The sequence below is a fragment of the Pseudomonas syringae group sp. J309-1 genome (genome assembly GCF_032582135.1).
Classification (GTDB): domain Bacteria; phylum Pseudomonadota; class Gammaproteobacteria; order Pseudomonadales; family Pseudomonadaceae; genus Aquipseudomonas; species Aquipseudomonas quasicaspiana.
The window spans coordinates 1-57,671 of record NZ_JAWHNU010000035.1 but is presented as its reverse complement, the minus strand read 5'-3'; the positions used below and the strand labels follow the sequence as shown (position 1 = coordinate 57,671).

Below are 57,671 nucleotides of genomic sequence, written 5' to 3'. Positions count from 1 at the left end.
CCTCTGCGTCGTGTCGGGCTTTGTTAGCGGCATACGAATGCCCCAGGATTTGATCCACCACACTTTTCGCATATTCACCCAACTGCTCACGCGTCATGCTCTTCTCGCGGGCTTCGGCACGCACGGCGCTTTCGCCGAGTTGGCGAGAGAGCGTTGAGACGCTGGCGGTGTCCGCTTTTTTTGAGATGTCCTGGACGGGCTTATCAATGCCGGTGGTATTAGAGTACCCGCTCTTGATAGTGGAGCTTGTAGCTATTGGGGAAGAAGACAGATTAACATTAGAAACCATACAAACTCTCCAACGATAATAATAAAATCCAAACAAAAACCAACACAAAGAAAGAACCACACATATGATCACTCAGACAGCCACCATTAAAACCAACGCCAACGGCGCCAGAACATAAATCCTTTTCATTGGAATACCTTAAATAAAAATCAAATTTGTTTGTATTGAAACTTGAGGAAACGGTAGCGCCCCACAAAAAAACTTACAACTATCCAAACGAATGCATCTTAGGCAATAGCCCGTAACCACTGGACAAACAGCCTTATAAAAAGCTAATTTTCAGAGGGATCTTTATTTACTGTAAGAAGCGCCCTATAGCAGGGGCCATTATGACGGCGTTTTTTATAACTATGTAACGCGCGGGAGAGGGAGGGAATAAACGAAGCACAGTCAGTAAAGCGCGATCATTATTGGGGCCGGATAGCCTCTATCCACTCCACAGTTTTCGTCATTCAGAACAGTTTCAGAGGAAGTTCCCCCACTTAAAAAAACACATCAGCAGGAACACCAAACCGCTGGGACAGGTAACGTATCTGACGCACATTGAGCTGCCGCTTGCCGCTCAAGATTTCAGAAATGACCGACTGGGTTCCGACTTCAGGCAAATCTCCTTGATTCAACCCGTGCTCACCCATCAGGTACCGCAGAGTCTCAACGCCTGAAGCCGTAGGCATGGGGCGATGTTTGTGGTCATAAGCCTCAATGAAGTCGCCAACCAGAAGTACAAGACTGTTTAGCGGGTGTGACTCATCATCGCCGGTAAGGGCTAACAATTCGTCCAGCGAATCCACCAGCGCATCGTAATCGGCTTCGTCCTGAGGCCTGCGCAATAGAGGAGAGACAAAAGGCCAATGTTCTGCCGCCTGCTTGATGAGAGCGCTCATGATTAATCCTTCCACTTACCTTTGTCATACTCGGAGTGATCGAGTACGTGCTTAATGTAGATCCGCTGTGCTGAATAACTAACCCACGCGATCAGTCTTATCTTGTTGCCGATATCAAAAACATGCAGCGGGCCGACCTTGTCGATGCTTGGGAAAATCGCCCTCATGCAGACTGTGTGAAAACGTAGCGAGCGACGGCAAGACAAGGCAAAAACAGGCGAAAAAGCGGAGTCTAGGTGTTCTAAATGAGCATTTTTCGCCTGTTTTTAACGCAGTATTGCCGAGCGCAGTAGTTTTCACACAGTCTGCATGGCTGCAAAGTCTGTGGGACGGCATGCTTTAACCAATCGGTACCATGCGTCCAACGCGATGGCAGATCGCGGCCATTTCTCCTTCGCTTCCCATATCCGCTTTTCAGTGATTACCCGCATCAGCCATCCCAAGTCGTATTTCACGAGAGGATGTTAATCACGAAATCAGATATCGCAAACTGCGATACTCAAAAATAGACCAATCCTACAACTCAAGCAACCACCGCAACCCCATCGCCACATGCTGCTCAGCACTGTCGATCAACGGCAGCGGGCTTTTTGCGCCATCAAGCAACAACCCGATTTCGGTACAACCCAGAATCGCCGCCTCCGCGCCCTGATCGCGAAGCTGCTCAAGTACGTTCAGGTAGTAGTCCCGAGCCGGCTGATTGAATTGACCCACGCACAATTCTGCGAAGATCACTCGGTCAATCTCGGCCATCGCTTGGGGGTCCGGCAGCAGGCATTCAATGCCGAAGCGCTGCGCAATACGATTACGATAGAAGTCTTCCTGCATGGTGAAGCGCGTGCCCAGCAGCGCGGCGCGGGATACGCCACTGGCTTGCAGAGCCAAGCCGACCGCATCACCGATGTGCAGCAGCGGAATGTCCACCGCAGCTTCGATGGCGGGGGCGACTTTGTGCATGGTGTTCGTGGCCAGCAGCAGCGCACCTGCACCGGCTCGCTGCAAACCTTGCGCGACGTGTGCCAACTGCTCACCCGCAACGTCCCACTTACCGAATTTCTGCAACGTAGCGATACCCGCGAGGTCGACTGAATGCAGGAGAATCGGCGCCGAGTGCAGGCCACCCAACGCGTCACGAACACCTTCGTTGAGCAACTTGTAGTAAGTGGCCGTGGATTCCCAGCTCATGCCGCCTATAACGCCGAGGGTTTTCATGCTTTGCTCCGTCACTGAACCGTTGAAACCAGCCTAGGGGCATTAATCACCCCAAACCAGTTACAGCCAGGCGGGAACCGAGCAGTACAATCTGCACGTCACTAGATTTTGGAGGCCTCATGTCAGAACCGATGCTGATCCCCTGCCCGCATTGCAACGGGCTTAATCGAATCCCCAATGAACGCTTGGGCGACCAGCCTAAATGTGGCCGCTGCAAGCAACAGGTGTTGCTGCGCGCGCCGTTCAACCTCACCCAAGGTGATTACGCCAGCCAGATCAAAGGCGACTTGCCACTGTTGGTGGACGTCTGGGCCGAGTGGTGCGGACCGTGCAAGTCCTTCGCGCCGATCTTCGAACAGGCCGCCAGCGAGTTGGCCGGACGCTGCCGACTGGCCAAGCTGGACAGTGAGGCGAACCCGCAATTGTCAGGACAGTTGGGCATTCGGTCGATCCCCAGCCTGATTCTGTTCCGCAATGGTCAGGAAGTTGCCCGTCAAAGCGGTGCTTTCCCGTTGCAGCAATTACTGGCGTGGTTGAAAAGTCAGGGCATCTGAGTCGTTCCGGGGAAGCCTGTGCGTTCGCTTTGCTGATTTTTCCGTAGGGCCTTTCCGAAACAGCGATTTGTCGCTCCCGACTTCGTTATTCAGACCTAGGATTTGCTTCCGACTCGCTTAACGGAAGTACATCCATGTCATACGTAGTCAGGGAAGACGATCCAACCACGACCGGTGGATTTGTATTGAGTGCATCGGCGACTCAACTCATGGACCTGCGCAGACTCGCGCGGATGGGCGACCCGGTGTGGTGCCCGGCCTGCGAGACCGTTGGCTACATCGCTCAGGGCAACCCGACGTTCATTGATGAATACATCGCCGTCGCAACGCACGGTCATAACGTCAAGTGCGAGTGCGACGTTGGCAGTCATCAGTTGATCGCGACCCAGCAAACCCTGGCGGCAGACATGGATGCAGCCATTGATATCCCCAAGGGCCTGGCCAAACGGGCAAAGCTCGTGGCAGACAGGATGAATGCTGCAGTGAAGGAGGGAATAAGGCCCTGCGACCTTCGCTCAGCAAGCAAAACGTAGTCGCTCAGACCAATACACTTTCTGTAGGAGCTGCCGAAGGCTGCGATGGTGGTCTGTCTGACACTCCGCTTCGCGACCGTCGTAACCTCCGATGGCTCCTACAAGTCATGATTGCCAATGCATCACCCTAAGCATTGGTCTCCAGCCAATGATGCAGCTCCACAAACTGCTGGGTCAGTTTGTGGCGCGGCTCAAGGTAGATCAGGGGTTTGCTGGCCTCGTGCGATTCGCGCATCTTCACCGACGCATTCAAATACACCGGCAACACAGGCAGCCCCTCGGCGATCAGTTCGTCAAGCATCTGCTGCGGCAGGCTGGCCCGTGGCTGGAACTGGTTGACGATGATCCCTTCCACTTGCAGGTCTTCGTTGTGATCTTCCCGCAGCTCTTCCACTTCCTTGATCAGGCCGTACAGCGCCTGACGGGAAAAGCTGTCGCAATCGAAAGGAATCAATACGCGATCAGCGGCGATCAGCGCCGAAACCGCATAAAAATTCAGGGCTGGCGGCGTATCCAGGTAAATCCGCTCATAATCCTCGCTTAGCTCGTCCAGCAACTTTCTGAGCTTGTTGATCTTGTGTTTGGCTTCCAGCTTGGGCTGCAGATCCGCCAATTCCGGGGTCGCGGTAACGACATGCAGGTTGTCGAAAGGCGTTTCGTAGATATCGACGTGATTTTTCTTCGCAAACGGCGCGGACGACAGGGTCTGCTTGAAGAATTCCGCAATGCCCATGGGGATGTCGTCCCCCGTCAGACCGGTGAGGTACTGAGTCGAATTGGCCTGAGCATCAAGATCGATCAATAACGTCCGATACCCTTCATGAGCACTGACCGCTGCCAGGTTGCAGGCGATGCTGGACTTGCCAACGCCACCCTTCTGATTGAAAACCACCCGACGCATGAGTTGACCTCCGTGGTGCCTGGATTGAGTACAGGAAAATGGTTGGTGACTGGAGTCTATGCAATGCACGTTACAACGGCGAGCGCTTCAACCACACACGACAAAATCCCACCGGAAAAGTGTCAAATTTCGACATATTTGTTTTTAACAAATTGCTACTGTTCACCCTCATCGGGATAATGCCCGACGTTTGACCGGAAACAAGCGAGTTCCGGGCAGATCGCCAGCGATATCGCAGTAAGCAGTAGCCCGCAGGGGCGGGAAGATAATCCATTGATCACGTTCAACATCGCACAATGGCGCGCCTGGGCACCGGGGTTGACTCACGTCGACGACTGGCAGCAATGGAGTCGGCATCCGACACCTTTGCAGCGTAGCGATGAGGCTCCTGATGTGTCGTTCCTGCCTGCCATGCAGCGCCGCCGCCTGGGTCGTCTGGCTCGCATGGCATTCGCCGTGGGCTGGCCGCTGGCTGACGGTCACGAGCGGCTGCCGCTGGTCTTTGTCTCGCGCCACGGTGAAACACCACGCACCTTCGAAATTCTGCGTGATGTCGCTGATAGCCAGCCCTTGTCGCCGACCCAGTTCAGCCTGTCCGTGCACAACGCGGTCATTGGCCTGTGGTCGATCATGCGCGGTGAAACCAGCGAAATGACGGCTCTGGCTGCGGCGGGCGACGGTCTGGAGCATGGCGCGTTCGAAGCGGCCGCACTGTTGGCAGAAGGTGCGCCTGCGGTGCTGCTGATCGTGACCGAAGAACAGCCGCCCCTCGCCTATGCAGACTGGATAAACGACGTGCCCTTCCCGTACGCCGTTGGCCTGCTGCTGACCCCGGGAACGGACTGGCAGTTGACCCTGCAACCGGCCAGCGCAGAGGAACTGCCTTGTAGCGAATGGCCCCACGCGCTGAATCTGCTGCGAACGCTCAACACTGAACAACACACTTGCCGACACGCCTGGAAGAACCGGTTATGGAACTGGCAACGCAACCACTGAAAAAGCGTCAGGACGCCTATTACTGGCGCCTGTTCGCTACCGCGATGTGCTTTGCCCTGTTCGGGTTGGGCGGGCTGTGCCTGCGCTTGCTGTATTTCCCGCTACTGCGCTGCTTGCCAGGCGATCAGGCTAAAAAGCGCCAGCGGGCCAGGCGCACCATTAGCCGCCTGTTCTGGGTGTTCATCCAGCGTATGGCGAGAAACGGCGTACTGACTTACGAAATAGAAGGCGCAGAACGCCTGGGTCGCCCAGGCCAGATGATCATCGCCAATCACCCGTCACTGATTGATGTGGTGTTTCTGATCGGGCTGGTGCGCGACGCCAACTGCGTCGTCAAACACAGCCTGTGGGAAAACCCCTTTACCTGTGGACCGGTGCGTTCCACCGGTTACATCAGCAACGACGGCAGCGCCGAGATGCTCGACACCGCCGCTGACGCCCTGCGCGATGGCCAGACCCTGATCGTATTCCCGGAAGGCACCCGGACACAGCCCGGTTGCGCGCCGCGATGAAATTGCGGCGCGGCGGCCATTGCCTTGCGTGGTGCCTCGGTGATCACTCCGGTCGTCATTCAGGTCAGCCCGACGACGCTGACCAAGGCCGAACCCTGGTATCGCATCCCTTTACGGCGTGTGCACTTCAGTTTGCGCGTTGGCGCCGATATAGACCCACAAGCCTTTGCTGCGCTAGGCCCGGCGCCTGTTGCGTCGCGCAAGCTCAACGACCACCTGCATCACTACTTCATCAGGGAGCTCGCCTTGGATGAGCGTTCTACATCAAGACATTAAGCAGTTGATCATCGACGCCCTGGGCCTCGAAGACATCAGCACTCACGACATTGGCAACGACCAGATCCTCTTTGGTGAGGGGCTGGGTCTTGATTCCGTAGATGCCCTGGAACTGGGGCTGGCGATCCAGAAGCGTTACGGCATCAAGATCGATGCGGACGCCAAAGACACCCGTGACCATTTCACCAGCGTCGACAGCCTTGCGGCTTTTGTCAGCGCACGACAAGCGGCCTGAGGATTTGACATGCAAACCCGTGAAGACATCTTCGAAATCCTGCGCGATGCGCTGGTAGAGCTGTTCGAACTTGAGCCTGAGCGAGTCACTCTGCAAGCCAATCTTTATCAGGATCTGGAAATTGACAGCATTGACGCCGTGGACCTGATCGACCACATCAAACGCAAGACCGGCACCAAAATCGCTGCCGAAGAGTTCAAGGCGGTGCGCACCGTCAACGATGTCGTCGAGGCGGTTTACCGTCTAGCCAACACCGCAGCATGAAGCGGCTGATCGGTCTGGGTCTATTGCTGGCGGGTGCGTTGTACCCGTTCGCGGTTTACTACGGCACCGAACACTTCGCGCCCTGGCAGTTTGCGTTGCTGCTGGGTGTCTTGTGGCTGGGACGTGCGCTGACCGCGCGCAAGCGGCCCGCCACACTGATCACGGCACTGATCGCCGTTGGCTTCTGCCTGCTGCTGGGTCTGCTCGACAGCGCTGAATTGCTACGTTGGTACCCGGTATTGATCAGCGCCTCAATGCTGAGCCTGTTTGGCATGAGCCTGATTTACGGCCCGCCGATCGTCGAACGCATGGCGCGTTTGGGTAATTCGCAATTGTCGGAAAAAGCTGTCCGCTACACACGCCAGGTCACGGTGGTGTGGTGCTGTTTCTTTCTGGCCAACGGGCTGATCGCAGCGGGTCTGACGCTGTGGGCTCCGCTGTCCTGGTGGGCGCTGTACACCGGACTTGTTTCATACGGATTGATGGGCCTGCTGTTTGCAGGCGAATGGTTAGTCCGCCGCCGAGTCAGAGGCGCGGCATGAAATGGAATGCATGAACCGGATGGTTGTTGACTGGATTAAACCCGAACACCTGCTGCTGGACCCGCAGTCAGCCCGTGAGCTGACGCAGGCTCCGGCGCTGAACCACTCGCAGTTCTGCGAGCAGGCACTGAGCGTAGCGGCGGGCCTGCAAGCTCAGGGCATCAAGCGACTGGCCGTGCATCTGGAAGATGCTGGCGAGCTTGCAGTTGCGCTATTTGCAGCCTGGCGCGCGGGCATCAGCGTATTGCTGCCCGCCGACCTGCAAGCCCAGACCCGCGAGCGCTGGTCCGGTCATGTAGATGCCTGGCTGACTGATCTGCCGGGCGACCGCAAGCTGAATGAACTGCACGCCGAGCCATTGCCGCCTGCCCTCCTGGATCTGGATGAGTGCTGCCTGAGCCTGTGTACGTCCGGCTCCAGCGGTGAACCCAAGCTGATCGAAAAGCGCTTGCGGCAGTTGGCCAATGAAGTCGATGCGCTGGAACAACTCTGGGGCGCAGAACTGGGCGCGGCCTGCATCATCGGCAGCGTGGCAACTCAGCACATCTATGGTTTGCTGTTTCGCGTGCTGTGGCCTTTGAGCGCGGGGCGTTGCTTCGTTCGCAAACAGCTGCCGTTCCCGGAAGACTTGCAGCGCGCCAGTCGCGAATTCCCGCACTTCGCCTGGGTGGCCAGCCCAGCATTGCTCAAGCGCATGGGCGACAACCTCGACTGGCCGAGTCTGGGCAAGGTGCGCCGGGTATTTTCCTCTGGCGGCGCACTGCCTGCAGAGGCATCTGCAAGCCTGCATCAGCGTCTGGGCCAGTGGCCGACTGAAATCCTGGGCAGCTCGGAAACCGGCGGTATCGGCTGGCGTCAGGGTGACAACCTCTGGCAGGCCTTCTCAGGTGTCGAACTGGGCCAAGATGCCGACGGTGCCTTGCGCATCAGCTCGACCTATATGCCGGCAGGTCACATCGAACAAACCGCCGACGCGGTGCGCATGGCCAACGACGGCCGATTTGAACTGCTTGGCCGGCTGGATCGCATCGTCAAACTCGAAGAAAAGCGCATTTCCCTGCCGCTATTGGAGCAGGCACTGGTCAGCCATGAATGGGTCAGTGAAGCGCGTCTAGGCGTGGTGCAGGAAAATCGCGCATCGCTTGGCGCATTGGTGGTGCTCAGCGCAGCAGGCTTACACGCCCTGCGCAATCTAGGCCGACGCAATCTGACGCAAACCCTGCGCCAGCACTTGAACGGCCATTGCGAAGCCATTGCCCTGCCTCGTCGCTGGCGCATGCTGCGTCAGCTGCCACTCAACGCACAGGGCAAACTGCCTCAAGCCGAGGTTCAGGCGCTGTTAATGGCCCCTCGCGGAAAAGAACCGGAAGTGCTGGCGCAACAGAACATTGATGGCGAGTGGCAGCTGCAATTGAGCGTGCCACCGGACCTGGCGTACTTCAGCGGACACTTCCCGACAGCTCCGGTATTGCCGGGTGTGGTTCAAGTGAACTGGGCCATGGCGCTGGGTCAGCGCCTGCTCGACATGCCGTCGAAATTTGCCGGTATGGAAGTTCTCAAGTTTCAGCAACTGGTCCGCCCCGGCGACCAGATCAGCCTGACCCTGCGCTTCGACGCCGAGCGCGGCAAGCTGTACTTTGCCTTCCGCAACGGCGACGCGGCGTGCTCGAGCGGCCGGATATTGCTGGAGGTGGGCGATGTTTGATTTAAAAGCGGCCACGGACGCTTTCCTGCCGCTGCACTGTCACGCGACAAACATCAACTCTGTAGGAGCTGAGGAGCACCGCGAGGCTGCGATAGCGGCTTGCCTGACACACCCTTATCGCAGCCTCGCGGTGCTCCTCAGCTCCTACAGGAAACTCATTCCCTGTCATAAGTTTGATTTAAACCCGAGCGCATCCCCTGTGGGAGCGAATTCATTCGCGAAAGCGGTGTGTCAGGCAAAGATGCTTTTCAGTTCGGCCTTCTTCGCGAATGAATTCGCTCCCACAGAGTCCCTAACGCATTCCCGGGCAAGCCTCGCTCCAACAGGGAGTAAGCATGCATAACCCCTGCGCAATCATCCCGGTTTTCGACCATGAACTGGCGGTGCCTGCGGTAGTTCAGGCGGTGCTCGCCGCTGGTTTGCCGTGTGTGTTGGTGGATGACGCCAGCAGCCCGTCCTGCGCCGCGGTGCTGCGTGAACTGGCGCAAGGCGACAACGTTTATCTGGTCACGCTACCGGTCAATCAGGGCAAAGGCGGCGCGGTCATGGCGGGCTTCCGTGAAGCCCAGCGTCTGGGCTTCAGCCATGCACTGCAAGTCGATGCAGACGGTCAGCATGATCTGTCTGACATCAACCTGTTCCTTGAGGCATCACGCCAGCAGCCCAATGCGTTGATCTGCGGTTATCCGCAATACGATGCCAGCGTGCCCAAAGGCCGTTTGTATGCCCGTTACCTCACGCACTTCTGGGTATGGGTCAACAGCCTGTCCCTGCAGATCAAAGACTCCATGTGCGGCTTTCGGGTTTATCCGTTGGCGCCGGTGCTTCATCTGATCAACACCGTGCAGCTCGGCAAACGCATGGATTTCGACTCGGAAATCCTGGTTCGCCTGTCGTGGTTGAATCAACCCATGCACTGGCTGCCAACCAAGGTGCATTACCCGCAGGACGGCCTGTCGCACTTCCGCATGTTCCACGACAACGCGCTGATCTCGAAAATGCACACCAAACTGTTCTTCGGCATGTTGGGGCGTTTCCCGTTGATCCTGTGGCGGCGGTGGTTGCCATGATCGATGTGTTTGCGGGAAACCCCGTAGGAGCGAACTTGTTCGCGAAAGCAGGGGTACATCCGACGCATGATTGGCGCTTGAAAAATTGTCTTCGCGAACAAGTTCACTCCTACCGGGAGGTACGGCGATGAGCAATAAGCACTGGGCCAAACACGAAGAGCGCGGCAGTTTCCTGCTGATGAAGCTCACCGCGTGGGGCGTACGCCATTTGGGTCGTCGGGTGCTGAGCCCGGTGCTGCACGGCATCGTGCTGTATTTTTTTCTGTTCGGCCGCCAGGCGCGCAAGAGTGCCTGGGAATATCAACGACGCCTGTCCGAATGGAGTGCCAGACCAGAGCTGATGCCCACTCACAAACGGGTGTTCGGCCAGTTCATGGCCTTTGCTGATTCGCTGCTGGATAAACTCGACGTCTGGAACGGCAAGCTGCGTCTTGAGCAAATCGAAATCGTTGACCCTGCGCTGCTGCGCACTCAGTTGCGTGGCGATCGCGGCCAGATGCTGGTGGGTGCGCATCTGGGCAATCTCGAAGTCTGCCGGGCGCTGGCTGAGCTGGGCGAAAAAGTCACCATGAACGTGCTGGTCCACACCAAGCACGCCGAGCGTTTCAACCGGCTGCTGGGTGAAGCAGGCGCGACTAACTTGCGCCTGATTCAGGTCAGTGAGCTGGACCCGTCCGTCATGCTCCAACTGAGCCAGCGCCTGGACGACGGTGAATGGCTGGCCATCGCCGGTGACCGCGTGGCGTTGCATGGCGGGCGTAACGCGCGGGTCAATTTCCTCGGTGCAAAAGCCGCGTTCCCACAGGGCCCGTGGCTGCTGGCCGGTTTGTTGAAATGCCCGATCAATCTGATTTTCTGCCTCAAGCGCCCCAGCGGTTATCAAGTGACGCTCGAGCCATTTGCCGACGCCATCGAATGGCGACGCAGCGACCGGCAACAAGTGATAGCCGATCACGCCCAGCGCTATGCCGACCGACTCGGCCACTACTGCCTGCAAGCCCCGCAGCAGTGGTTCAATTTCTATCCTTTCTGGAAGTCCGATGACGAATCAAGTTCCTGAGCTGGTCACCTTTGGCGAGCGTGCGTTGCAGATCGAAGATGTGCTGGCGTTGGCCAATCGCCAGGTGCCGACCGCTCTGCAAGGCGACAGCGCCTACCGTCAGCGCATCGCCAAAGGCGCGCAGTTTCTTGATTCGTTGCTGGACAAGGAAGGCGTGATTTACGGCGTGACCACCGGCTACGGCGATTCCTGCGTGGTGGCGGTGCCGCTGCAACATGTGGAAGCCTTGCCGCGTCATCTGTACACCTTCCACGGTTGTGGGCTGGGCAAACTGCTCGATGCCCAAGCCACTCGCGCGGTACTGGCTGCGCGTTTGCAGTCGCTGTGCCACGGGGTCTCCGGTGTCCGCGTTGAGCTGCTGGAGCGACTGCAAGCGTTTCTTGAGCAGGATGTCCTGCCGCTGATTCCGGAAGAAGGTTCAGTGGGCGCCAGCGGTGATCTGACGCCGCTGTCTTATGTGGCAGCGACCTTGTCCGGCGAACGTGAAGTGATGTTCCGCGGCGAACGCCGTCAGTCCAGCGATGTGCATCGCGAGCTGGGCTGGGAACCGCTGGTGCTGCGCCCCAAAGAGGCCCTGGCCTTGATGAACGGCACGGCGGTGATGACCGGCCTCGCGTGCCTGGCCTTCGCCCGTGCCGATTACCTGCTGCAACTGGCAACGCGCATCACCGCGATGAACGTGGTCGCTTTGCAAGGCAACCCGGAGCATTTCGACGAGCGTCTGTTTGCGGCCAAGCCTCATCCGGGCCAGATGCAAGTCGCGGCCTGGCTGCGCAAGGATCTGGCCATCGATGCACCGACCGCGCCATTGCATCGTTTGCAGGATCGCTACTCGCTGCGTTGCGCGCCCCATGTGCTGGGCGTGCTGGCTGACAGCCTGAACTGGCTGCGTTCGTTCATCGAAATCGAACTGAACAGCGCCAACGACAACCCGATCATCGACGCCGAAGCCGAACGCGTGCTGCACGGTGGGCACTTCTACGGCGGCCATATCGCCTTCGCCATGGACAGCCTGAAGAACCTCGTCGCCAACGTCGCCGACCTGCTGGATCGCCAGCTCGCGCTATTGGTGGATGAGCGCTACAACCACGGCTTACCGAGCAATCTGTCGGGCGCGCCAGCGGATCGCGCAATGATCAACCATGGCTTCAAGGCCGTGCAGATCGGCACCAGCGCCTGGACTGCCGAAGCATTGAAAAACACCATGCCCGCCAGCGTGTTCTCGCGCTCGACCGAATGCCACAACCAGGACAAGGTCAGCATGGGCACCATCGCTGCCCGGGACGCCATTCGGGTTTTGGAACTGACGGAGCAAGTGGCAGCTGCCACGCTGATCGCCGCAAACCAGGGGGTCTGGCTGCGCAGCAAAGCCGCCGATGCGCGTCCACTGCCGCCCGCGCTGGCCGCCATGCACGAGCAACTGGCCGTTGATTTCCCGCCCGTGATCGAAGACCGTGCGCTGGAGGGCGAACTGCGCCTGTGCCTGCAACGTATCGCTGATCGCCATTGGAGGTTGCATGCGCAGTAAAGGCGTCATTGATGTCGACACCGAAGTCCTGGTGCCCTTTTTCGACGTCGACTCGATGAACGTCGTCTGGCACGGGCATTACATCAAGTACCTGGAAGTCGCTCGCTGCGCGTTGCTGGACCACATCGGTCACAACTACACGCACATGCTCGAATCCGGATACGGTTGGCCGGTGATCGACATCCAGTTGCGCTACGTGCGCGGCGCGGTGTTCGGCCAACGGCTGATCGTGCGCGCCAGTCTTGTGGAGTGGGAGAATCGCTTGAAGATCAACTACCTGATTACCGACGCGGAAACCGGCGAACGCATGACCCGCGCCAGCTCGATTCAAGTCGCGGTGCACATCGAAACCCGGGAAATGCAACTGGCTTCGCCGAAAGCCTTCACTGATGCGGTTGAGAGGGTGTTGCCATGAATCTCTGTATCGAAGCAGGTCTCAACCCTGTGGGAGCGGTGCTTGCCCGCGATAAGGCTGGACGCGGTAGACCTGCTATCTGCGGTTCCCTTATCGCGGGCAAGCACCGCTCCCACATGAACCTCATTTCAACCATAGGTCGTGTGGTATGCCTCATGGCCCTGCTCTGCCTGTCGCCATTGGCCCAGGCCTTCGACCTGCAACAGCTCAGCGATCAACTGGCAAAACCGGTCGTGGTACGTGGCAATTTCATTCAGGAAAAACACCTGCGTGCCTTGCCAACACCGCTGGTCAGTAAAGGCCGCTTTGTATTGGCGAAAGAATTCGGCCTGTTGTGGCTGTTGAACACGCCGCTCAAACAGGACTACCGCATCAGCCCGGCCGGCATTGCCCGCCGTGACGCGGCCAACGGCTGGCAATTACTGCCGAACAAGAGCGCCGGAGCTGAACAGAACCGCCTGTTCCTGGCCGTGCTGCAAGGTGACAGTAGCGGCCTGCAGCGCGACTTCGAATTGCAGCTCAAAGGCGATGCCAAAGCCTGGCAGTTGACGCTGACCCCGCGTTCGATGTTGCTGCAACAGGTGTTCAAGCAGATCAATATCGACGGCGGCGAACTGGTACAGCGCATCGAGCTGCTGGAAACCCAGGGTGACAGTACGTTGCTGAAGATGGTCGATAGCCAGAGTGTGCCTGCCTTGAGCGATGCGGAGCGTGCTGATTTTGCGAATTGAACGTCTGTTGCCGCGCCTGTTCCTGATCATCCTGTTGGCGGTGCTGGCCCTCGCTGGCTGGCAATGGCGCGATGGTGCGCCACTGTCAGCCAACCTGATGGAACTGGTCCCCGGCAGTAGCCCTGATCCTCTGGAATTGCGCGCTGAACAGCGTATGCAAGAACCGCTGAACCGCGAAATGCTGGTGCTGGTCGGTCACACGGATCGTCAGCAAGCCATCGCGCTGGCAAAGCAATTGGGCGAGCAGTGGCAAGCCAGCGGTTTGTTCGACAAGGTCCAATGGAGCCTCCAGGCCGATCTGCCTGCGCTGCGCACCCAGTTACTGCAAGGTCGACTGGCGATGCTGCCAAAGGCAGACCGGACGCAGTTGATCGACAACCCGCAGGCCTTTATTCAACAACGCGTGCAAAGCCTGTTTGACCCGTTCAGCGGTTTCAGTCTGGTGCCGAGCCAGGATGACTGGCTGGGCCTGACCGGGCGTATCCAGAACGGCATGCCGCAGCACGGCTCGGTGCAACCGGATATCGGCAGCGGTGCGTTGGTGGCCGATGCTGACGGCAAAAGCTGGGTACTGCTGCGAGCCCGCACAAACGGCAATGCGTTCGACATGCATCTACCGCTGCGCGTCGCCGACTTGCTCAGCGCATCCCGCCAAAAGGCCGCGCAGGATAACGGACAGTTACTGGCAGCCAGTGGCCTGCTGTATGCCGCCGACGGCCAACGTCAGGCCAGCCGGGAAATCACCTGGGTAGGCGGCGGTGCAACAGCGGGCATTCTGCTCTTGCTGCTGTTGGCTTTCCGCCGCTGGCGCGTGTTGCTGGCGTTCGTGCCGGTGCTGGTGGGCATGCTGTTTGGCGCTGTCGCCTGCGTCGCGTTCTTCGGCCATATGCACGTGATGACCCTGGTACTGGGTTCGAGCCTGATCGGCGTGGCGGTGGATTACCCACTGCATTACCTGTCCAAAAGCTGGAGCCTGAAACCCTGGCGCAGTTGGCCCGCCTTGCGTCTGACGCTGCCCGGCCTGAGCCTCAGCCTCGCAACCAGTTGCATCGGTTATCTGGCCCTGGCCTGGACACCCTTCCCGGCGCTGACGCAAATCGCGGTGTTCTCTGCGGCAGGCCTGATCGGCGCCTATCTGACTGCCGTTTGCCTGTTGCCCGCCTTGCTCAACAACACCGAGCTGAAACCGGCTCAATGGCCGCTGCGTCTGGCCGAACGTTTGCTCGGCTGGCGCGAAGCGTTGCTGAGCCGGGTCGGCACGCCGATCCTGCTGGCACTTTTGATGTTGTTCTGCGCTGCCGGGCTTTGGCAACTGACCACCAAAAATGACATCCGCCAATGGATCTCAGCACCACCGCAACTGACCGAAGAAGCCAAGGCGATTGCCAAAATCACCGGTTACCAGCCCACCAGCCAGTTTTTTCTGGTGGAAGGCAAAGACCAGCAGGAATTGCTGGAGCGCCAGACGGCACTGACCCAACGTCTCGATCAGCTGGTGAATCTGGACGAGTTGAGTGGCTATCTGGCGTTGAATCAGCTGGTCGCGTCCCCCACCGAACAGGACGCCGTGCGCAAAGCCCTCAGTTCGTTGCCAGAGCATTGGCAAACACTGATTGATCTCGGTGTTCCGGCCAGCGCCCTGCAAGCTGAACTGACTCAGCTGCAAGCGTCACCGATCACTAATATCGACGCGGCGCTGGCCGGACCGCTCGGCGAACCCTGGCGGGTGCTGTGGCTGGGCGCCAGCAAAAACGGCGTCGCTGGAATGGTCAGCCTTCAGGGGTTGAACAACGCTGCCCTGCTGCGTTTGCAGGCTCAGGACTTGCCGGGCGTGCGGTTGGTGGATCGTCTGGGGCAACTCAATACTGTTTTTGCCGCCACCCAGATCAGCGCCGCTGAATTGAAACTGGCGTCCTGCGTGCTGATCGTATTGCTGCTGATTGCTCCGTTCGGGTTTGGCGGCGCGCTGCGCATCGTGGCCCTGCCTTTGCTCGCGGCGTTGTGCAGCCTGGCAAGCCTGGGCTGGCTCGGTCAGCCGCTGACTCTGTTCAGCCTGTTTGGCTTGCTGCTGGTCACCGCAATCAGCGTTGATTACGCGATCCTGATGCGTGAACAGATTGGCGGTGCCGCCGTGAGTTTGCTGGGTACCTTGCTGGCCGCCGTCACCACATGGTTGTCGTTCGGTTTGCTGGCGGTTTCTAGCACGCCCGCCATCAGCAATTTTGGCCTTTCGGTGAGCCTCGGGCTGGCGTTCAGCTTCATGCTGGCGCCGTGGGCTGCCAGTCGACGCGCCAAGCCAACAGCTGAAAGCGAGGCTCATCGATGATGATTGCGCTGTTCTGGCTGATGGCCCTGCTGATGTTTGCTGGTGCAACGCGTCTTGGACGCTATTTCGGCTTGATTCCCATCGTCAGTCAGTTGCTGCTGGCCACCTTTGCTCTGCCACTGATCATGCTGTTCTGGATTGAACCGGGCTGGCAGTTAAGCGGTGCGCAACTGGTAGCGCCCGTCTGGTTGAAGACGCTGTACGGCCTGAGTTTCGCCATCGTTCTGGGGCATATTCTTAGCGACGTCATCGACGTGAAGATGGATCGCCAAAGCCTGAAAGTTGCGCTGCCAAGTTTCGCGGTGCCATTCCTCGCAGGGCTGGGCTGCGCCATCTGGTTTTTGCCCGCGCAACCGTGGATCAGCTCTCTGGCGCTGGGTCTGGTGTTTGCGATTACCGCGATCCCTGTGCTCTATCTGTATCTGCGCCATATCGACTATCCGCCTGAAGCGACCCGGCGTCTGGTGCAGACCGCAATTCTCATCGACCTGATGTGCTGGAGCCTGTTCGGCATTGCCCAAGGCAGCCTGAACATCAACAGTCTGTTGCTGCCGCTGCTCGGTGCCTGCGTGCCTTTGCTGCTGCGGGCCCTGCAACTGCGCCAACCACTGGTCTACAGCGTCACGTTCTTCGCCCTGCTGATGGTGGCCGAGCACTACAGACTCAATGCGCTGATTTTCGGCATCGGTTACCTGCTGTGCATGGCACGAATCAAACAGCCGTGGGTACTGCCGATCAGACGCGAATGGTTCATGCACCTGCAAACCTGGCTGGCGATCCCGCTGATCCTGACCTTTGGCATCGTGCAGATCAACGTTCACACCGCCATGGGCAACCTCGGTTGGGTGCAGCTTGGAGCACTGATTCTGCTGCCGATTGCCAGCAAAATGCTCGGCAACTGGCTTGGCCTCAGTTGGGCGACGCCCTCCTTCGCCGGTGCCAGCCGCTGGCGTGAAAGCGTGCTGCTGAATATTCGCGGCCTTAGCGAAATCGTCTTTCTCAATATGCTGCTGCAACAACACCTGATCAACCCGGCGCTGTACTTCGCGCTGATGTTGATGAGCCTGCTCGCGACCCTTATGCCAGCCTTGCTGGGCATGGGCCGCGCACCGGTGCAGCCACCCGTAAACGCTGTCGATCCAGTAAGGAAGTCGTATGCCAGTAACTGATAGGGAAAGCCGGACAGTCGTGGTGATTGGTGCAGGTCCTGCCGGTGCAATCGCCGCAGCCTTGCTCAAACGCAACGGGCACGATGTGCTGATCATTGAGCGCCAGCAGTTCCCGCGCTTCTCCATCGGTGAAAGCCTGCTGTCGCACTGCCTGGACTTCGTCGAAGAAGCCGGGATGCTCGACGCCGTACAGGCCGCAGGTTTCCAGAAGAAAAATGGCGCTGCGTTTGCGTGGCGCGATCAGTACAGCGCATTCGATTTCGGCGATACCTTCAGCGAAGGCCAGCCATCGACTTTCCAGGTACAGCGCGGGGCGTTCGACAAACTGCTGGCCGATCAGGCTGAATTACAAGGCGTGGAAATCCGCTACCAGCAAGAGATCATTGCGGGCGATTTCACCAGCCCGCAGCCAGTCCTGGACGTGCGTCGCGAAGACGGCAGCGAGTATCAGGTGCAGGCGCAGTTCGTGCTCGACGCCAGCGGTTATGGTCGCGTATTACCGCGTTTGCTGGATCTGGAAGCGCCGTCGAACTTCCCGGTACGTCAGGCTGTGTTCACCCATGTGGAAGACCATTTTCCGGCATCCTTTGACCGCGAGAAAATCCTCGTCAGCATTCATCCTGAAATGCGCGACGTGTGGTTCTGGTCGATCCCGTTCAGTAACGGCCGCTGCTCCATGGGTGTCGTCGCTGCGTCCGAACGTTTCAAGGACAAACCCGAAGACCTTGATGCCTGCCTCCGCGAGTTCGTTGGCGAAACGCCGCACCTCAAGGAACTGCTCAAGAACGCAGTATGGGACACACCAGCGCGCACCATCGGTGGTTACTCGGCCAACGTCAAAACCCTGCACGGTCCGGGCTTTGCGCTACTGGGCAATGCGGCTGAATTCCTCGACCCGGTGTTCTCCTCCGGCGTGACCATCGCCATGCGTTCGGCGAGCATGGCGGCAGGCGTTCTGCATCGCCAGTTGCAAGGTGAGGCGGTCGATTGGCAGACCGAGTTCGCGATACCGCTCAAACGAGGCGTGGACACCTTCCGCGCCTACGTCGAAGGCTGGTACGAAGGCACTTTCCAGGACGTGATTTTCTACCCGGAAAGCACGCGTGATATCCGCCGCATGATCAGCGCAATTCTGGCTGGATACGCCTGGGATCAGCGCAACCCGTTTGTTGCTGAACCCAAGCGCCGCCTGCGCATGTTGTCTGAAATCTGCGCGAGTCCAGCACAATGAGCGGGCCTTTCCTGAGCGACAAATACGTCGAAGAAACCCGTTTCGGCTTGTGGTTCCTGCGCAGCCACACGTGGCAACACCGCGTGCTGCGAGTGGCAATCAACGATCTGCGCAGCCTGTTTGACGGCGAGCCGCCGAGCCAGCCGGTGCTGCTCGATGCGGGTTGTGGTCAGGGCAAGTCATTCAAGCGGTTGTGCGAAGTGTTTGCGCCATCACGCCTGCTGGGTGTGGACGCTGACCCGGAAAGCCTGACCATGAGCCGCACTGAAGCCCGGGTTCAAGGCATCGACGTCGAGCTGATCGGCAGCGACTGCGCCGCATTGAAACTGGCCGACGCCAGCGTAGACATCGTGTTCTGCCACCAGACGTTCCATCATCTGGTCGAACAGGAACAGGCCCTCGCCGAGTTCTATCGAGTGCTCAAACCCGGCGGCTATCTGTTGTTCGCTGAATCCACCGAAGCCTATATCGACACCTGGGTGATCCGTTGGCTGTTCCGTCACCCGATGCATGTACAAAAGAGCGCTGAACAATATCTGCAAATGCTCCGCGATCAGGGCTTTCAGTTTGGTGCACAGAACGTGTCTTACCCGTATCTTTGGTGGAGCCGCTCCAGTGATTTCGGTTTGCTGGAACGTCTGAAACTGCGCAAGCCCGCGCTTTTTGGCCAACGCGAAGAAACCCTGGTCAACGTGGTTGCGCGCAAGCCTTTCGAGGGTGAACGAACATGATTCGCGCATTGCTGATCGCCTGCGTCCTGCTGCTGGCGGCGTGTGCCAGTAAAGCCCCGCTGCCTGTTTCGGTTCCCGAGCTACAGTTGCCGATGCAATTGCATATCCAACGCCAGCAGGCTGATCAGCGCCAGGACTGGCTGCTGGTGATTCAGCAGGAAGCCAGCGGGTTGCGCTGGTCACTGATGGACCCACTGGGTATTCCACTGGCACGTCAGCAATTGATCAACGGCCAGTGGCAAGCCGACGGTTTGTTGCCGCCCAATGCTGAAGCCCGGGAGTTGTTCGCTGCCCTGCTGTTCTCGCTCACCCCGGACAACCAGTTGAGGCGCAATTATCCGACTGCACAGCGCCGGGGCACACAACGCATACTTGATGAACGATGGGGCGTGGAATACAGCAGCGCCGACACCTTCAGGCTGGTCGTCCTGACGGGCAAGGACGGCAGAATCAACTACGCTATCAGCCCGCTGAACAGTGAGGCCCTGAAGTGAGCGCTTACCTGAACGCATTGGGCTTGATCTGCTCTCTGGGCAGTGGCCGCGAAGAAGTCGCGCGGCGGTTGTTCGCTGCTGATACGTCCGGCATGGTCGATGAAGGCGGCTGGGTGCCTGAGCGCATCTTGCCGGTGGGTGCCGTGAAAACAGCGTTGCCGCCAATCCCCCAATCCCTGGCTTCTCACAACAGCCGCAACAATCGGTTGCTGCTGGCGGCTGCGCTGCAGATCGAGCCGGACATCCGTGAGGCTATAACGCGTTACGGCACCCATCGTATCGGGGTGATCCTGGGAACCAGCACGTCCGGTATAGACGAGGCCGGGCGTGGCATTGGCGAATGGTTGAGCAGCCAGCAATTCCCGGCGGACTATCACTACCAGCAGCAAGAGCTGGGCGCGGCAGCCAACTTCATTTCGGAGTGGCTGCAACTGAGCGGCCCGTCCTACGTGATCTCCACTGCCTGCACCTCCAGCGCCCGCGCCCTGCTCAGCGCCCGACGTGCCCTGGACATGGGCCTGTGCGATGCGGTGTTGTGCGGCGGTGTCGACACACTGTGCAAACTCACCCTGAACGGTTTTTCTGCGCTGGAAGCGGTGTCACAGCAGCTCTGTAACCCGTTTTCGCGCAACCGTAACGGGATCAATATCGGCGAGGCTGCCGTGCTGTTTCTGATGACACGTGAAGCCAGCGGCGAGCATTCGATTGCGTTGCTGGGTGCGGGCGCAACGTGCGACGCGCACCATATTTCTGCACCGGAACCGAGTGGCTGCGGTGCACGCGAAGCCATGCAGCAAGCGCTGGACAATGCCGGGCTTGCAGCCGCGCAGATCGGTTATCTGAACCTGCACGGCACGGCGACTCCACTCAATGACGCCATGGAAAGCCTGGCAGTGAAGGCTGTTTTCCCTGATGGAGTGCCGTGCTCTTCGACCAAGCCCATGACCGGTCACACACTGGGCGCGGCAGGTGCGCTGGAGGCGGCTTTCTGCTGGTTGAGCCTGGCACCGGAAAATACCGACCACGCGCTTCCACCCCACGCCTGGGACGGCGAAGCCGATCCACAGCTGCCGCCCCTGCAATGGACTGACGCCCAGACTCGTCTGGCACAGACGCCCAAGCGCTACATGATGAGCAACTCGTTTGCCTTCGGTGGCAACAACATCAGCCTGATTATCGGAGACGCCCAATGATTGCCTGGCCGCTCGCCGAACTGCTGCCGCATGCCGGCGACATGATCCTCATCGATGAGGTGCTGTCGTTCGACGAAGAACAGATTCACACTCGCCTGACCGTCACTCCGAACGGACTGCTCAATGACACCAACGGCAACATGCCCGCCTGGGTGGGTATCGAGCTGATGGCCCAGAGTGTCGCGGCCTATGCCGGTTGCCAGGCGCGCACTCAGGGCAAGCCCGTGGCGCTGGGCTTCCTGCTGGGCAGCCGCAAGTTCGAATGCAACGTGGAGCAATTTCCCGCAGGCAGCGAGCTGCACATCCACGCGCTGCGTACGTTGCAGGACGATAACGGCATGGGTGTGTTCGAATGTCGCCTGACCGGCCCGGCTATTGAAGCGTTTGCCCGCCTTAGCGTGTACTGCCCACCCAACCCCGACCAATACATGAACGAAGGAGCCCGCACATGACTGACTCGATACTGGTCACCGGCTCCAGCCGTGGCATTGGCCGCGCGATTGCGCTACGTCTCGCGCAGGCAGGTTTCGACCTGATCCTGCATTGCCGCAGTGGACGCACGGAAGCCGAAGCCGTCCAGGCCGAAATCGTCGCCCTGGGCCGTCAGGCGCGGATTCTGCAATTCGACGTGGCGGACCGGGAAACCTGCAAAGCCATTCTTGAAGCCGATGTAGAAACCCATGGTGCCTATTACGGCGTAGTGCTCAACGCCGGGCTCACTCGCGACGGCGCCTTCCCGGCGCTCAGCGATGACGATTGGGACGTGGTGCTCAGAACCAATCTGGATGGCTTCTACAACGTGTTGCACCCGGTGATGATGCCGATGATCCGTCGCCGGGCCGCCGGTCGCATCGTGTGCATCACCTCGGTCTCGGGCCTGATCGGCAATCGCGGCCAGGTCAATTACAGCGCGTCCAAGGCCGGTATCATCGGTGCTGCCAAGGCTCTGGCTATCGAGCTGGGCAAACGCAAGATCACCGTCAACTGCGTCGCGCCCGGCCTGATCGATACCGCCATGCTCGACGAAAATGTCCCTGTGGATGAACTGATGAAGATGATTCCCGCGCAGCGCATGGGCACGCCTGAAGAAGTCGCCGGCGCGGTTAATTTCCTGATGTCCGCCGAGGCGGCGTACATCACTCGCCAGGTACTGGCCGTTAACGGAGGCCTGTGCTGATGAAGCGCGTCGTCGTGACCGGCATGGCCGGGATTACTTCACTGGGCAGCGACTGGGCGAGCATCGAAGCCAACTTCAACGCCAACCGCAGTGGCATTCGACGCATGGACGAATGGGATCGCTTCACCGAGTTGAACACCCGGCTGGCAGGCCCTATCGATGATTTCGCCGTGCCGTCGCACTGGACCCGCAAACAACTGCGCAGCATGGGCCGTGTCTCACGTTTTGCAGTGGGTGCCTCTGAACAGGCCCTGATCGGTGCGGGCCTGCTCAACGACCCGATCATCCGGGACGGGCGCATGGGCACCGCGTGCGGTTCATCCACGGGCAGCACCGAAGATGTAAAAGCCTTCGGCAACATGCTGCTCAACTCAGTGGCCATAGGGCTCAATGCCAATTCCTATGTGCGAATGATGCCCCACACCACGGCGGCCAATATCAGCATTTTCTTCGGTCTGACCGGCCGCCTGATTCCGACGTCCAGCGCCTGTACCAGCGGCAGTCAGGGCATCGGCTATGCCTATGAGGCGATCAAGTTCGGCCGCTTGCCGTTGATGCTGGCCGGTGGCGCTGAAGAACTCTGCCCCACTGAAGCCATGGTCTTCGACGCGTTGTACGCCACCAGCCTGAAGAACGATGCGCCTCACACCAGCCCACGTCCGTACGACAGCGGCCGCGATGGCCTGGTGATCGGTGAAGGCGGCGGCATGTTGGTGCTCGAAGAACTGGAGCACGCACTGGCCCGTGGCGCCCATATTCACGCAGAACTGGTGGGTTTTGGCAGCAACGCCGATGGCGCGCACAGCACCCGCCCGGAGCAGGCCACCATGCGCCGCGCCATGGAGCTGGCGCTGGAAGACGCCAACCTGCCGCCCGAAGCCATTGGCTACGTCAATGGCCACGGTACGGCGACGGAACAAGGTGACATTGCCGAAACCCTCGCCACCAGCAGCCTGTTTGGTTCGCGTATGCCGATCAGTTCGCAGAAGAGTTTTCTGGGCCATACGTTAGGTGCGTGCGGTGCGCTGGAGTCGTGGTTCTGTATCGAGATGCTCAATCGCGACCGTTACATCCATACGCTGAACCTGGACGAGATCGATCCGCAGTGCGGCGATCTGGACTACCTGCGCGGTGAGCCTCGGCAGATGAGCCACGAATACGTGATGAACAACAATTTCGCTTTTGGCGGGGTCAACACGTCGTTGATTTTCCGCCGCTGGTCCTGACCCTTTTATTTAATCTCAAGGAGAGATCGTTATGCGCATGAAAACCTGGATCGCTGCAGCCGCCGTCGCGTTGTCCGTTCTGCCCGCTGTCAGCCAGGCCCGCGACACGGCGCTGTTCCTGCCGTTTCAGAAGGTCATCAATGACATGACCGCCGCAGGTAAAATCGACGGCAGCGTAAAGTTCTACCTGGCGGGCGTGCAGCCCAAAGGTAAAGTCACCGTGATCAGCCCGGGCGCCGTGACCAACAAAAAAACCAACGCCTTCAACAAGACCGATACCGAAGCCTGCGAATGGGTTCTGCAATCGGCCATCCTGCAGATGTACAGCGCAGCCAAAAACGCTAACGCCAATGCGGTCACCAACATCGCCAGCTACTACAAAAGCATCGAACGCAAAGACCCGGTGAACTATGAGTGCCACGCCGGTGCAATCATTGCTGGCGTTGCGTTGAAGGGTGATTTGAGCAAGGTGGACTGATCCCACGTTGCTGATATTGGTAGGAGCGAATTCATTCGCGAAGGGGCCGGTACATTCGCAGCCAATGTATCGTCTGAAATACCGCCTTCCCGAATGAATTCGGTCCCACAGGATGGTGAAAGCCCTGTGGGAGCGAGGCTTGCCCGCGAAGAACGATGACTCGGACTACCTGTCACTACGCGGTGACTGATTCGCGAACAAGTTCGCTCCTACCGGGGATCGGTACCCGACCAGATTACAACTGAAAACGCCCGACCATGGTTTTCAGATCGTGGGACAGTCCCGACAGGGACTGGCTGGCCGAGTCGATCTGCCCGGCGCCCTCCGAGGTCTGGATCGACAGGTCGCGGATGTTGACCAGATTACGGTCGATTTCCCGCGCCACTTGGGCCTGCTCCTCCGAAGCACTGGCGATCACCAGATTTCTTTCGTGGATCAGCGAGATAGCCTGGGCAATCTCATCCAGCGCACCACCGGCGTTTTTCGCCATGTCCAGGGTCGTGAGCGCCTGCTCATTGGTCGCCTGCATGGTATCAACGACCTTCGCTGTACCGGCCCGAATCGCCGCGACCATCTGTTCGATTTCCTGAGTCGAGGTCTGAGTACGCCCCGCCAATGCACGCACTTCATCAGCAACGACGGCGAAACCTCGTCCGGCTTCTCCCGCACGCGCAGCCTCGATTGCGGCGTTAAGCGCCAGCAGATTGGTCTGCTCGGCCACACCCCGAATCACATCCAGAATTTTGCCGATGTCTTGGGAGTGCTCGGCCAGCTCACGGACCTGCGAGGAAGCATCCTCGACACGCTGCCCCATACGTTCGATGGCCTGAATAGTCCCGTCGACGCGTTGGCGACCCACCTGCGCGGTCGTCGTCGACGCACTGGAAGCATCCGCCGTGGAGACAGCATTGCGGGCTACCTCCTCAACAGCCACGGTCATTTCGTTAACCGCCGTAGCAGCCTGTTGAATTTCGTCGTTCTGGTTATGCAGATCACCGGAAGTCTGAGTGGTGATCGCGGTCATTTCTTCGGCAGCAGTAGCAAGTTGGTCGGAAGAGTTACCGATCAGACGCAGGGTATCCATCAAGGCTTGCTGCATGTCACCCAAAGACTTTTGCAGATCGGCGGCCTCATCCTTGCCATCGACCTCGATAGTCCCGGTCAGGTCACCACGGGCAATACGCCGGGCGGCCCCGATAGCGCCATTGAGTGGTTGCACAATGCTGCGCGTCAGTAACCAGGCCAGCCCCACGGTCAGCGCAAATACCAGCACCAGCACCCCCACGGTGGTCTGCATCGCGGTGTCATAGCGTTGCTCGGCCTGCTGGGTGTAGAGGCTGCCTTGTTCGAGGTTGATCTTGACCAGCTCGTTGAAGAGATCACCGGTCTGGTTGGACAGATCCTGAATGGTGCCGTTGAGCAGCGCGGTCATCCCCGGGATATCGCCCTGCTCGGAAAGCTTCTGATAGCTATCCAGCGCCTGTTGATATTGGGCCACGACGCTTTGCATCTTCGAAAAGGACGTGCGAGCGACTTCGGGTACGATCGGGGTATATCCGTCCAGCGCCTTGCTCAATTCGCCGCGCAGAAACACCAGACGCTGGGTGGACGGCCCCAGAACGGCGGGATCACGGTTGATCATCAGCCGGAACGTGAGCACGCGAATGCCCAGCGAGTTGTCACGAATACTGCCCAGCCATCGGGTCCCGGCGTGCGACACCTGTTCGGTGTGCACAACGGCCTCGCGCATCTGCGTGATCTGGTGCATGGAGAAGATGCCGAAGCCAAGCATCAACACACTGATGACACCAAAACTCAGAAATGCACGTGTCGAAATACGTATCTGCCGGAGAGCCATAGATCACCAAAAACGGAAAGGTCTTCAATCTGTCTCGACTCCGACCAGCAGAACTTGACCCTCCAGCTCTCAATGGGTGGCTATTTGTCCTCCGTGCGGCGCGTCACCAGCTCAACAAACGCCCTGGCCATGGGTGATTGCTGATCCTTGCGCTGCACCAGCCATACCGCACTGGTGGCGTCTGGATCGAGCAGGGTTCGATACACCACGCCGTCGATACGCATGCGCCGATAAGAGGCAGGCAGCACCGTCACACCAAGGCCGGCCGCGACCAGACCGATGATGGTCATGACTTCACCCGCTTCCTGAGTGATCAGCGGCGTGAAGCCAGCCGCTCTGGCCAGATCCATCATTTGCGCGTACAAGCCGCTGCCATAGGTGCGCGGGAAAAACACGAACGGCTCGTTTGCCAGTTCCGACAGGTGCAAACCCTGCTCGCTGCCCTGCGCCAATGGGTGACCGGCATTGATGATCGCCACCAACGGCTCACGCAACAGTTCGACCACCACCAGTGACTCCGGCAATGCCAGAGGTCGCATGATGCCGACCTGAATAGACTCATCTTCCAGTTGCGCGGCCACTTCCATGCTGTTCATTTCCTGCAAGGCCAGGTGCACAGCAGGAAAGCGTTGCCGAAACGCGAAGATCGCCTGAGGGATACTCGACGTGAATGGCGCTGAAGTGGTGAAGCCGATCTTCAACTCCCCCAGCTCGCCCAATCGCACACGACGCGCGACATCCGCAGCCTTGTCGACCTGCGCCAGCACCAACCGCGCCTCGTCGAGAAACAACCGCCCCGCTTCACTCAACTCCACGCGACGATTGGTGCGATCAAACAGACGCGTGCCCAATTCCTGCTCCAGCGCCTGGATCTGCTGACTTAGCGGAGGCTGGGAAATACCCAGAACCTGCGCCGCGCGACCAAAGTGCAGCTCTTCGGCGACCGCTATGAAGTAGCGCAGATGACGTAATTCCATGGCCCTTCCATTAAGTCGTTTTACCTATCAAACAGGTCGAACAATATATTGGAAAGAATGATTAGCGAGCTATATTCTTTTTTCTCATCGCCCGCCAGACGTCTTTGAGGTCCACCGTGAACACTGTCGTCAGCCCTTCTGCTCCGCAAAACCAGTCGACAACGATTGAAGCGGCTATCCCCCTGGGCGACGTTTATATCGAGAAAGACACGCCGTTGTTCATGCGCACGGTGCTGGCGCTATTCGCGGGCGGTTTCGCGACGTTTGCGCTGTTGTACTGCGTGCAGCCGATGATGCCGGTGCTCTCCAGAGAGTTCTCGATCAATGCGGCACAGAGCAGCCTGATTCTTTCTGTATCGACCGGCATGCTGGCGATCGGATTGCTGATCACCGGGCCCATTTCCGACCGCCTTGGGCGCAAGCCGGTGATGGTGCTGGCGCTGTTTTGCGCGGCGATCTTCACCCTCGCCAGTGCATTCATGCCGAGCTGGGAAGGCGTGCTGATTACCCGAGCGTTCGTGGGACTGTCCCTCAGCGGGCTGGCGGCGGTGGCGATGACTTACCTCAGCGAAGAAATCCACCCAAACCACATTGGTCTGGCCATGGGGTTGTACATCGGCGGCAACGCAATTGGCGGCATGAGCGGTCGAGTGATCACCGGCGTATTGATCGACTACGTCAGCTGGCACATAGCATTGATGGTGGTGGGCGTTCTGGCGCTGATAGCGGCGGCAGTGTTCTGGAAAATCCTCCCGGAGTCGCGCAACTTCCGCGCACGCTCGCTGCAGCCGCGCAGCCTGATTGATGGCTTCGTCATGCAGTTTCGCGATGCCGGCCTGCCGTTGCTGTTCCTCGAAGCATTCCTGTTGATGGGCAGCTTCGTGACGCTCTTCAACTACATCGGTTATCGCTTGCTGGCCGAGCCCTATCACCTGAGCCAGGCAGTGGTAGGACTGTTTTCGGTGGTTTACCTGTCGGGCATCTACAGCTCGGCGAAGATCGGCTCCCTGGCTGACAAACTCGGCCGCCGCCAGGTTCTATGGGCGGTGATCGTGTTGATGCTGGCGGGCATGGCTCTGACGATGTTCGAGCCGCTGGCGCTGGTTGTCATTGGCGTTCTGATGTTCACCTTCGGCTTCTTCGGTGCGCATTCAGTGGCCAGCAGCTGGATCGGCCGAAGGGCACTCAAAGCCAAAGGTCAGGCGTCGTCGCTTTATCTGTTCAGTTACTACGCGGGTTCAAGCGTGGCCGGAACGGCGGGCGGAGTGTGCTGGCATTACGGCGGGTGGCACGGCATCGGGTTGTTTATCGGTGTGCTGCTGTTGATTGCACTGGCGGTTGCGCTGAAGTTGGCGAAGTTGCCGCCGTTGGTGGTAACAACGCAGGTTTAGTCACAACGTCGTTCTGGCGGGAATCACGGACCAAGGTACACTGCTGCACATCAGCCAGACTTGGTAAAGGAAACCGGCATGCGCCTGGACCGCCTCCACATTCAGAATTTTCGTTGCTACGAAGATGCGACTTTTGACTTTCAGCCGGGATTCAATCTGGTGGTGGGGGTGAATGGGAGTGGGAAGACTTCGTTGTTGCAAGGAATAGCGGATGCCTTCTTGCCCTTTGGCAATGCAATGGAGCGCATTGAAAGAGTACTGCCGATCAAAGATGTCCGCTTTGTGATTGATCGATACGAAGGGAGAATCCGGTTTGAGCGAAAGTTTCCTGTAGGCATTCATGCGAAGGGCAATATATTTGGCCTTCCAGAGTGGAACATGATGAGTTTGGCGGAGGAGTGGAAAGTCGCGGTAAGCGCTTCCTTCCAATCACACGTGGAACAGCTGCTTACAAAGTGGGACGCCAATGAGAGTTTTGATCTGCCGGTGCTGGCCTTTTACCGCGCTGATAGAAGATGGGCCAACGCTGGCATTACTGCAGAGTTTGCAGCCCAGAAAAAAGTCTCACGTTTCGACGGCTACTCAAACTGGTTTGACTCGGTAATCAATCTCGAAGATTTTGAAACCTGGTTTATCGCGAAAACGCTGGAACGCATGCAAAACGTACTGGACGCGGGGTTATCCCATCCAGAACCAAACGACGAATTGGCTTGGGTTAATAACGTCATTGGTGTCGCTCTCAAGCACGTCCAGAATCTTCGATATGACCTGCGACTTCAAAGCCTGTTAGTTGACATTGATAACAACGGAACCGTCCCATTCAGTGAACTGAGCGATGGTCAACGCGGGTTTGTCGCACTGATCGCCGACATTGCCCGCCGCATGTGCATCCTCAACCCCCATATGGGTAAGGATGTCCTGCAAAACACCTCAGGCGTAGTCATCATCGATGAGTTGGATATCCACCTTCATCCGGCCTGGCAGCGAAACATTGTCCCCGCGCTAAAGCAGGCTTTTCCGAAAGTCCAGTTCATCGCAGCCAGCCATTCCCCGCAGATCATCGGCAGCCTGAAGCCCGAAGAAGTCATCGTCCTGAACAATGGTCAAAGCTCACATCCGCGCGTTACGTATGGTCTGGATTCCAGCAGCGTACTTGAGGAAGTCATGGACGTGGCTCAGCGCGAGCCCGAGATCGAGCAACGCCTCTCTGAACTATTTTCTGCCTTGGAAGATAACGACCTCGGCAAAGCAAAAGAGCTACTCGCCGCGCTCAAACATGATGCTCCGGACCTTCCAGAGTTTGCAGGCGCGGAAGCGTTGATCAGGCGCAAGGAGATCCTCGGCAAATGAAGCGAGTGCTCAAAGGAACTGAACCCGCATCATTTATAGATTGGAAAGCGACGGCGAATGACGACTGGAGCCCAACTTATCCAACCCTGCAGAATCCGCAAAAACGCGAGTTACGTGAAGCGTTGCTGCTCGAACAAGGCTTCTTCTGCTGTTACTGCGGCAGAGAAATAGAGGCGTCCACCAGTCATATCGAGCACTTCAGGCCTCAGGAAGCATTTGAGACTATGGCGCTGGACTATCAAAATCTTCACGCTTCCTGTCTGCGCGAGACCCTGCCTGGTAACCCGCTGCACTGCGGGCACAGCAAGGGCAACTGGTTTGATGAAGTGCAGCACATCTCCCCTATGGATGAGGATTGTGAGCTGCGGTTTCGATATCTCTTAACAGGTGAGATACAGCCAACAAACGCCGAAGACTTACCTGCCGCAAAGATGATTGAGATGCTGGCGTTAGATATTGCCTATCTCAACAATCGACGCCAGAACGCAATCGGCGGAGTGTTCGATGATGAGTTCCTTTTGAGCGTCAGTGACGACGACCTAAACCGTCTGATTGCCGTAATCAGATCAACCGGCATTGCAGATCAACACGCTTTCGACCACATCATTGCCCGTTACGCCGAACAACGCCTCAGTCGCTGAAAACAATCGCAAACAAAAACGCCCGGGATTAACCGGGCGTTTTTTATGAAGCCTGCATCAACCGTGATACTGCGCCGACAACTCATGCACCGCTTCAATGAAAGCACCCGCATGAGCAGGGTCTACTTCCGGGGTGATGCCGTGGCCCAGGTTGAAGACGTGGCCGTTGCCGCTGCCGTAGCTGGCGAGGATACGTGCCACTTCGGCGCGAATGGCTTGTGGGCTGGCGTACAGCACTGAGGGGTCCATGTTGCCTTGCAGTGCGACCTTGTCACCCACGCGACGACGGGCGTCGCCAATGTTGGTGGTCCAGTCCAGACCCAGTGCGTCAGCGCCGGTTTCAGCCATGCTTTCCAGCCACAGACCGCCGCCTTTGGTGAACAGAATGACAGGAACCTTGCGGCCGTCATTCTCGCGAATCAGACCGTTAACGATCTTGCGCATGTAAGCCAGCGAGAACTCCTGGTACGCAGCATCGGAAAGGCTACCGCCCCAGCTATCAAACACCTGTACCGCTTGTGCGCCTGCCAGAATCTGGCCGTTGAGGTAACCGATAACCGAGTCAGCCAGCTTGTCCAACAGTAGGTGCATGGCTTGCGGGTTTTCGTAAAGCATGGCTTTGGACTTGCGGTGGTCTTTCGAAGAACCGCCTTCGACCATGTAGGTCGCGAGGGTCCAGGGGCTGCCGGAGAAACCGATCAGCGGCACACGGCCGTTCAGTTCGCGGCGGATGGTGCTTACAGCATCCATCACATAACCGAGATCTTTCTGCGGATCAGGGATCGGCAAGGCTTCGATATCGGCCATTGTGTTAACGGTTTTCTTGAAGCGCGGACCTTCGCCCGTCTCAAAGTACAAGCCCAGCCCCATGGCATCGGGGATGGTCAGGATGTCGGAGAACAGAATTGCGGCGTCCAGCGGGTAACGTTCCAGCGGCTGCAGGGTGACTTCACAGGCGAACTCCGGGTTCATGCACAGGCTCATGAAGTCCCCGGCTTTGGCGCGGCTGGCGCGGTATTCCGGCAGGTAGCGACCGGCCTGACGCATCATCCAGACGGGGGTGACGTCCACGGGTTGCTTGAGCAGGGCGCGAAGGAAACGGTCGTTCTTCAAGGCAGTCATGTCGGCATCCGCAAAAAAAGTGCGGGCATTTTCTCAGACGTGGACGCAAAAGGCACGGCCAGAGCCGTGCCTTTTATCTATCGGGTCGATTTGTCGCGGCCGTGGAACCGGCTTCGCCCGGGATACTTCACTCCTGAACTCGGCTAAACCCGGCCCTGAGCAGATAGTCTTAGAACATTCAACCAATCAATGGCTAGGCAAGAGCTTATCGAATTCAAGTACCCCCGGTTGCCCCGGGACTTTGACCACCTGACCGCTTTCATCGAGTACCACGCGCTCGATCACTTGCAAGCGCCACGGCCCCCTACCCTTGCCACCCGGTATTCCGGTTAAATCAAACGTGGAAATATACCTGCCCGTTCCTTTCTCCTCGTAACCATGAAATTTGCCGCCGCCTCTCTCGATGTATTTTTCGGTGACTTTTTCTACCGATTGCCTCAAAGCGTCCTGAATATGCGGATCCGCTTTTTTAAAAGGCTTGGAGTTTTCGAATCCGGCTACATCCAGGGTGTAGCGCTTAGGCGCTCCACTCGCAACAGAGGATCCTGGCGTCGGCTCTTTTGCAGCCTTGCGTCCGCCGCCCAAAAGTCCGACCTTTGCGTGCGTCCAGACACCGCCTTCGAAACTGATCGGCGCTTGGTAGTAAGCATCCGGACGGCGGGGATCAATCAACCGCCACGTCGCATAATCACGGTCGTAGCGAACCGGGTAGGTTTTACCGGCATCCTTCACATAAAAACGCGAGAGGCCTGCGCTACGACCGGTTTCGTAAACGCCGTTAAAGACGCCGTCGGTCCTCATCTGCAGACTGTCTGGCGCTTTCTTTAGCGCGGCTTTGGGATTGAAAGAGGCACCACCGAAGCCCACTGCCTTGGGCGAGCGTCCTCCAGCACCAAGGAAAAGACCCATCAGCAAGATTGCAGCCTGGTTAAAATACAAAACAGCCTCTCGCTCTGCTTTGACGGTGCTTACCACGCCTCGAATAATCGAATAAACCACCTGCAACGCAGTCACGGGCAGAGCGATGTAGAAAGGCGCAAACATCAGTGCGATATCGCCAACAAAAATAGCGGTGTCCCAAGCGTCCTGCCAATTCCTCTCCCACGTAGTATTGGTTTGCTCGTTGACTGACGAGATGACATGCGCGACGCGTGCCTCGTAGGCAGCTTCGTAGAAATTGCGGCGCAGTGGCACTGCATCCAGCTTGAAATTGCGTGCATCTACGGTCAACGACTTCCTGACTTGCGCCTGCCATGGCGAGGGCGCATGACTTATCAAATACTCCAGGAAAGCCGTGTTGCGAAAAATTTCCTTGCGCAGCTCCAGCCCGTCTTCAAACAAACGAAAGCATCTCCCGTCTGGTGCCTGCGGTATGTACAGAACGACTGAAGGCACTGCCCCGCGTGAAACAGGAGCAATCAACAACAGCCCATCCAGCGTCACTCCGCTGACCTTCATGCGTTGAGCCGTAATCTGATGCCCCTCTACTTTCGCCCGATCAACGCCCTCGACCGGGCTATCAAGTAGCGCCATAACCCATTGGTAAGCACGATCACTGCGGCCTGCTGACAGTTCATCTTCAGCAAACTCCCCTGACATACTTGCTTCCAGGGCATTCAAGCGCATCTGCGCCTGCATGACTTGTACATAGCGCTCTTTACGCCATATCCCTTCCGCAGACGTCAACAAGCGTGTGGTCAGGAATTTTACGTAGTTTTCGCCCACATCCAGATCACGAACAAGGTCGTACAGGTAGTCGAACGAAAGAGCCGGGATAGGTTCTTCCAGATGATTCCGGGCGCTAATAGTTGCACTCGACAAAGCATCGAGAAATCCGAAATTCTTCAGGCTCAACTCTGTGAGGCTGCACAGTTCTTTCCGGTCTTTCGGTTCAGTAGTCACCGGCTCATCGACGATGACGATGCCTGCCACTTCGGGAATCAGGGTTTCAATCACTACATCATCAGGCTCCAGCTCCAGCCCATGATCAATTTTTAACCGCTCGTGCAAAGCGGCACGGGCATACATGCGCAGTTGCGCTGGATCGCCATAGGCCAGGACATCAGGCAAACCTGGGGCTTGCGACTCGACTAACGCCTGAATGTATCCATGGGCGGCCTCTTCCCAGGCAGCTTTATCGGCGGTAGAAGCCTGAATGAACCACGCGGGCCGCTCCAATCCCTCTGAAGGGAACCAGCCTCCGTTTTCATCAATGGCGAGCTTGGCCACGGCACTTCGCAAAGCTGTCACATCGTATTCGGACTTTAAACCCAGAACATTGCGTTCGTAATCCTGCAGTTGATAACTGATGGCCAGGTAGAAACTGTCGGTGTTATTCCCTGCACGACTGAAACGCACCCCGTCCTCGTCGCCGCGCCCATAAATCCCTTCGCCAAAACTCACCAGGGCGAGGTGATGACTGTCTCGCTCGGCCGATGGGTGACCTTCGTCGTATGTCGTGATACGCATATCGCGACCCAGCCGGGTTTTCAGCAAATGCTCGGTCAAGGTGCGGGCCAAAGCATCGGTCTGCTCGTCAAAAACCCGAGTATGGAGCAGCCCGTCGATGGCTCGGTCGTGGGCCCATTCAGCTCGCGAATCTTGCAGCGCTACGAAGAAGGGCTGAGGCAGCCCACCGTTATTTACAAGCTCAGCCTCCTCGCGTTCAGTGAGTGCCTGGGTACGCAAAAGATCATCCAGACGATCAACAGGCAGATGCGGGTTTAGCTCACTTAGGGATAGTAAGACCGGGGAGCCGTCTTGCAGCGCAGCTGTCGAGAATGGAAGGTAACGGTTCGATTCGGAAGTTGCTGACATTGATTTTGATACATGGTCATCCGCCATCAAAGCGTCGAACAACCAACCACGCTCCAACCGCACCCACACCGAAACTTGTGCCCGCAGCCTGACGATCCGGCACGGCACCGTCTTATCCTCACCCCAGTCACCGATCTCGGTTGTTGCAGGGAGTTGGCTGAACATCACCCAAAACAACGACTCGGTGAGGTAGGTCTGGCTGCTACCCGGTGCAGAGTAAGTACCATCATCACGCTGCACGAAGGTGATCGTTTGCTCCACCACGCTCCAATCGTTGCCTTTCAGGTAGGAGCCCAGCGAACCACCTTTGTTATCTACAACGACGATGCCCATGTTTACAGGCCATTGAGGCAGCCAGGTCAAAATGGAAAACAGCAGACCATCGCCACCCTCGGGAAAGTAATTATCTGCAGTGAATTGTTCGGCAAACTGATCAAGCATTCGATCAGCACGCTGGCGTGCAACGTGTTCACGAATTGAGCTAATGCTTGGGTTGAATATCCTCGTCGCTTCGGAACCTGAAAGCGCGGCAGAGGCAGGCAGGGTTGTATCTCGAAACATGGCTATTTCCTTATAGCGGCATGTATGAAAAGGGAATCTGTACGAAAGCGTTCCCGTTAAGTCAGGCACAGATCCTAGCCCGCCCTTAGAGCAGAAATACCTCGGAGAAATAAACAGCAAAGCAGTCGGCGAGCCAGCATCTGATGGCGCGGATCGGATAAAGGAGGAGGATGAAGCTGGAGGGGGTATTAGCGCAGGGGTTTGGTTGGGAGTGAATTCGGCCGAGGGCGCGGTGCCGATTTGTTGCAGGGTTTGAAGCGGGAGCAAGAGCAAGCTCATCAATCAACATGCAAACTGCTGGATTGAAATGCATTTTCTGTAGGGGCTGCCGAAGGCTGCGAAGCGTTTATCCTGACACACCGCGATCGCAGCCTTCGGCAGCTCCTACAGACGGTCACCGAGCCTGTGGGAGTAGAGCTTGCTCGCGATGAAAGCACCGCAAGTATCGAGTAGATGGCGTCCAGCCTTATCGCGAGCAAGCTCGGCTCCCACAGGTTACGTGGGAGCCGCGCTGCTACATCAAACGCCCAGGTAGTCCAGAATCCCTTCGGCCGCATTACGACCTTCGAAGATTGCGGTCACCACCAGATCAGAACCGCGCACCATATCGCCACCGGCGAAGATTTTCGGGTTGCTGGTCTGGTGCTTGTATTGCGCCTGTTCCGGGGCGATAACGCGGCCCTGGCTGTCGGTCTGAATAGTGAACTGCTCAAACCACGGTGCCGGGCTTGGGCGGAAGCCGAACGCGATGACCACGGCATCAGCCGGGATGATCTCTTCCGAGCCGGGAATGGGCTCAGGGCTGCGACGGCCACGGGCATCAGGCTCGCCAAGACGGGTCTCGACCACCTTCACACCTTCAACCTTGTCTTCGCCAACAATGGCGATCGGCTGACGGTTGTAGAGGAATTTCACGCCTTCTTCCTTGGCGTTCTTCACTTCCTTGCGCGAACCCGGCATGTTTTCTTCGTCGCGACGATAAGCGCAGGTCACCGACTTGGCACCCTGACGGATCGAAGTACGGTTGCAATCCATGGCCGTGTCACCACCGCCGAGGACGACAATCCTCTTGCCCTTCATGTCGACGAAATCTTCCGGCGACTTTTCAAAGCCCAGATTGCGATTGACGTTGGCGATCAGGAAATCCAGCGCATCGTGCACACCCGGCAAGTCCTCACCGGCGAAGCCACCTTTCATATAGGTGTAGGTGCCCATGCCCATGAACACGGCATCGTATTCTTCGAGCAACTGCTCCATGGTCACGTCCTTGCCGACTTCGGTATTGAGACGGAACTCGATACCCATGCCGGTGAAGACTTCGCGACGATGGCTCAGTACGGTTTTTTCCAGTTTGAACTCGGGGATGCCAAAGGTCAGCAGGCCGCCGATTTCCGGGTTCTTGTCGAACACCACCGGGGTCACGCCGCCGCGTACCAATACGTCGGCACAGCCCAGGCCGGCAGGGCCTGCACCAACAATCGCTACGCGCTTGCCTGTCGGCACAACCTTGGACATGTCCGGACGCCAGCCCATGGCGAACGCGGTATCAGTGATGTACTTCTCGACCGAGCCGATGGTCACAGCGCCAAAACCGTCGTTCAGGGTGCAGGCACCTTCGCACAGACGATCCTGCGGGCACACGCGACCGCAGACTTCCGGCAGGGTGTTGGTCTGGTGCGACAGTTCGGCGGCGGCCAGGATGTTGCCTTCGGCAACCAGCTTGAGCCAGTTGGGGATGAAGTTGTGTACCGGGCATTTCCATTCGCAGTACGGGTTACCGCAACCCAGGCAACGGTGAGCCTGATCGGCAGACTGTTGGGGTTTGAAAGGTTCGTAGATTTCCACGAACTCTTTCTTGCGCTGACGCAGCAGCTTCTTCTTCGGATCTTTACGCCCGACATCGATGAACTGGAAGTCGTTACTTAGACGTTCGGCCATTCTCTTGAACCTCTACATGGCAGCTTCAGGCGACAAACCTGAAGCTGCCAGAATCATATTCGCAGGCAACTCGCGCACTGCTGTTAACTTGCGGCTTGAAGCTCGCCGCTTGTGGCTGCAGTTATTGCGGATTCGCGCGGGTGCTGGAGAGCAACGACTTCAACGAAGCAGCCTTCGGCTTGACCATCCAGAAGCGGCGCAGGTAATCGTCCAGGTTTTCCCAGACGTTACGGCCCCACTCGCTGTCGGTTTCCTCGACATACTCGGCCAGTACACGCTCCAGATGGCTACGATAAGCTTCCATCGACTCGCCGCTGATGCGTTGAATCTCAACCAGCTCATGGTTAACCCGGTCAACGAAGCTGTTGTCCAGGTCGAGCACGTAGGCGAAACCACCGGTCATACCTGAACCGAAGTTGTAGCCGGTCTTGCCCAGTACGCAGACGAAGCCGCCGGTCATGTATTCGCAGCAGTGATCGCCCGTGCCTTCCACGATTGTGTGAGCACCGGAGTTACGCACCGCGAAACGCTCGCCTGCAGTACCGGCCGCGAACAGCTTGCCGCCGGTTGCGCCGTACAGACAGGTGTTGCCGATGATGGCGCTTTCCTGGGTCTTGAACGGGCTGCCTTTTGGCGGAACGATCACCAGCTTGCCAGCAGTCATGCCTTTACCGACATAGTCGTTGGCGTCGCCTTCCAGGTACATGTTCAGGCCGCCGGCGTTCCACACACCGAAGCTCTGACCTGCCGTCCCTTTGAAGCGGAAGGTGATCGGTGCCTTGTTCATGCCCTGGTTGCCGTGCAGCTTGGCGATTTCGCCGGAAATCCGCGCGCCGATGGAACGGTCGCAGTTGCAGATGTCCAGTTCATATTCGCCACCGCTCAGGCTTTCGATGGCTGGTTTGGCCATTTCAACCATGCGCTCGGCCAGCAAACCTTTGTCGAACGGCGGGTTACGATCCACAAGGCTGAACTGAGGCTTGTCAGCCGAGATGTGGTCGCTACCCAACAGCGGCGTCAGGTCCAGATGCTGCTGCTTGGCGGTTTCGCCCGGCAGGATGTCAAGCAGGTCGGTACGGCCGATCAGCTCTTCCAGCGAGCGGACGCCCAGCTTGGCCAGCCACTCACGGGTCTCTTCAGCCACGTAGGTGAAGAAGTTGATCACCATGTCGACGGTGCCGATGTAGTGGTCTTTGCGCAGCTTCTCGTTCTGAGTGGCAACGCCGGTGGCGCAGTTGTTCAGGTGGCAGATACGCAGGTATTTGCAGCCCAGCGCGATCATTGGCGCAGTGCCGAAACCGAAGCTTTCAGCACCGAGAATTGCAGCCTTGATCACGTCCAGACCGGTTTTCAGACCACCGTCGGTCTGTACCCGAACCTTGCCGCGCAGGTCGTTGCCGCGCAGGGTCTGGTGAGTTTCGGCCAGGCCGAGTTCCCACGGAGCGCCTGCGTATTTGATCGACGACAGCGGCGATGCACCGGTGCCGCCGTCATAGCCGGAAATGGTGATCAGGTCGGCGTAAGCCTTGGCCACACCGGCAGCAATCGTACCGACGCCTGCCTCGGCAACCAGTTTCACCGAAACCAGCGCCGCCGGATTGACCTGTTTGAGGTCGAAAATCAGCTGCGACAAGTCTTCGATGGAATAGATGTCGTGGTGCGGCGGCGGCGAAATAAGGGTCACGCCCGGCACTGCATAGCGCAGTTTGGCGATCAGACCGTTCACTTTACCGCCCGGCAGTTGCCCGCCCTCGCCCGGCTTGGCGCCTTGGGCAACCTTGATCTGCAACACGTCGGCGTTGACCAGGTACTCAGGGGTTACGCCGAAACGGCCAGTAGCGATCTGTTTGATTTTCGAGCTGCGGATTGTGCCGTAGCGCGCAGGATCTTCGCCGCCCTCACCGGAGTTGGAGCGTGCGCCCAGACGGTTCATGGCCTCGGCCAGCGCTTCGTGAGCTTCCGGCGACAGTGCGCCCAGAGAGATCCCGGCGGAGTCAAAGCGCTTGAGGATTTCCGCCAGCGGCTCGACTTCGTCGATGGACATCGGAGTGTCGAGGGTCTTGACCTGGAACAGGTCGCGAATCATCGATACCGGACGCTTGTCCACCAGCGAGGTGTATTCCTTAAACTTGCTGTAGTCGCCCTGCTGTACAGCGGCCTGCAGCATGCTGACCACGTCCGGGTTGTAGGCGTGGTATTCGCCGCCGAACACGAACTTGAGCAGGCCACCTTGCTGGATCGGCTTGCGTGGGCTCCAGGCTTCGTTGGAGAGCAGCTTCTGCTCGGCTTCGATATCGACGAAACGGGCACCCTTGATGCGGCTTGGTACGCCACGGAAGCTCAGTTCGCAGACCGCTTCGGACAGGCCGATGGCTTCGAACAACTGCGCACCACGGTACGAAGCGATGGTAGAGATACCCATCTTCGACAGGATCTTGAGCAAACCTTTAGTGATGCCTTTACGGTAGTTCTTGAACACCTCATAGAGGTCGCCCAGGACTTCACCAGTACGGATCAGGTCGCCCAGCACTTCGTAGGCCAGGAACGGATAAACAGCCGAAGCACCAAAGCCGATCAACACCGCGAAGTGGTGCGGATCGCGAGCTGTCGCGGTTTCAACCAAAATGTTGCTGTCGCAACGCAGGCCTTTTTCGGTCAGGCGGTGGTGCACTGCACCGACAGCCAGAGACGCGTGAGCCGGCAATTTGCCAGGAGCAATATGACGGTCGGTCAGCACGATCTGGGTACGACCGGCACGCACGGCTTCTTCAGCCTGATCAGCGATGTTACGCACAGCCGCTTCAAGGCCGATGCTCTCGTCGTAGTTCAGGTCGATGATCTGCCGCTCAAAGCCCGGACGCTCAAGAGTCATCAGCGAGCGCCATTTGGCCGGGGAAATGACCGGCGAGCTGAGGATCACGCGGGAAGCATGCTCAGGCGACTCCTGGAAAATGTTGCGCTCGGCACCGAGGCAGATTTCCAGCGACATGACGATGGCTTCACGCAGCGGGTCAATCGGCGGGTTGGTGACCTGCGCGAACTGCTGACGGAAGTAATCGTAAGGCGAGCGCACACGCTGCGACAGAATCGCCATCGGCGTGTCGTCGCCCATGGAGCCGACCGCTTCCTGGCCCTGCTCACCGAGCGGACGCAATACCTGATCACGCTCTTCGAAGGTGACCTGATACATCTTCATGTATTGCTTGAGCTGGTCGGCGTTGTAGAACGCCGAACCATGGTCGTTGTCTTCGATCGTCGCCTGGATACGCAGGGCGTTCTTGCGTAGCCATTGCTTGTACGGATGACGCGACTTCAAGCGGTTGTCGATGGCATCGGTGTCGAGGATCTGGCCGGTTTCAGTGTCCACGGCAAAGATCTGCCCCGGCCCGACACGGCCTTTGGCGATGACGTCTTCCGGCTTGTAGTCCCACACGCCGATTTCCGACGCGAGGGTGATGTAGCCATTCTTGGTGGTGACCCAGCGCGCCGGACGCAGCCCGTTACGGTCAAGCAGGCACACTGCGTGGCGACCTTCGGTCATCACCACGCCAGCCGGACCATCCCACGGCTCCATGTGCATGGAGTTGTACTCATAGAACGCCCGCAGATCGGGGTCCATGGTTTCAACGTTCTGCCACGCAGGCGGAATGATCATGCGCACGCCACGGAACAGGTCGATGCCGCCGGTGACCATCAGTTCCAGCATGTTGTCCATGCTCGAGGAGTCGGAACCCACGCGGTTGACCAGCGGGCCCAGCTCGTCCAGGTCCGGAATCAGTTCGTTGGCGAACTTGGTGCGACGGGCCTGCGCCCAGTTGCGGTTACCGGTAATGGTGTTGATCTCGCCGTTGTGGGCGAGGAAGCGGAACGGCTGTGCCAACGGCCATTTCGGCAGGGTGTTGGTCGAGAAGCGCTGGTGGAACACGCAGATCGCGGTTTGCAGGCGCTCGTCGCTCAGGTCCGGGAAAAATGCCGTCAGATCGCGCGGCATCATCAGACCTTTATAGATGATGGTCTTGTGAGAAAAGCTGCAGATGTAGTGATCGGTGTCTTCAGCGTTGGCGACCGACGAACGGCGACGTGCGCTGAACAGCTTGATCGCGAATTCCTGATCGCTCAGGCCTTCACCACCGATGAACACTTGCTCGATTTTCGGCAGACGCTCCAACGCCAGACGACCCAGCACGCTGGTGTCAATGGGTACCTGGCGCCAGCCAACAAGGGTCAGGCCAGCAGCAAGGATTTCGCGATTCATGTTCTCGCGGGCGGCGTCAGCTCTAGCGTCGTCCTGATTGAGGAACACCATGCCCACGGCATATTGACGCGGCAGCTCATTGTCAAAGTGTTCTTTGGCAATGGCGCGCAGGAACGCGTCCGGTTTTTGAATCAACAGCCCGCAACCGTCACCGGTCTTGCCGTCGGCGTTGATCCCACCACGGTGGGTCATGCAGGTCAGGGCTTGGATAGCCGTCTGCAACAGGTGATGACTGGGTTCGCCCTGCATGTGGGCAATCAGGCCGAAACCACAGTTATCCTTGAATTCATCTGGATGGTACAGACCTGCTTTCATAGACACTTTCTCACCAGGCTGCCTCTAAAAGAGACAAATTTCTTTTCAATTCAACCAGTTACCTCTCGCGCTGAACGTACGCCAGCTTAGCGGGAGCAAAAGGGAGGTCATTGTACACAGCGACACAAAGCCTCACAAATTTAACGACGAACAGTCGTAAATTCGTGTCGCATTTATGAACGTTTATAGCTGGATGCTGTGCTAGTCAAAAGCTTTTTTAGCGATCTGACCAAAACACCCTGTTTTCCAAAAGCGTCCGGGACGCAGACACCACAAGGCGCGCGGCCAATCTGACTGCACGCTTGCGGATCAAAACAGGGATGCTGGGTGAGCGGCCCGGATAAGGCCGCTGCGACTTCAGCGAGCTGCGCCGAGTTCCTGTTGGATACTGGCGACAGTACGAGGCCAAGGTTTACCAGCCTGAACCTTCGCTGGCAATACCTTGATAGCTGCAAGGGCAGCTGCGCGGTCAGAGAAGTTGCCGTAAGTGATCACATACAGCGGCTTGCCCTGAAGCGTTTTCTTGAAATAACGATACTCGCCGCCTTGCTCGGCAACGAACGCCTGAGCAGTGCTCTCGGAGCTGGTGCCGAGGATCTGCACCACGTAGCGACCCGGCGCCTGACTGCCATACCAGCTGCTACCAGCTGCAGATTTCCCGGCAGCGGCCGGTGCAGTCTTGGCCGTTGCGACCTGCGTTGGAGCCTGAGCAGGTGCTGCTGGCTTCGGAGCGGTCGCAGCAGGTGCAGCTGGCTTCGGAGCAGTAGCGGCCGCTGGCGGCGCAATGGACGAACGAGGTGTCGACGGTGCTGCACCGGCCGGCACACCAGCAGGTGGCGCGGTGGTGGTCACGGTAGGCGGCTGATCAACAGACCCTACCGGAACGCCATCATCGTCGCCATCACTCGCGCCCGCCGCCTCGGCCAGAGGGCCGCGCATGACAGGCTGAGAGTTACCCACCAGCGGCAACGGCATGGGCTGCGAATTACCCGCGAACTCGATAGCCGGGCCACCGTTGTTGGACTGCTGGGCGCTTGGCGTGCCCTGCCCCAGAGGCAATTGCGCCTGAGCGTTGGCAGGCTGGGTCGCTGGGGCACCGGAATTGCCGCCACGGCCCGGGATCAGCACTGCTGCCAATACTCCGACTGCAACCACAGCACCCAGTGCCATTACATATTTCTTCGGCATTTTGAATCCCACACTTGGGCGTTTGACCGCCGAACGGCTGGCGATCATCGCCTCGATCATTGAGTCCCGGGCAACCTGATTGATAGCGCCAGGCCATCCACCGGAATGCTCGTGAATATCGGTTATCTGCTCGGCCGTGAACAATTCGATGCCTTGCCCGGCACCTTCCAGTCGTTGCTCCAGATATTCCCGTGTTTCATCTTCCGTGTAAGGTGCCAGCTCGATGACGTGATAGCGCTCGCCCTCGGTTTGCGCTTCGGCACATAGCTGATCGAGTCGATCGATCAGTGAAGCTTCACCGAACAGAAACACATGTGGACGGCCTTCAGGACTTCCATCGGCCAGACCGAGCAGTGCTTCGAGTGCGGATTCGCCAAGTTGTTCGGCATCGTCCACCAACAAATAGACTTCCTGGCCGGTCAGCGCCAATTGCACGACCTGCGCGAGGATGGCGCGCATCTCTGGCTGGGCGACATTCAGCGCCTGAGCAACCTGACGCAGCAGACCGGCAGCATCTGCAGCACCCCGGGCTGAAACCACCACGCTCTGGACCGATTGCTTGTTGGTGCTGGCAACCAATGCCTGGCGCAATAAGGTCTTGCCGCTGCCCACCGGGCCGGTCACGACCAGCAATAGCTGGCTGTAACGGGCCAAATGATGCAATTGTCCCAATACCGGCTTGCGCTGGGCAGGGAAGAATTTGAAGCCAGGTACCCGCGCTGCGAACGGGTCATGACTCAACTGGTAATGGCCGAGGAAGGCCTCGTCGGCGTGCAAGCTACTCGTCATGGAATTTCATTAACCTCTGAGCTGATCCACGAGGGCGCGGTAATCCGCCGCCAGCGTGGCCTGTAAAACTTCTTTTGGATATTCGTCGGTGATCACGGCTTCGCCCATACGGCGCAACAGGACCAGACGCAGACGACCATCCAGGACTTTTTTGTCGACAGCCATGTGCTCAAGGAAATGCTCCGGGGTCATTTCCTGCGGCGGCACCACCGGCAGACCGGCGCGCTGAAGCAGGCGAATGCCGCGGTCTCGCTCCTGTTCGCTGATCCAGCCCAGACGAGAAGACATTTCCAGCGCCATGACAGTGCCTGCGCCGACAGCCTCGCCATGCAGCCAGACACCGTACCCCATGTGGGTTTCGATGGCATGCCCGAACGTGTGCCCCAGGTTCAGCGTAGCGCGCACCCCGGTTTCGCGCTCATCAGCGCCAACGATCAAGGCCTTGGCGGCACAGGAGCGTTCGATGGCGACCGTCAAGGCGACCTGATCCAGGCCACGCAACTGGTCAACGTTTTCTTCAAGCCAGGTCAGGAACGGCTCATCGCTGATCAGACCGTACTTGATGACCTCGGCAAGGCCCGCCGACAGTTCGCGCTCCGGCAGCGTATTGAGGCTGGCGGTGTCGATCAGCACGACGCTTGGCTGGTAAAACGCACCGACCATGTTCTTGCCCAGCGGGTGGTTGATCCCGGTCTTGCCGCCCACCGAAGAGTCAACCTGAGACAGAAGGGTCGTAGGGATCTGAATGAAGTTCACGCCGCGTTGATAGCAAGCGGCTGCAAAACCGGCCATGTCGCCGATCACGCCGCCACCCAGGGCAATTACCGTGGTACGCCGATCATGACGGGCACCCAGCAGGCCATCGAAAATGCTTTGCAGGGTTTCCCAGTTCTTGAAAGCTTCGCCGTCCGGAAGGATGACAGGCAGGACGTTGTAGCCGGCCAGGGTGCGGGTCAGTCGCTCAAGGTAAAGAGGCGCGACGGTGGTATTGGAAACAATCGCCACTTGCCGCCCAACGATATGCGGAGCGAGTAAATCCAAACGATCCAGCAAGCCTTCGCCGATATGAATCGGGTAGCTGCGCTCGCCAAGCTCGACCTTAAGTGTCTGCATGTGTCCCCACGTTGATTACCGGATACGTCGCGCTGAGTGCTTTTGGCACTCACGCAATAGGTGGCTCAAGGCTACGCCTCGTCCTGTTTTTTATTGGTCGCAGAGGATAGCGCATTTCTGCCCAGGCTTTAACGGGGAGGAAGCTCCGCCAGGCGCGCAAGAATATCAAGAACCACCATTCGTGGCGGCCGCTCATCGGTTTCAACCACCAGATCAGCGATCTCCCGATAAAGCGGGTCACGCATTTCGAGCAGATCGCTCAAAACCTTTGCCGGATCAGCGGTGCGCAACAGCGGGCGGTTACGGTCGCGGGCAGTACGCCCGACTTGCTGCTCTACCGAAGCATGCAGATACACCACGCGCCCGCCCTGGTGCAGGGCCTGGCGATTTTCGCTACGCATGACGGCACCGCCGCCGGTCGCGAGGACGATCCCGTCGACACTGCATAGCTCGGCAATCATCGCCTGCTCGCGGTCACGGAATCCGGGTTCGCCTTCCTTATCGAAAATCCACGGGATATTGGCACCCGTGCGCAGCTCAATTTCCTTGTCGGAATCCTTGAACGGCAGGCGCAGCTCTTTGGCCAGCAAACGGCCGATGGTGCTTTTACCAGCCCCCATCGGCCCTACAAGTATTAAATTTCGCACAGAATCAACGACTCACAGCAATCGCCTGGTTGTTCATGATACGCGGAGTGAGGAACACCAGCAGCTCGGATTTTGCTTCCGAGACCACATCGCGCCGGAAAAGGCGGCCAACATACGGCACATCGCCGAGAAATGGCACCTTATCGACAGTTTTAGTTTGCGTATTCGAGAACACACCACCGATTACGATGGTTTCTCCATCGGCGACCAGCACCTTTGCGTTGACTTCGTTTTTACGAATAGGGGGAACGCCTTGCACCATGTTCAGGTAGTCGGGCTCATCCTTGGTGACCTTGACCTCCATGATGATGCGGTTGTCCGGCGTGATCTGCGGCGTCACTTCCAGTGAGAGCGAGGCCTCTTTGAAAGACACTGTCGTGGCACCACTGGAGCTGGATTCCTGATAAGGAATCTCGGTGCCTTTCAGAATCTTCGCGGTTTCCTTGTCGGAAGTGACCACCTTGGGCTGGGAGACGATTTCACCGTTGCCGGTTCTTTCCATTGCGCTGAGCTCGAGATCGAGTAAAGCGTTATTGGTCATGAAAGCGATACCAATGCCGGAGGTTGCATTGGCTGCGCCCAGATCGACGAATGGCACATTGGAAGTCAGCGCATCGCCCGTGTTACCGGCTTCGTCCCCATTGTCGTCCAGACCATAACCACTCCATTTGTGGTTGTTATTACGGTTGGTGTCGCCTGCCCAGCGGACCCCGAGCGCCTTGTCGTAACCGACATTGGCCTCGACGATTCGCGCCTCGATCATCACCTGACGCACGGGAATATCCAGCTGGGAGACGATGCGGCGCAGCTCGTCCAGACGGTCCTGAGTCTGGTAGGCAATGATGTTGTTGGTTCGGTCATCCACGGTAATCGAGCCGCGCTCATCGACTTTCGACTCGGCGCTGGTCACTGACTGGAACAGTTTGGCGATGTCCGCAGCCTTGGCGTAGTTGACCTGCAACAGTTCACGACGCAGCGGTGCCAGCTCGGCAATCTGCTTGAGAGACTCCAGCTCCTGACGCTCGCGGGCCGCAATTTCGTCGGCGGGTGCGACCAGCAAAACGTTGCCGATCTTGCGTTTGTCCAGACCTTTGGTTTTCAGCACCAGATCCAGCGCCTGATCCCACGGCACGTTCTGCAGGCGCAAGGTAATGCCGCCCTGAACCGTGTCACTGGCGACAAGGTTGAGACTGGTGAAGTCTGCGATCAATTGCAGCACCGAGCGCACATCGATGTCCTGGAAGTTGAGCGACAGTTTTTCACCGGTGTAAACCAGCTTCTCTGCATTGCGGCGGTCCAGGTCTTCGTTGGTCAACGGACGCACGCTGATGGTCAGCTTGCTTTCGGTCTGATAGGCGGAGTAATCGAAAGGCCCGGATGGCTCGATGGTGATGCTTGCCTTGTCGCCGGTCGCAGTGGCGTTAACGAACTGCACCGGCGTCGCGAAGTCCTTGACGTCCAGTCGTACCCGCAGCTTTTCAGGCAGTTGGGTTTTGGCGAAGTCGACGCGGATCTTGCCGCCCTGCTCCTGAATATCAGGAGCAACGCTGGAGTCCGTCAGATCAATGATCACATTGCCTTCACCCAACTCGCCCCGCTGGAAATCGACATTGCGGATCGCTTTGCCAGTTGGCGCGTACGCTTTGGGTCTTGCGGGAGCAGGAGGTGGCACGGCAACACGAGCCGCGCCCTGCGCAGTACTGGGTTGCGATGCCTGCGCCGCCGTAGCGCCCTGACCGATCACGATAAACAGATTATTGCCATCAACCCGTGAGCTGTAAGGCGCAAGTGTGGTCATGTTGACAATGACCCGCGTGCGATCATTGGCCTGAACCACGACCACACTGCGGGCATTGCCACTGCCCAGCTCACGACTTTTGGTCGCCAGCTGACTGGTCACGCCGGGCAAATCGAGTGCGATACGCGCTGGCTGTTCAGTGGTATAGCCTCTGGGGGCAGGGACCGGCGTATCAAAAGTCAGCTTGAGCTCGATCCTGTCACCGGGCAGCGCCGCAACATCCAGCGTCTTGAGAGTGGCGGCCTGGAGCATCGGCGAAATCATCGCAATCCATAGCGATACACCGATAGCCGAAAGAATCCTGGTCATGATCATTTTCCGTCCTGCGAACCCGAGAGTGCTTTGCATGCTTGGCTGTGCTCGTTTCATGAGCGTTCTTTCAGGGAAATGCTGCGCGGCCTTTCCAGCCATGCCCCCTCTCCGTCAGGAACTATTTCTACGACATCAACGCGAGATTCATCGACCGAGACAATCCGGCCGTTATTGCGGCCCAGGTAATCACCGACTTTCACCCGGTATACGCCACCCGCCCCCTTGAGCAAGGCAAAGGTCCCGGTTTCATTACCCATGGTGCCGACCATCTCGAACGTCTCGATATTGAACCCTTCCAGAAACTGCCTTGGCCGTGTTTCATCCGGAGCCACCAGTCTTGACCCTTTGAGACGGTTGACCAGATCGACCTTGACCGGCGGCTGAAACGGGCTGCGCAGATTCGCAGCGTTATACGTGAAAGCCTCATAAGGACGAAACCTTGGCAGAGGCTCGATGGTGCCCGTTGGTCGGGCACGCGCCTCATCCATAAAACTGGTCAGGTCGGCAAACGACGAATCCTCGTTGCAACCGGCCAGACTGATCAACGCCACACTGGCGCACAACAATCGCGCCAGCCTCATTTATTCAGTCCTTCATCGTTGTAGCGATAGGTCTTGGCAAGAATATTCATTCGCAGCCTGGACGGATTTGAAGCTTCCACAGGCTTGATCTCGAAATCATGCAGGGTGACGATCCGCGGCAGGCTGGCGACACCACTGACGAAGGTGGCCAGGTCGTGATACCCGCCCACTACGGTGATCTGTATCGGCAACTCGATGTAAAACTGCTGAGCCGCTTCCGGCAACAGCTTGATCTCTTCGAACTCCAGCCCACTGCCCAACCCTGTGCGCGTGATGTCTTCCAGCAAGCCAGGTACTTCGGTATCGCTGGGCAACTGCCGCAAGAGTGCGCCGAAGGTGTTTTCCATCTCGGCCATCTGCACCTTGTAGGGCTGCAGGTTTGCGGCCTGGAACGCCTTGTTGGTGAACTGCTCCTTGAGCGTGCTTTCATTGGCGCGCGCGCCATCAAGCTGACTCTCAAGATCCTGGATATAGAAGAAGTAACCCAACGCCAGTACAAGCACCATCAACAGAATGCCGGTCACGAACTTGACCGCAGCGGGCCATGAACCAAGGTTGTTGACGTCCAGATCGCCAAGGTCAATCCGGCGCAGACTTTCCAGCGTCTCGGAAAGATTCATGGCTTGACTCCATCAATGGCCGGCTGTGTCTGGCGCACTGTTAACTGAAACACGTTGGCCTGATCCAGCGCGCCAGCGGTCGTGGCCTTCACCTCGGTCAGACTTGGCGCTTCAAACCAGTCGGAGGCCTCGAGATTACGCATCAGGTCCGACACGCGATTGTTCGATTCTGCCGCGCCCGTGACGCTCACCAGTTTGTCGACCATCTTCACGTTCGAGAAATACACGCCATCCGGCAGGGTACGCGCCATCTGGTCAAACACCCGGCCAATGATCGGGCGATTGCCTTGCAGGTCCTGAATGATTTTCATCCGTTCCAGCAACTGCTTGCGGCGGGCTCGCAGATCGCTGATCTCTTTAATACGCTCATCGAGCTGCACGATTTCTTTCTGGATGAACGCATTGCGCGCCGCCTGATGAGTGATCGCACTGCTCAAATATTGATCAACCATGAACAATACGCCGACAGAAGCTACAAACACGCCAGCCAAAGCCATCAAGAACCGTTTCTTGCGCTCTTCGCGAAGCTGTTCACGCCAGGGGAGAAGGTTGATCCGTGCCATCAGTCAAAGCTCCTCAGGGCCAGACCGCACGCGATCATCAAAGCAGGAGCATCGCTGGCCAGGGCGCCAGCATTGACCTTGGCGCTCAAGGCCATGTCTGCAAACGGGTTGGCTACCAGAGTGGGTGTGCCGACGCGCTGCTGAATCAGGTTGTCCAGCCCGGAAACCGATGCAGTACCACCGGCCAGCATGATGTAGTCCACGGCGTTGTATTGTCCTGCGGCGAAGAAGAATTGCAGCGACCGGGCAACTTGTTGCACCACGGCGTCCTTGAATGGCTGCAGCACTTCGATCAAGTAATCATCGGGCAGACCGCCCTGCTTCTTGGCAAGCCCGGCTTCTTCCATCGAAAGGCCATAGCGACGCCGGATTTCCTCGGTCAGCTGACGCCCACCGAACAGCTGTTCACGGGTATAGATAATGCGTCCGTTGTGCAGCACGCTCAGGGTGGTCATGGTCGCGCCGATGTCGACGATGGCAACGGTCAGTTTGTCGTGACCGTTGCCCAATTGCGTCGACAACAACCCATAGGCACGCTCCAGTGCATAGGCCTCGACATCGACGACCCGTGCATTGAGCCCCGCAAGGGCCAGGGCGGCTTCGCGTACTTCAACATTTTCTTTACGGCAGGCGGCCAGCAGGACTTCAACGCGCTCGGGGTTGCGCACCGAATAGCCCTGAACCTCAAAATCGATCGCGACTTCTTCCAGTGGATAGGGAATGTACTGATCAGCCTCGATTTTCAGCTGGTTTTCCATGTCGTCATCCGACAGGCCAGCGTCCATCTCGATAGTCTTGGTAATCACCGCCGAACCGGCCACGGCGACCGCCACAGATTTGACGCTTGTACGCGCCTTGGCCAATACGCGCGCCAATGCATTTCCGACGCCTTCGAGCTCGGCAATGTTCTTTTCGATCACCGCGTTCGCCGGTAGCGGCTCCACCGCGTAGGACTCGACTTTGTAACGTGTGCCGGAACGACTCAATTCAAGGAGTTTCACCGATGTAGAGCTAATATCGATCCCTAGAAGGGTGTTGGCCTTCTTACCGAAGAGTTCGAACACAACCTGTTCCCTATGAGTTTCCGTCACTTACGGATTATTTGTTGTCCAACGCCGCCGCCAGCAATCCTGACAGTAGCGCAAATAACGCTCGGAGACGAAAAATGCTTATAATGCCCAGCGCTTTTTTCGTATAACCAAGCTTCAAGGCGTGTCTATTTATTAGTGCCTGCGCTTAACTCATTCTTTTTATTCTGGAAATCAAAAAGCCTTGATACGCCTGCTGAAGTTTTTCTGGTGGTCTCTCGTCGCCGTATTCTGTGCGCTGTTGCTCGGCCTCAGCGGTGCCTTTCTTTATCTGAGCCCTAACCTGCCGTCTGTAGAAGCCTTGCGCAGCATCCAGCTGCAAATACCCCTGCGCGTCTACAGCAGCGACGGCAAGTTGATTGCGGAGTTTGGCGAGATGCGCCGTACCCCGATCCGTTTTGCCGACATCCCGCCGAATTTCATCAACGCCTTGCTCTCGGCCGAAGATGACAATTTCGCCAACCACTACGGCGTCGACCCTGGCAGCCTGATGCGTGCAGCGTCGCAACTTGTCAAAAGTGGCCACATCCAGTCGGGTGGCAGCACCATCACCATGCAGGTGGCAAAGAACTATTTTCTGACGAGTGAGCGCAGTTTTTCGCGTAAAACCACCGAGATCCTTCTTGCACTGCAAATTGAGCGCCAACTGACCAAAGACGAAATTCTCGAGCTGTACGTCAACAAGATCTATCTGGGCAACAGGGCCTACGGCATCGAAGCAGCGGCGCAGGTTTATTACGGCAAATCGATCCGCGACGTAAGCCTTGCGCAGATGGCCATGATTGCCGGCCTGCCGAAAGCACCTTCACGCTTCAACCCTCTGGCAAACCCGACGCGCGCCAAAGAGCGTCGCGACTGGATCCTGGGGCGCATGTTCAAGCTGGGCAAGATCGACCAGAGCGCCTATCAGGCTGCGCTAAGCGAGCCACTCAACGCCAGCTACCACGTGCCGACGCCTGAAGTTAACGCACCTTATATTGCAGAAATGGCGCGGGCCGAAATGGTCGGCCGTTATGGCAGCGACGCCTATACAGAAGGCTTCCGTGTCACCACGACAGTCCCAAGCGACCTTCAGGAGCACGCCAATACGGCGGTTCAGGAAGGCCTGATCGAATACGACCAGCGGCACGGCTATCGCGGCCCTGAAAGCCGCTTCCCGGGCATGACCCGCGAAGGCTGGGCACAAGAGCTGACCAAACAACGCACCATCAGCGGCCTTGAGCCTGCAATCGTCACCCAGGTCGACAAGACCGGCGTTCGCGTCCTGACCCGTAATGGTGAGAAGGAAGAAACTGTCGAATGGGCGAGCATGAAATGGGCGCGCCCTTATCTGAACACCAACAGCCTGGGCGCAAACCCCAAGGGACCTGCTGATGTCGCGCATGTCGGCGATCTGGTTCGCCTGCAGCGTCAGGAAAATGGCTCTCTCAAGTTCAGCCAGATACCGGCGGCGCAAAGTGCACTGGTATCACTTGACCCACAAAATGGTGCAATTCGTGCGCTGGTCGGTGGTTTCGCCTTCGAGCAGAGCAACTACAACCGCGCTCTGCAAGCCAAGCGTCAACCGGGCTCGAGCTTCAAGCCATTCCTGTACAGCGCCGCGCTGGACAACGGCTACACCGCGTCAAGTCTGGTAAACGATGCGCCGATCGTGTTTGTTGACGAGTATCTGGACAAGGTCTGGCGTCCGAAGAACGACACCAATACCTTCCTTGGCCCAATCCGCCTGCGTGAAGCGCTGTACAAGTCGCGTAACCTTGTTTCGATTCGTCTGCTGCAACAACTGGGCATCGATACGTCAATCGACTACATCACGCGCTTTGGCTTCAACAAGAGTGATCTGCCGCGCAACCTGTCGCTGGCACTGGGCACAGCCACTCTGACACCGATGGAAATCGTCACCGGTTGGTCAGCGTTCGCCAACGGTGGCTACAAGATCAACTCATACCTGATCCAGAACATCGAGAGCCGCGATGGCGTGACCTTGTTTGAGGCCAACCCGCCAAGCGTTCCAGCGGTAGACCACCAGCCAGCGCCACATGCCAACACGGTAGCGGTGCCCAATGGACCTGCGCTGATCACCTCATCCAGTGAAGGCCCTGCACAGCCTGCAGCGCCGGTTGATCCTCAGGCACCCGCCGTTGCACCGCGCATTGTGGACAGCCGGACCACGTACATCCTCAACAGCATGCTGCAGGACGTGATCAAGCGTGGCACCGGCCGCCGAGCCTTGGCGATGAACCGTCCGGATATCGCAGGCAAGACCGGTACGACCAACGAATCCAAGGATGCGTGGTTCACCGGTTACAACGCCGATTACGTGACCACGGTCTGGACGGGCTTTGACCAACCAGAAAGCCTGGGCCGTCATGAATTTGGCGGTACCGTCGCTCTGCCGATCTGGATGAACTACATGAGCGCCGCGCTCAAGGACAAGCCGCCGCATCAGCAAGCCGAGCCGGATGGCATCCTGAGCCTGCGAGTTGATCCGATCAGCGGCCGTGCAGCAACTCCGAGCACGCCTAACGCGTTCTTCGAGCTGTTCAAAAGCGAAGATACGCCGCCAAGCGTCAACGAACTGGGCGGCCAGGCACCGGGCAGTCCGTTGCCTGCGGATGAGTCGGCGCCGATCGATTTGTTCTAGGCAAGCAGCTACAAGCTTCAAGCCGCGAGCTACAAGAAAAAGCAGTGGAGAAACGGAATGCTGCGTTGTTTTCGCTTGCAGCTTGTAGCTTGAAACTTCCCCATAAAAAAACCCGGCTAATGGCCGGGTTCTTTTATGGGTCTGCTAACAACGTTAGCCGTTAAAAACGTCATCAACGCTGGTCAGCGGGTAGTGCTTTGGATACGGCAGGGTTGCGACACCGCTTTCGATGGCTGCCTTGGCAACGGCATCAGCGATCAGGCCCAGCAGGCGGGTATCCATTGGTTTCGGGATGATGTACTCACGACCGAATTCCAGCTTGATGCCGCCGTAGGCGTCGCAGACTTCCTGAGGCACTGGCAGTTTGGCCAGTTCACGCAGGGCGTTGGCCGCTGCGATCTTCATTTCTTCGTTGATACGCTTGGCGCGAACGTCCAGAGCGCCGCGGAAGATGAACGGGAAGCCCAGTACGTTGTTGACCTGGTTCGGGTAGTCGGAACGACCTGTCGCCATGATCACGTCGCTGCGAGTAGCGTGAGCCAACTCCGGGGAGATTTCCGGATCAGGGTTCGAGCAGGCGAACACGATCGGATCCTTGGCCATCGACTTCAGACCTTCAGCGCTCAGCAGGTTCGGGCCAGACAGACCAACGAACACGTCTGCGCCATCCAGAGCGTCAGCCAGGGTGCGCTTTTCAGTCGCGTGAGCGAACACCGCTTTGTACTGGTTCAGATCGGTACGGCCGGAGTGGATAACGCCGGAACGGTCGATCATGAAGATGTTTTCGATCTTCGCGCCCATGCTCACCAGCAACTTCATGCAGGAGATGGCCGCTGCGCCAGCGCCCAGGCAGACGATTTTTGCGTCAGCCAGGTTCTTGCCGACGATTTCCAGAGCGTTGATCATACCGGCCGCCGTAACAATCGCGGTGCCGTGCTGGTCATCGTGGAAAACCGGGATGTCGCATTGCTCGATCAGCGCTTTCTCGATCTCAAAGCACTCAGGCGCCTTGATGTCTTCGAGGTTGATACCGCCGAAGGTGATGGAGATGCGTTTTACGGTATCGATGAAAGCCTGTGGGCTTTCCGAATCCACTTCGATATCGAATACATCGATACCGGCGAAACGCTTGAACAGAACGCCCTTGCCTTCCATCACTGGCTTGGATGCCAGTGGGCCCAAATCACCCAGGCCGAGGATCGCGGTGCCATCGGAAATAACTGCTACCAGATTGCCTTTGCCGGTGTATTTGTAAGCCAGCTCAGGGTCACGGGCGATTTCACGCACAGGCTCGGCAACGCCAGGGCTGTAAGCCAGGGCCAGGTCGCGAGCAGTAGCGGTGGGCTTGGTGAGTTCTACGCTCAGTTTCCCTGGACGAGGATTGGCGTGATATTCAAGCGCGGCAGTTTTCAAATCAGACATGTGGGCATTCCGCTTTTTTTACTGTGGGAAGACGGACCGCCGAGGATACGCAAGATGCAAAGTCCTAACAAGACTGGCCAGTCACAACTGTCAATAGGCGAGGACTAAGACTTTCCGCTTAGAGCGGAGGAGTTGCATCAGGGGAACGAGTTTGTAGGAGCTGCCGAAGGCTGCGATCGCGGTGTGTCAGGATAAACGCTTCGCAGCCTTCGGCAGCTCCTACAGAAAATGCATTCCAATCCATTAGTTTGCGTGTTGTTTGATGGAAGCGTGCGCCTACAGATCGGTGTGTCAGAGGGTCGATGAATCAAGCATCGCCGGATGGGTAATCGGCATCATCCAGCGCGCCTGGCCATCTTTGAGACCACCGCGACGAGATCGATCAACGACCCAACCCCGCGCCTCGATACTCTGGCCCTTCAGGCGGCTTAGCTGTTTGGCGTCAAACTGGCTGACAAGGTCCGGGGCGATACGCAGCACCAGCGAACCCTGCAGCTCAATCCAGATGCCACCCCCATTGAGCTGCACCCCCGTGACCTGACCAGAGACCAGCGCAAAACCGCCCTTATCGATCTGACCCGCCGACTGCACCGGCGATTTACGCCACACACCGAGGCCAGCCTGACGGGCTGTACGCTCAGCCGCTTGCTGACAATCGACCAGCGCTACGTTAGGCGAAACGGCGACCAGATAACCCAGGCCCTCGCTCAACAGCTGCGCTTCGAGATTGGCACCGTCGCGACCATAGACATTGGCCAGCACGCGACCATAACGATCCTTGGCCTGTTGGCCGATCAGCAAACTGACGGTGCCATCGCTTTCAGCCACCAGTGTTTGCAGACGGCTTTTGGCAGCCTCGGCAAACGGCTCGGCGGAACGGCTTTTCTTTCCCGTCTCTGGAGTGTTGATCCCGACCATGCGTACGTTGCGCCCATCTTTAAGGCGCAGGGTATCGCCATCGACCACACGCTCGACCTGAGCAACCGGAAACGAGGATGGCGCAGGGCAAAGAGCCTGGGCGGCAGGCAGCCAAATCGCGGCCACAAAAAAGGCGCCCACAGGGGACGCCTTTTTAAGCAGCCTGGAGAAACCCGTTGGATTTTCCAGATCGGCCAACCTTACTCTGCAGCAGCAGGAGCTTTGGTAGCACCGAACGCACCGAAGCGCGACTTGAACTTGTCAACACGGCCGCCAACGTCAAGAGTCTTCTGCTTGCCGGTGTAGAACGGGTGGCACTCGTTGCAAACGTCAAGGCTCAGAGGCTTGGCGAGAGTCGAACGGGTTTTGATGACATTGCCGCAGCTGCAAGTAGCGTCAATGGCTTCGTAAACTGGATGGATATCAGCTTTCATCGGTACTTCCTCGGGCTAGCGTGCCGCCATCCAACACTATTGTTGAATACCGCACGTAAATAGGCCGCGAATATTACCAGACAATCCAGATCACGCAAGCGGGGCTTTACGCCGGTCGTCTGCTAAGATCGCGCATCCGTCACATACCGTAACAGGGAAACCCCGCGTGCCCGACGCCATTCTGCGCCTTGCCCTGCCTTCGCCACTGCGGCGCCTGTTCGACTACCGAGCACCTGCCGGAGTGCTGCGCAGTGCCTTGCAGCCGGGCATGCGCCTGCGAGTGCCCTTCGGCCGTCGGGAAATGATCGGCATTCTGATCGAAATCGCTGATCATAGCGAAGTGCCCGCAGACAAGCTCAAGCCCGCCATCGCCCTGCTCGATGAGCAAGCGCCCCTGCCGCCCGCGCTGTTCAAGCTGTGCTTGTGGACCTCTCAGTATTATCAGCACAGCCTCGGCGACACCTTGAGTTGGGCGCTGCCAGTGCTGCTGCGCCAGGGTGAACCGGCCGAATCGCGCCAGGAGCGCTTCTGGCAGGTTGCGCCGAATGCCAGCGTCGATGACCCGCGCATTGCCCGGGCACCCAAGCAACGCGAAGCACTGACCACCCTCGCCCAGCATCCCCACGGTGTGGCGCATCAGTTGCTGAGCAAGCTGATGCTTAATAAAGAAAGCCTCAATTTGCTGCTGGCTAAAGAGTTGGTGCAGGTTGAAGTGCGCAGCCATGCTCCATCGGCGCGTCATGAACACTGGCTGGCCCAGCCGGAACTGCCGCTCAACACTGAACAGCGGGCGGCCTGCGAGGCGATTCGCGCCGGGTTCGGCAGCTTTCATGCGTTTCTGCTGGCGGGCGTTACCGGCAGCGGCAAGACCGAAGTCTATTTACAGCTGATCCGCGAAACGCTGGAAGCCGGTAAACAGGCGCTGGTGCTGATCCCGGAAATCAACCTGGGGCCGCAAACCCTGGCGCGCTTCGAACAGCGCTTCAACGCACGTATTGCCCTGCTGCATTCGGCAGTCAATGACCGTGACCGGCTGGATGCCTGGCTGGCAGCGCGGGATGGCGAGGCCGACATTATTATCGGTACCCGTTCGGCGCTCTTCACGCCGATGAAGAATCCCGGCCTGATCATCATCGACGAAGAGCACGACGGCTCCTATAAACAGCAGGAAGGCCTGCGCTATCACGCACGGGATCTGGCTTTAGTGCGTGCACGCCAGGAAAACATCCCCATTGTGCTCGGCTCTGCCACGCCTTCGCTGGAAAGCCTGCACAACGCCTATACCGGCCGTTATGGGCTGTTACGCCTAAATGAGCGTGCGGGCGGCGCGCAACAACCGAAATTCATGCGTCTGGACGTGAAAAGCCGTCCGCTGGACAGTGGTATCTCCGGACCGATGCAACAAGCCATCGGCCAGACACTCGAAGCCGGTCAGCAAGTCCTGGTCTTTCTCAATCGCCGCGGCTTTGCGCCGACGCTGCTGTGCCACGATTGCGGCTGGCTGTCGGGCTGCCCGCGATGTGATGCGCGAATGACCGTGCATCAGCGCTCCGGCGAATTGCGCTGCCACCACTGCGGCCACGTCGAACGCGTACCGCGCCAGTGCCCGTCCTGCGGCAAAGTGGATTTGCGCCCGGTTGGCGCAGGCACCGAGCGCGCTGAAGAGCGTCTGGCGATTCTGTTTCCGGATTACCCCGTATTGCGGGTTGATCGCGACAGCACCTCGCGCAAAGACGCGATGAATCAACTGTTCGCGACCATTCAGCGCGGCCAGCCGTGCATTCTGGTGGGCACACAGATGCTCGCCAAAGGGCACCACTTCCCGCGTGTGACACTGGTGTCGATTCTGGATGCCGATGGCGGCCTGTTTTCCGGAGACTTCCGTGCCAGCGAGCGCATGGCTCAGTTGATCGTTCAGGTTGCCGGGCGGGCCGGACGGGCTGAAGAGCCAGGCCGGGTGATCATCCAGACGCACCTGGCGGATCACCCACTGCTGATTCAGCTTACCGAACAAGGTTACTTCGCCTTCGCCGAGCAAGCCCTGAGCGAACGTCGCGCGGCTGGTTTGCCACCTTTTGCGCATCTGGCACTGTTACGGGCCGAAGCCCATAAACCGGGTCAGGCCGAAGGGTTTCTCGATGAGGCCTGCTCGGTTGCCGAGCAGCTGTTGAACGACATGAATCTGGGCGGCATTGAATTGCTCGGCCCGGTCCCGGCACCGATGGAGCGCCGCGCCGGTCGATATCGAGCACAATTGCTGCTGCAATCCAGCGCCCGAGCGCCACTGCACCGGCTGCTTGCTTCCTGGCTGCTGGCGCTGGAGCAAATGCCGAGCGGCAGGCAGGTCAGGTGGTCGCTGGATGTGGATCCGGTGGATTTGTATTAGCCAGCACCTGTAAGCGGATACCTGTAGGAGCCAACTTGTTGGCGAAGCGATAGGCCTGCGAGACAGGAAGACCGCTTCGCGAACAAGTTCACTCCTACAGGGGAAGCGGTGCGTCCTGGCTCCGTAGTGAACCTGTACAGACTGTGTGAAAACCCAAGCCTCACCGCATAACCAAAAAAATGCCTCGACCTGTTCGGGGCATTTTGCCGTT

Annotated in this window: 49 protein-coding genes and 3 pseudogenes (1 of these 52 running past the window's edge); 28 read left to right on the top strand and 24 right to left on the bottom strand. The window is 58.2% G+C overall.

Annotated elements, in window-relative coordinates:
* The 5 genes and pseudogenes from RX972_RS18340 to RX972_RS18320 form a co-directional block, all read right to left on the bottom strand.
* Positions 1–289, bottom strand: the 5' end (the start) of a protein-coding gene (locus RX972_RS18340) for a hypothetical protein (protein ID WP_316877562.1). Its footprint begins 575 nt before the window's first position; 289 of the gene's 864 nt are visible here — the first part of the coding sequence; it begins with the start codon at positions 287–289; its stop codon lies beyond the left edge, outside the window.
* A gap of 482 nt (positions 290–771) precedes the next feature.
* A complete protein-coding gene (locus tag RX972_RS18335; protein ID WP_316877561.1) occupies positions 772–1,173 on the bottom strand; it encodes a transcriptional regulator in 402 nt (133 codons plus the stop codon).
* A 2-nt stretch (positions 1,174–1,175) separates the two neighbouring features.
* Positions 1,176–1,340: a type II toxin-antitoxin system HigB family toxin gene (locus RX972_RS18330; RefSeq protein ID WP_316877560.1), complete on the bottom strand. Its 165-nt coding sequence runs from the start codon at positions 1,338–1,340 to the stop codon at positions 1,176–1,178.
* A 144-nt stretch (positions 1,341–1,484) separates the two neighbouring features.
* Positions 1,485–1,604: pseudogene (locus RX972_RS18325) on the bottom strand (type II toxin-antitoxin system HigB family toxin); the annotation flags it as partial.
* 85 nt (positions 1,605–1,689) lie between these two features.
* On the bottom strand, positions 1,690–2,385 hold the full coding sequence (locus RX972_RS18320) for an aspartate/glutamate racemase family protein (protein WP_316877559.1): 696 nt from the start codon (positions 2,383–2,385) through the stop codon (positions 1,690–1,692).
* Positions 2,386–2,504: 119 nt separating this feature from the next.
* On the opposite strand from RX972_RS18320, the gene trxC reads away from it, so the two are divergent.
* Together trxC and RX972_RS18310 are read left to right on the top strand one after the other, a co-directional pair.
* Positions 2,505–2,939 (top strand): thioredoxin TrxC, encoded by a 435-nt coding sequence (trxC, locus tag RX972_RS18315; RefSeq protein ID WP_316877558.1) that lies wholly within the window; start codon positions 2,505–2,507, stop codon positions 2,937–2,939.
* A 134-nt stretch (positions 2,940–3,073) separates the two neighbouring features.
* A complete protein-coding gene (locus RX972_RS18310) occupies positions 3,074–3,472 on the top strand; it encodes a PAAR domain-containing protein (protein WP_049827110.1) in 399 nt (132 codons plus the stop codon).
* A gap of 127 nt (positions 3,473–3,599) precedes the next feature.
* Here the strand turns inward: RX972_RS18310 and RX972_RS18305 are convergent, their stop codons facing one another.
* On the bottom strand, positions 3,600–4,373 hold the full coding sequence (locus tag RX972_RS18305; RefSeq protein ID WP_099268031.1) for a ParA family protein: 774 nt from the start codon (positions 4,371–4,373) through the stop codon (positions 3,600–3,602).
* A gap of 273 nt (positions 4,374–4,646) precedes the next feature.
* Between RX972_RS18305 and RX972_RS18300 the strand changes: the two genes are divergently transcribed.
* The 21 genes and pseudogenes from RX972_RS18300 (at position 4,647) to RX972_RS18200 (ending at position 23,732) form a co-directional block, all read left to right on the top strand.
* Positions 4,647–5,369: a beta-ketoacyl synthase chain length factor gene (locus RX972_RS18300; protein ID WP_099268030.1), complete on the top strand. Its 723-nt coding sequence runs from the start codon at positions 4,647–4,649 to the stop codon at positions 5,367–5,369.
* A pseudogene (locus RX972_RS18295) lies at positions 5,345–6,157 on the top strand (lysophospholipid acyltransferase family protein). Before RX972_RS18300 ends, RX972_RS18295 begins: the two are co-directional and overlap by 25 nt.
* Complete coding sequence (locus tag RX972_RS18290) at positions 6,132–6,392, top strand: phosphopantetheine-binding protein (RefSeq protein ID WP_027901954.1); 261 nt, start codon at positions 6,132–6,134, stop codon at positions 6,390–6,392. Before RX972_RS18295 ends, RX972_RS18290 begins: the two are co-directional and overlap by 26 nt.
* A gap of 9 nt (positions 6,393–6,401) precedes the next feature.
* On the top strand, positions 6,402–6,656 hold the full coding sequence (locus RX972_RS18285; RefSeq protein ID WP_027901955.1) for an acyl carrier protein: 255 nt from the start codon (positions 6,402–6,404) through the stop codon (positions 6,654–6,656).
* Entirely contained in the window at positions 6,653–7,198 is a 546-nt protein-coding gene (locus RX972_RS18280; protein ID WP_316877557.1) for a hypothetical protein, read from the top strand. Before RX972_RS18285 ends, RX972_RS18280 begins: the two co-directional genes overlap by 4 nt.
* A 19-nt stretch (positions 7,199–7,217) precedes the next feature.
* Positions 7,218–8,903, top strand: a complete 1,686-nt coding sequence (locus tag RX972_RS18275; RefSeq protein WP_410478242.1) for an AMP-binding protein — start codon at positions 7,218–7,220, stop codon at positions 8,901–8,903.
* 335 nt (positions 8,904–9,238) lie between these two features.
* Entirely contained in the window at positions 9,239–9,973 is a 735-nt protein-coding gene (locus RX972_RS18270) for a glycosyltransferase family 2 protein (protein WP_027901958.1), read from the top strand.
* Between the two features lie 127 nt (positions 9,974–10,100).
* Positions 10,101–11,033 carry a glycosyl transferase gene (locus tag RX972_RS18265; RefSeq protein WP_231675825.1) on the top strand — a complete coding sequence of 311 codons (933 nt, stop codon included), beginning with the start codon at positions 10,101–10,103 and terminating at the stop codon, positions 11,031–11,033.
* A complete protein-coding gene (locus RX972_RS18260; RefSeq protein WP_316877555.1) occupies positions 11,014–12,561 on the top strand; it encodes an aromatic amino acid ammonia-lyase in 1,548 nt (515 codons plus the stop codon). The genes RX972_RS18265 and RX972_RS18260 overlap by 20 nt, the downstream gene beginning before the upstream one ends.
* The gene (locus tag RX972_RS18255) at positions 12,551–12,976 is read left to right on the top strand and encodes an acyl-CoA thioesterase (RefSeq protein ID WP_122707474.1); all 426 of its coding nucleotides are present in this window, start codon (positions 12,551–12,553) and stop codon (positions 12,974–12,976) included. The genes RX972_RS18260 and RX972_RS18255 overlap by 11 nt, the downstream gene beginning before the upstream one ends.
* A 155-nt stretch (positions 12,977–13,131) precedes the next feature.
* A complete protein-coding gene (locus RX972_RS18250; protein WP_122397645.1) occupies positions 13,132–13,707 on the top strand; it encodes an outer membrane lipoprotein carrier protein LolA in 576 nt (191 codons plus the stop codon).
* Positions 13,697–16,033: an MMPL family transporter gene (locus tag RX972_RS18245; protein ID WP_316877566.1), complete on the top strand. Its 2,337-nt coding sequence runs from the start codon at positions 13,697–13,699 to the stop codon at positions 16,031–16,033. Before RX972_RS18250 ends, RX972_RS18245 begins: the two co-directional genes overlap by 11 nt.
* Positions 16,030–17,202: a sodium:proton antiporter gene (locus tag RX972_RS18240; protein ID WP_316877554.1), complete on the top strand. Its 1,173-nt coding sequence runs from the start codon at positions 16,030–16,032 to the stop codon at positions 17,200–17,202. Before RX972_RS18245 ends, RX972_RS18240 begins: the two co-directional genes overlap by 4 nt.
* A complete protein-coding gene (locus RX972_RS18235; RefSeq protein ID WP_316877553.1) occupies positions 17,189–18,433 on the top strand; it encodes an NAD(P)/FAD-dependent oxidoreductase in 1,245 nt (414 codons plus the stop codon). Before RX972_RS18240 ends, RX972_RS18235 begins: the two co-directional genes overlap by 14 nt.
* A complete protein-coding gene (locus RX972_RS18230; RefSeq protein ID WP_255877717.1) occupies positions 18,430–19,164 on the top strand; it encodes a class I SAM-dependent methyltransferase in 735 nt (244 codons plus the stop codon). The genes RX972_RS18235 and RX972_RS18230 overlap by 4 nt, the downstream gene beginning before the upstream one ends.
* Positions 19,161–19,658 (top strand): DUF3261 domain-containing protein, encoded by a 498-nt coding sequence (locus RX972_RS18225; protein ID WP_316877552.1) that lies wholly within the window; start codon positions 19,161–19,163, stop codon positions 19,656–19,658. The genes RX972_RS18230 and RX972_RS18225 overlap by 4 nt, the downstream gene beginning before the upstream one ends.
* Positions 19,655–20,851, top strand: a complete 1,197-nt coding sequence (locus tag RX972_RS18220; RefSeq protein WP_027901968.1) for a beta-ketoacyl-[acyl-carrier-protein] synthase family protein — start codon at positions 19,655–19,657, stop codon at positions 20,849–20,851. Before RX972_RS18225 ends, RX972_RS18220 begins: the two co-directional genes overlap by 4 nt.
* Positions 20,848–21,303 (top strand): hotdog family protein, encoded by a 456-nt coding sequence (locus RX972_RS18215; RefSeq protein ID WP_122397638.1) that lies wholly within the window; start codon positions 20,848–20,850, stop codon positions 21,301–21,303. The genes RX972_RS18220 and RX972_RS18215 overlap by 4 nt, the downstream gene beginning before the upstream one ends.
* A complete protein-coding gene (gene fabG / locus RX972_RS18210; RefSeq protein ID WP_027901970.1) occupies positions 21,300–22,028 on the top strand; it encodes a 3-oxoacyl-ACP reductase FabG in 729 nt (242 codons plus the stop codon). Before RX972_RS18215 ends, fabG begins: the two co-directional genes overlap by 4 nt.
* On the top strand, positions 22,028–23,254 hold the full coding sequence (locus RX972_RS18205) for a beta-ketoacyl-ACP synthase (protein WP_027901971.1): 1,227 nt from the start codon (positions 22,028–22,030) through the stop codon (positions 23,252–23,254). Before fabG ends, RX972_RS18205 begins: the two co-directional genes overlap by 1 nt.
* Before the next feature lie 31 nt (positions 23,255–23,285).
* Positions 23,286–23,732, top strand: coding sequence for a hypothetical protein (locus RX972_RS18200; RefSeq protein ID WP_027901972.1), 447 nt, complete (start codon positions 23,286–23,288; stop codon positions 23,730–23,732).
* Between the two features lie 235 nt (positions 23,733–23,967).
* Here RX972_RS18200 and RX972_RS29555 read toward each other — a convergent pair whose 3' ends face one another.
* From RX972_RS29555 to RX972_RS18190, 3 genes and pseudogenes are all read right to left on the bottom strand, one after another.
* Positions 23,968–24,756 carry a methyl-accepting chemotaxis protein gene (locus RX972_RS29555; RefSeq protein ID WP_406643840.1) on the bottom strand — a complete coding sequence of 263 codons (789 nt, stop codon included), beginning with the start codon at positions 24,754–24,756 and terminating at the stop codon, positions 23,968–23,970.
* A gap of 72 nt (positions 24,757–24,828) precedes the next feature.
* Positions 24,829–25,590: pseudogene (locus tag RX972_RS29550) on the bottom strand (MCP four helix bundle domain-containing protein); the annotation flags it as partial.
* A gap of 80 nt (positions 25,591–25,670) precedes the next feature.
* Positions 25,671–26,567: a LysR family transcriptional regulator gene (locus RX972_RS18190; RefSeq protein ID WP_122397636.1), complete on the bottom strand. Its 897-nt coding sequence runs from the start codon at positions 26,565–26,567 to the stop codon at positions 25,671–25,673.
* Between the two features lie 221 nt (positions 26,568–26,788).
* Here RX972_RS18190 and RX972_RS18185 point away from each other — a divergent pair, with 221 nt between their 5' ends.
* The 3 genes from RX972_RS18185 (at position 26,789) to RX972_RS18175 (ending at position 29,949) form a co-directional block, all read left to right on the top strand.
* Complete coding sequence (locus RX972_RS18185) at positions 26,789–27,958, top strand: MFS transporter (RefSeq protein ID WP_316877565.1); 1,170 nt, start codon at positions 26,789–26,791, stop codon at positions 27,956–27,958.
* Between the two features lie 78 nt (positions 27,959–28,036).
* Positions 28,037–29,308 (top strand): AAA family ATPase, encoded by a 1,272-nt coding sequence (locus RX972_RS18180; RefSeq protein WP_316877550.1) that lies wholly within the window; start codon positions 28,037–28,039, stop codon positions 29,306–29,308.
* Positions 29,305–29,949: a retron system putative HNH endonuclease gene (locus RX972_RS18175; RefSeq protein ID WP_316877549.1), complete on the top strand. Its 645-nt coding sequence runs from the start codon at positions 29,305–29,307 to the stop codon at positions 29,947–29,949. Before RX972_RS18180 ends, RX972_RS18175 begins: the two co-directional genes overlap by 4 nt.
* 57 nt (positions 29,950–30,006) lie before the next feature.
* On the opposite strand, the gene hemE is transcribed toward RX972_RS18175, so the two are convergent.
* The 12 genes from hemE to RX972_RS18115 form a co-directional block, all read right to left on the bottom strand.
* Entirely contained in the window at positions 30,007–31,071 is a 1,065-nt protein-coding gene (gene hemE / locus RX972_RS18170; protein WP_316877548.1) for a uroporphyrinogen decarboxylase, read from the bottom strand.
* 186 nt (positions 31,072–31,257) lie between these two features.
* Positions 31,258–34,449, bottom strand: coding sequence for a dermonecrotic toxin domain-containing protein (locus tag RX972_RS18165; RefSeq protein WP_316877547.1), 3,192 nt, complete (start codon positions 34,447–34,449; stop codon positions 31,258–31,260).
* Between the two features lie 519 nt (positions 34,450–34,968).
* Complete coding sequence (locus RX972_RS18160) at positions 34,969–36,387, bottom strand: FAD-dependent oxidoreductase (RefSeq protein ID WP_027901976.1); 1,419 nt, start codon at positions 36,385–36,387, stop codon at positions 34,969–34,971.
* 121 nt (positions 36,388–36,508) lie between these two features.
* Positions 36,509–40,957 carry a glutamate synthase large subunit gene (gene gltB, locus RX972_RS18155; RefSeq protein WP_316877564.1) on the bottom strand — a complete coding sequence of 1,483 codons (4,449 nt, stop codon included), beginning with the start codon at positions 40,955–40,957 and terminating at the stop codon, positions 36,509–36,511.
* Positions 40,958–41,314: 357 nt separating this feature from the next.
* Positions 41,315–42,934, bottom strand: coding sequence for an AAA family ATPase (locus tag RX972_RS18150; RefSeq protein ID WP_316877546.1), 1,620 nt, complete (start codon positions 42,932–42,934; stop codon positions 41,315–41,317).
* A 9-nt stretch (positions 42,935–42,943) separates the two neighbouring features.
* Positions 42,944–44,047 carry a 3-dehydroquinate synthase gene (gene aroB / locus RX972_RS18145; RefSeq protein ID WP_316877545.1) on the bottom strand — a complete coding sequence of 368 codons (1,104 nt, stop codon included), beginning with the start codon at positions 44,045–44,047 and terminating at the stop codon, positions 42,944–42,946.
* Between the two features lie 128 nt (positions 44,048–44,175).
* Positions 44,176–44,694, bottom strand: a complete 519-nt coding sequence (gene aroK, locus RX972_RS18140) for a shikimate kinase AroK (protein ID WP_027901980.1) — start codon at positions 44,692–44,694, stop codon at positions 44,176–44,178.
* A 4-nt stretch (positions 44,695–44,698) separates the two neighbouring features.
* Entirely contained in the window at positions 44,699–46,801 is a 2,103-nt protein-coding gene (gene pilQ, locus RX972_RS18135; RefSeq protein ID WP_316877544.1) for a type IV pilus secretin PilQ, read from the bottom strand.
* Between the two features lie 56 nt (positions 46,802–46,857).
* Entirely contained in the window at positions 46,858–47,385 is a 528-nt protein-coding gene (gene pilP, locus RX972_RS18130) for a type 4a pilus biogenesis lipoprotein PilP (protein ID WP_027901982.1), read from the bottom strand.
* Positions 47,382–48,005, bottom strand: a complete 624-nt coding sequence (gene pilO / locus RX972_RS18125) for a type 4a pilus biogenesis protein PilO (RefSeq protein ID WP_316877543.1) — start codon at positions 48,003–48,005, stop codon at positions 47,382–47,384. Before pilO ends, pilP begins: the two co-directional genes overlap by 4 nt.
* Positions 48,002–48,568: a PilN domain-containing protein gene (locus tag RX972_RS18120; protein ID WP_027901984.1), complete on the bottom strand. Its 567-nt coding sequence runs from the start codon at positions 48,566–48,568 to the stop codon at positions 48,002–48,004. The genes pilO and RX972_RS18120 overlap by 4 nt, the downstream gene beginning before the upstream one ends.
* Positions 48,568–49,632, bottom strand: a complete 1,065-nt coding sequence (locus tag RX972_RS18115) for a pilus assembly protein PilM (protein ID WP_231675814.1) — start codon at positions 49,630–49,632, stop codon at positions 48,568–48,570. The genes RX972_RS18120 and RX972_RS18115 overlap by 1 nt, the downstream gene beginning before the upstream one ends.
* A gap of 208 nt (positions 49,633–49,840) precedes the next feature.
* On the opposite strand from RX972_RS18115, the gene RX972_RS18110 reads away from it, so the two are divergent.
* On the top strand, positions 49,841–52,300 hold the full coding sequence (locus RX972_RS18110) for a penicillin-binding protein 1A (protein WP_099268002.1): 2,460 nt from the start codon (positions 49,841–49,843) through the stop codon (positions 52,298–52,300).
* Between the two features lie 153 nt (positions 52,301–52,453).
* On the opposite strand, the gene RX972_RS18105 is transcribed toward RX972_RS18110, so the two are convergent.
* The 3 genes from RX972_RS18105 to rpmE all read right to left on the bottom strand — a co-directional run bounded on the left by RX972_RS18105 (position 52,454) and on the right by rpmE (position 55,074).
* Positions 52,454–53,722: a malic enzyme-like NAD(P)-binding protein gene (locus RX972_RS18105; RefSeq protein WP_027901987.1), complete on the bottom strand. Its 1,269-nt coding sequence runs from the start codon at positions 53,720–53,722 to the stop codon at positions 52,454–52,456.
* 291 nt (positions 53,723–54,013) lie between these two features.
* On the bottom strand, positions 54,014–54,829 hold the full coding sequence (locus tag RX972_RS18100; RefSeq protein WP_316877563.1) for a thermonuclease family protein: 816 nt from the start codon (positions 54,827–54,829) through the stop codon (positions 54,014–54,016).
* A gap of 11 nt (positions 54,830–54,840) precedes the next feature.
* Positions 54,841–55,074, bottom strand: a complete 234-nt coding sequence (gene rpmE, locus RX972_RS18095) for a 50S ribosomal protein L31 (RefSeq protein WP_020293533.1) — start codon at positions 55,072–55,074, stop codon at positions 54,841–54,843.
* 166 nt (positions 55,075–55,240) lie between these two features.
* Here rpmE and RX972_RS18090 point away from each other — a divergent pair, with 166 nt between their 5' ends.
* Positions 55,241–57,460 (top strand): primosomal protein N', encoded by a 2,220-nt coding sequence (locus RX972_RS18090; protein WP_027901989.1) that lies wholly within the window; start codon positions 55,241–55,243, stop codon positions 57,458–57,460.
* Positions 57,461–57,671 lie beyond the last annotated feature (211 nt).

Excerpts from the sequence above, each read along its gene's own strand:
- RX972_RS18280 (WP_316877557.1), top strand. The coding sequence starts at position 6,653 with ATGAAGCGGCTGATCGGTCTGGGTCTATTGCTGGCGGGTGCGTTGTAC.
- RX972_RS18310 (WP_049827110.1), top strand. The coding sequence starts at position 3,074 with ATGTCATACGTAGTCAGGGAAGACGATCCAACCACGACCGGTGGATTT.
- RX972_RS18260 (WP_316877555.1), top strand. The coding sequence starts at position 11,014 with ATGACGAATCAAGTTCCTGAGCTGGTCACCTTTGGCGAGCGTGCGTTG.
- RX972_RS18215 (WP_122397638.1), top strand. The coding sequence starts at position 20,848 with ATGATTGCCTGGCCGCTCGCCGAACTGCTGCCGCATGCCGGCGACATG.
- RX972_RS18175 (WP_316877549.1), top strand. The coding sequence starts at position 29,305 with ATGAAGCGAGTGCTCAAAGGAACTGAACCCGCATCATTTATAGATTGG.
- pilP (WP_027901982.1), bottom strand. The coding sequence starts at position 47,385 with ATGAGGCTGGCGCGATTGTTGTGCGCCAGTGTGGCGTTGATCAGTCTG.
- aroB (WP_316877545.1), bottom strand. The coding sequence starts at position 44,047 with ATGCAGACACTTAAGGTCGAGCTTGGCGAGCGCAGCTACCCGATTCAT.
- RX972_RS18240 (WP_316877554.1), top strand. The coding sequence starts at position 16,030 with ATGATGATTGCGCTGTTCTGGCTGATGGCCCTGCTGATGTTTGCTGGT.
- RX972_RS18335 (WP_316877561.1), bottom strand. The coding sequence starts at position 1,173 with ATGAGCGCTCTCATCAAGCAGGCGGCAGAACATTGGCCTTTTGTCTCT.
- RX972_RS18150 (WP_316877546.1), bottom strand. The coding sequence starts at position 42,934 with ATGACGAGTAGCTTGCACGCCGACGAGGCCTTCCTCGGCCATTACCAG.
- RX972_RS18320 (WP_316877559.1), bottom strand. The coding sequence starts at position 2,385 with ATGAAAACCCTCGGCGTTATAGGCGGCATGAGCTGGGAATCCACGGCC.
- rpmE (WP_020293533.1), bottom strand. The coding sequence starts at position 55,074 with ATGAAAGCTGATATCCATCCAGTTTACGAAGCCATTGACGCTACTTGC.
- pilQ (WP_316877544.1), bottom strand. The coding sequence starts at position 46,801 with ATGACCAGGATTCTTTCGGCTATCGGTGTATCGCTATGGATTGCGATG.
- RX972_RS29555 (WP_406643840.1), bottom strand. The coding sequence starts at position 24,756 with ATGACCGCGATCACCACTCAGACTTCCGGTGATCTGCATAACCAGAAC.
- RX972_RS18105 (WP_027901987.1), bottom strand. The coding sequence starts at position 53,722 with ATGTCTGATTTGAAAACTGCCGCGCTTGAATATCACGCCAATCCTCGT.
- RX972_RS18305 (WP_099268031.1), bottom strand. The coding sequence starts at position 4,373 with ATGCGTCGGGTGGTTTTCAATCAGAAGGGTGGCGTTGGCAAGTCCAGC.
- RX972_RS18120 (WP_027901984.1), bottom strand. The coding sequence starts at position 48,568 with ATGGCACGGATCAACCTTCTCCCCTGGCGTGAACAGCTTCGCGAAGAG.
- RX972_RS18250 (WP_122397645.1), top strand. The coding sequence starts at position 13,132 with ATGGCCCTGCTCTGCCTGTCGCCATTGGCCCAGGCCTTCGACCTGCAA.
- RX972_RS18205 (WP_027901971.1), top strand. The coding sequence starts at position 22,028 with ATGAAGCGCGTCGTCGTGACCGGCATGGCCGGGATTACTTCACTGGGC.
- RX972_RS18290 (WP_027901954.1), top strand. The coding sequence starts at position 6,132 with ATGAGCGTTCTACATCAAGACATTAAGCAGTTGATCATCGACGCCCTG.
- RX972_RS18165 (WP_316877547.1), bottom strand. The coding sequence starts at position 34,449 with ATGTTTCGAGATACAACCCTGCCTGCCTCTGCCGCGCTTTCAGGTTCC.
- RX972_RS18190 (WP_122397636.1), bottom strand. The coding sequence starts at position 26,567 with ATGGAATTACGTCATCTGCGCTACTTCATAGCGGTCGCCGAAGAGCTG.
- pilO (WP_316877543.1), bottom strand. The coding sequence starts at position 48,005 with ATGAATCTTTCCGAGACGCTGGAAAGTCTGCGCCGGATTGACCTTGGC.
- RX972_RS18185 (WP_316877565.1), top strand. The coding sequence starts at position 26,789 with ATGCGCACGGTGCTGGCGCTATTCGCGGGCGGTTTCGCGACGTTTGCG.
- hemE (WP_316877548.1), bottom strand. The coding sequence starts at position 31,071 with ATGACTGCCTTGAAGAACGACCGTTTCCTTCGCGCCCTGCTCAAGCAA.
- RX972_RS18230 (WP_255877717.1), top strand. The coding sequence starts at position 18,430 with ATGAGCGGGCCTTTCCTGAGCGACAAATACGTCGAAGAAACCCGTTTC.
- RX972_RS18200 (WP_027901972.1), top strand. The coding sequence starts at position 23,286 with ATGCGCATGAAAACCTGGATCGCTGCAGCCGCCGTCGCGTTGTCCGTT.
- RX972_RS18285 (WP_027901955.1), top strand. The coding sequence starts at position 6,402 with ATGCAAACCCGTGAAGACATCTTCGAAATCCTGCGCGATGCGCTGGTA.
- trxC (WP_316877558.1), top strand. The coding sequence starts at position 2,505 with ATGTCAGAACCGATGCTGATCCCCTGCCCGCATTGCAACGGGCTTAAT.
- gltB (WP_316877564.1), bottom strand. The coding sequence starts at position 40,957 with ATGAAAGCAGGTCTGTACCATCCAGATGAATTCAAGGATAACTGTGGT.
- fabG (WP_027901970.1), top strand. The coding sequence starts at position 21,300 with ATGACTGACTCGATACTGGTCACCGGCTCCAGCCGTGGCATTGGCCGC.
- RX972_RS18275 (WP_410478242.1), top strand. The coding sequence starts at position 7,218 with ATGGTTGTTGACTGGATTAAACCCGAACACCTGCTGCTGGACCCGCAG.
- RX972_RS18265 (WP_231675825.1), top strand. The coding sequence starts at position 10,101 with ATGAGCAATAAGCACTGGGCCAAACACGAAGAGCGCGGCAGTTTCCTG.
- RX972_RS18235 (WP_316877553.1), top strand. The coding sequence starts at position 17,189 with ATGCCAGTAACTGATAGGGAAAGCCGGACAGTCGTGGTGATTGGTGCA.
- RX972_RS18160 (WP_027901976.1), bottom strand. The coding sequence starts at position 36,387 with ATGGCCGAACGTCTAAGTAACGACTTCCAGTTCATCGATGTCGGGCGT.
- RX972_RS18255 (WP_122707474.1), top strand. The coding sequence starts at position 12,551 with ATGCGCAGTAAAGGCGTCATTGATGTCGACACCGAAGTCCTGGTGCCC.
- RX972_RS18225 (WP_316877552.1), top strand. The coding sequence starts at position 19,161 with ATGATTCGCGCATTGCTGATCGCCTGCGTCCTGCTGCTGGCGGCGTGT.
- RX972_RS18330 (WP_316877560.1), bottom strand. The coding sequence starts at position 1,340 with ATGAGGGCGATTTTCCCAAGCATCGACAAGGTCGGCCCGCTGCATGTT.
- RX972_RS18270 (WP_027901958.1), top strand. The coding sequence starts at position 9,239 with ATGCATAACCCCTGCGCAATCATCCCGGTTTTCGACCATGAACTGGCG.
- RX972_RS18180 (WP_316877550.1), top strand. The coding sequence starts at position 28,037 with ATGCGCCTGGACCGCCTCCACATTCAGAATTTTCGTTGCTACGAAGAT.